55 protein-coding genes, 2 tRNA genes and 1 riboswitch (2 of these 58 cut by a window edge) are annotated in these 57,671 nt (G+C 38.7%); of the genes, 27 read left to right on the top strand and 30 right to left on the bottom strand.

Annotated elements, in window-relative coordinates:
* The 3 genes in view from D7V20_RS02440 to gacA are tightly spaced (at most 36 nt apart) and all read right to left on the bottom strand, a layout consistent with a single transcriptional unit that may run on beyond the window.
* On the bottom strand, positions 1-479 hold the 5' portion of the coding sequence (locus D7V20_RS02440) for a sigma-54-dependent transcriptional regulator (protein ID WP_120382750.1). 934 nt of this gene lie to the left of the window's left edge; the window shows 479 of its 1,413 coding nt (coding positions 1-479); the start codon lies at positions 477-479; the stop codon falls past the left edge of the window.
* A gap of 17 nt (positions 480-496) precedes the next feature.
* A complete protein-coding gene (locus D7V20_RS02435) occupies positions 497-2,065 on the bottom strand; it encodes a sensor histidine kinase (protein WP_120382749.1) in 1,569 nt (522 codons plus the stop codon).
* A gap of 36 nt (positions 2,066-2,101) precedes the next feature.
* On the bottom strand, positions 2,102-2,737 hold the full coding sequence (gene gacA, locus D7V20_RS02430; RefSeq protein ID WP_120382748.1) for a response regulator transcription factor GacA: 636 nt from the start codon (positions 2,735-2,737) through the stop codon (positions 2,102-2,104).
* 230 nt (positions 2,738-2,967) lie between these two features.
* Here gacA and pbpG point away from each other — a divergent pair, with 230 nt between their 5' ends.
* A complete protein-coding gene (gene pbpG, locus D7V20_RS02425) occupies positions 2,968-4,020 on the top strand; it encodes a D-alanyl-D-alanine endopeptidase PBP7/8 (protein ID WP_120382747.1) in 1,053 nt (350 codons plus the stop codon).
* A gap of 211 nt (positions 4,021-4,231) precedes the next feature.
* Here pbpG and thrC read toward each other — a convergent pair whose 3' ends face one another.
* From thrC to xerD, 4 genes are all read right to left on the bottom strand, one after another.
* Entirely contained in the window at positions 4,232-5,371 is a 1,140-nt protein-coding gene (thrC, locus tag D7V20_RS02420) for a threonine synthase (protein ID WP_120382746.1), read from the bottom strand.
* A gap of 95 nt (positions 5,372-5,466) precedes the next feature.
* Positions 5,467-6,771, bottom strand: coding sequence for a homoserine dehydrogenase (locus D7V20_RS02415; RefSeq protein WP_120382745.1), 1,305 nt, complete (start codon positions 6,769-6,771; stop codon positions 5,467-5,469).
* A 124-nt stretch (positions 6,772-6,895) separates the two neighbouring features.
* Entirely contained in the window at positions 6,896-7,708 is an 813-nt protein-coding gene (locus D7V20_RS02410; RefSeq protein ID WP_120382744.1) for a thioredoxin fold domain-containing protein, read from the bottom strand.
* Between the two features lie 169 nt (positions 7,709-7,877).
* Positions 7,878-8,795: a site-specific tyrosine recombinase XerD gene (gene xerD / locus D7V20_RS02405; RefSeq protein WP_120382743.1), complete on the bottom strand. Its 918-nt coding sequence runs from the start codon at positions 8,793-8,795 to the stop codon at positions 7,878-7,880.
* A gap of 166 nt (positions 8,796-8,961) precedes the next feature.
* On the opposite strand from xerD, the gene D7V20_RS02400 reads away from it, so the two are divergent.
* From D7V20_RS02400 to ftsW, 5 genes are all read left to right on the top strand, one after another.
* On the top strand, positions 8,962-9,231 hold the full coding sequence (locus D7V20_RS02400) for a FeoA family protein (RefSeq protein WP_120382772.1): 270 nt from the start codon (positions 8,962-8,964) through the stop codon (positions 9,229-9,231).
* The gene (gene feoB / locus D7V20_RS02395; protein ID WP_120382742.1) at positions 9,228-11,090 is read left to right on the top strand and encodes a ferrous iron transporter B; all 1,863 of its coding nucleotides are present in this window, start codon (positions 9,228-9,230) and stop codon (positions 11,088-11,090) included. The genes D7V20_RS02400 and feoB overlap by 4 nt, the downstream gene beginning before the upstream one ends.
* A 66-nt stretch (positions 11,091-11,156) precedes the next feature.
* Positions 11,157-11,408 carry a DUF6587 family protein gene (locus D7V20_RS02390; protein ID WP_120382741.1) on the top strand — a complete coding sequence of 84 codons (252 nt, stop codon included), beginning with the start codon at positions 11,157-11,159 and terminating at the stop codon, positions 11,406-11,408.
* Positions 11,409-11,604: 196 nt separating this feature from the next.
* Entirely contained in the window at positions 11,605-12,951 is a 1,347-nt protein-coding gene (gene murD, locus D7V20_RS02385; protein WP_120382740.1) for a UDP-N-acetylmuramoyl-L-alanine--D-glutamate ligase, read from the top strand.
* Between the two features lie 21 nt (positions 12,952-12,972).
* A complete protein-coding gene (gene ftsW / locus D7V20_RS02380; protein WP_120382739.1) occupies positions 12,973-14,169 on the top strand; it encodes a putative lipid II flippase FtsW in 1,197 nt (398 codons plus the stop codon).
* Between the two features lie 96 nt (positions 14,170-14,265).
* Here the strand turns inward: ftsW and gluQRS are convergent, their stop codons facing one another.
* The 6 genes from gluQRS to D7V20_RS02350 form a co-directional block, all read right to left on the bottom strand.
* Positions 14,266-15,129, bottom strand: coding sequence for a tRNA glutamyl-Q(34) synthetase GluQRS (gene gluQRS / locus D7V20_RS02375; RefSeq protein ID WP_120382738.1), 864 nt, complete (start codon positions 15,127-15,129; stop codon positions 14,266-14,268).
* A 54-nt stretch (positions 15,130-15,183) separates the two neighbouring features.
* The gene (gene dksA, locus D7V20_RS02370) at positions 15,184-15,711 is read right to left on the bottom strand and encodes an RNA polymerase-binding protein DksA (protein ID WP_120382737.1); all 528 of its coding nucleotides are present in this window, start codon (positions 15,709-15,711) and stop codon (positions 15,184-15,186) included.
* Between the two features lie 211 nt (positions 15,712-15,922).
* The gene (gene cpdA / locus D7V20_RS02365; protein ID WP_120382736.1) at positions 15,923-16,735 is read right to left on the bottom strand and encodes a 3',5'-cyclic-AMP phosphodiesterase; all 813 of its coding nucleotides are present in this window, start codon (positions 16,733-16,735) and stop codon (positions 15,923-15,925) included.
* Positions 16,736-16,744: 9 nt separating this feature from the next.
* Positions 16,745-17,365: an NUDIX domain-containing protein gene (locus tag D7V20_RS02360; protein WP_120382735.1), complete on the bottom strand. Its 621-nt coding sequence runs from the start codon at positions 17,363-17,365 to the stop codon at positions 16,745-16,747.
* Between the two features lie 75 nt (positions 17,366-17,440).
* Positions 17,441-19,348 (bottom strand): phosphomethylpyrimidine synthase ThiC, encoded by a 1,908-nt coding sequence (thiC, locus tag D7V20_RS02355; protein WP_120382734.1) that lies wholly within the window; start codon positions 19,346-19,348, stop codon positions 17,441-17,443.
* Between the two features lie 146 nt (positions 19,349-19,494).
* A riboswitch (TPP riboswitch) is annotated at positions 19,495-19,624 on the bottom strand.
* A gap of 162 nt (positions 19,625-19,786) precedes the next feature.
* A complete protein-coding gene (locus D7V20_RS02350; RefSeq protein WP_120382733.1) occupies positions 19,787-20,863 on the bottom strand; it encodes a hypothetical protein in 1,077 nt (358 codons plus the stop codon).
* A gap of 485 nt (positions 20,864-21,348) precedes the next feature.
* On the opposite strand from D7V20_RS02350, the gene phoU reads away from it, so the two are divergent.
* Entirely contained in the window at positions 21,349-22,071 is a 723-nt protein-coding gene (gene phoU / locus D7V20_RS02345; RefSeq protein ID WP_089605250.1) for a phosphate signaling complex protein PhoU, read from the top strand.
* An 88-nt stretch (positions 22,072-22,159) separates the two neighbouring features.
* Here the strand turns inward: phoU and D7V20_RS02340 are convergent, their stop codons facing one another.
* Positions 22,160-23,437, bottom strand: a complete 1,278-nt coding sequence (locus tag D7V20_RS02340; protein ID WP_120382732.1) for an O-acetylhomoserine aminocarboxypropyltransferase/cysteine synthase family protein — start codon at positions 23,435-23,437, stop codon at positions 22,160-22,162.
* 256 nt (positions 23,438-23,693) lie between these two features.
* Here D7V20_RS02340 and D7V20_RS02335 point away from each other — a divergent pair, with 256 nt between their 5' ends.
* From D7V20_RS02335 to ettA, 3 genes are all read left to right on the top strand, one after another.
* Positions 23,694-25,238: an esterase-like activity of phytase family protein gene (locus D7V20_RS02335; RefSeq protein WP_120382771.1), complete on the top strand. Its 1,545-nt coding sequence runs from the start codon at positions 23,694-23,696 to the stop codon at positions 25,236-25,238.
* 75 nt (positions 25,239-25,313) lie between these two features.
* Positions 25,314-26,186, top strand: coding sequence for a hypothetical protein (locus tag D7V20_RS02330; RefSeq protein ID WP_120382731.1), 873 nt, complete (start codon positions 25,314-25,316; stop codon positions 26,184-26,186).
* A 180-nt stretch (positions 26,187-26,366) separates the two neighbouring features.
* A complete protein-coding gene (ettA, locus tag D7V20_RS02325; RefSeq protein ID WP_120382730.1) occupies positions 26,367-28,028 on the top strand; it encodes an energy-dependent translational throttle protein EttA in 1,662 nt (553 codons plus the stop codon).
* A gap of 219 nt (positions 28,029-28,247) precedes the next feature.
* Here the strand turns inward: ettA and D7V20_RS02320 are convergent, their stop codons facing one another.
* Complete coding sequence (locus tag D7V20_RS02320) at positions 28,248-28,607, bottom strand: SEL1-like repeat protein (protein ID WP_171407729.1); 360 nt, start codon at positions 28,605-28,607, stop codon at positions 28,248-28,250.
* 449 nt (positions 28,608-29,056) lie between these two features.
* The gene (gene hisF / locus D7V20_RS02315) at positions 29,057-29,815 is read right to left on the bottom strand and encodes an imidazole glycerol phosphate synthase subunit HisF (protein ID WP_120382728.1); all 759 of its coding nucleotides are present in this window, start codon (positions 29,813-29,815) and stop codon (positions 29,057-29,059) included.
* Positions 29,816-29,928: 113 nt separating this feature from the next.
* Between hisF and D7V20_RS02310 the strand changes: the two genes are divergently transcribed.
* The 4 genes from D7V20_RS02310 (at position 29,929) to D7V20_RS02295 (ending at position 32,439) form a co-directional block, all read left to right on the top strand.
* On the top strand, positions 29,929-30,879 hold the full coding sequence (locus D7V20_RS02310) for a homoserine kinase (protein ID WP_120382727.1): 951 nt from the start codon (positions 29,929-29,931) through the stop codon (positions 30,877-30,879).
* 102 nt (positions 30,880-30,981) lie between these two features.
* Positions 30,982-31,608, top strand: coding sequence for a DUF1294 domain-containing protein (locus D7V20_RS02305; RefSeq protein WP_120382726.1), 627 nt, complete (start codon positions 30,982-30,984; stop codon positions 31,606-31,608).
* Positions 31,609-31,639: 31 nt separating this feature from the next.
* Positions 31,640-32,032, top strand: a complete 393-nt coding sequence (locus D7V20_RS02300) for a DUF4870 family protein (protein WP_120382725.1) — start codon at positions 31,640-31,642, stop codon at positions 32,030-32,032.
* A 113-nt stretch (positions 32,033-32,145) separates the two neighbouring features.
* Positions 32,146-32,439 (top strand): antibiotic biosynthesis monooxygenase family protein, encoded by a 294-nt coding sequence (locus D7V20_RS02295; protein ID WP_120382724.1) that lies wholly within the window; start codon positions 32,146-32,148, stop codon positions 32,437-32,439.
* A 122-nt stretch (positions 32,440-32,561) separates the two neighbouring features.
* Here the strand turns inward: D7V20_RS02295 and hisA are convergent, their stop codons facing one another.
* Complete coding sequence (hisA, locus tag D7V20_RS02290; RefSeq protein ID WP_120382723.1) at positions 32,562-33,293, bottom strand: 1-(5-phosphoribosyl)-5-[(5-phosphoribosylamino)methylideneamino]imidazole-4-carboxamide isomerase; 732 nt, start codon at positions 33,291-33,293, stop codon at positions 32,562-32,564.
* A gap of 75 nt (positions 33,294-33,368) precedes the next feature.
* Entirely contained in the window at positions 33,369-34,031 is a 663-nt protein-coding gene (locus tag D7V20_RS02285) for a 3'-5' exonuclease (protein ID WP_120382722.1), read from the bottom strand.
* Positions 34,032-34,123: 92 nt separating this feature from the next.
* On the opposite strand from D7V20_RS02285, the gene D7V20_RS02280 reads away from it, so the two are divergent.
* Positions 34,124-34,549, top strand: a complete 426-nt coding sequence (locus D7V20_RS02280; RefSeq protein WP_120382721.1) for a transcriptional regulator — start codon at positions 34,124-34,126, stop codon at positions 34,547-34,549.
* 53 nt (positions 34,550-34,602) lie between these two features.
* On the opposite strand, the gene D7V20_RS02275 is transcribed toward D7V20_RS02280, so the two are convergent.
* From D7V20_RS02275 to hisB, 3 genes are all read right to left on the bottom strand, one after another.
* A complete protein-coding gene (locus D7V20_RS02275) occupies positions 34,603-35,139 on the bottom strand; it encodes a DUF805 domain-containing protein (protein ID WP_120382720.1) in 537 nt (178 codons plus the stop codon).
* A gap of 180 nt (positions 35,140-35,319) precedes the next feature.
* Positions 35,320-35,937, bottom strand: coding sequence for an imidazole glycerol phosphate synthase subunit HisH (hisH, locus tag D7V20_RS02270; protein WP_120382719.1), 618 nt, complete (start codon positions 35,935-35,937; stop codon positions 35,320-35,322).
* Entirely contained in the window at positions 35,937-36,530 is a 594-nt protein-coding gene (hisB, locus tag D7V20_RS02265) for an imidazoleglycerol-phosphate dehydratase HisB (RefSeq protein ID WP_010112988.1), read from the bottom strand. Before hisB ends, hisH begins: the two co-directional genes overlap by 1 nt.
* A 95-nt stretch (positions 36,531-36,625) precedes the next feature.
* Here hisB and D7V20_RS02260 point away from each other — a divergent pair, with 95 nt between their 5' ends.
* The 4 genes from D7V20_RS02260 to D7V20_RS02245 all read left to right on the top strand — a co-directional run bounded on the left by D7V20_RS02260 (position 36,626) and on the right by D7V20_RS02245 (position 38,433).
* A complete protein-coding gene (locus D7V20_RS02260) occupies positions 36,626-37,003 on the top strand; it encodes a GNAT family N-acetyltransferase (protein WP_120382718.1) in 378 nt (125 codons plus the stop codon).
* A 200-nt stretch (positions 37,004-37,203) separates the two neighbouring features.
* Positions 37,204-37,279 (top strand) — tRNA-Phe (locus tag D7V20_RS02255).
* A gap of 134 nt (positions 37,280-37,413) precedes the next feature.
* Positions 37,414-37,489 (top strand) — tRNA-Phe (locus D7V20_RS02250).
* Positions 37,490-37,662: 173 nt separating this feature from the next.
* The gene (locus D7V20_RS02245) at positions 37,663-38,433 is read left to right on the top strand and encodes a class I SAM-dependent methyltransferase (protein WP_120382717.1); all 771 of its coding nucleotides are present in this window, start codon (positions 37,663-37,665) and stop codon (positions 38,431-38,433) included.
* Positions 38,434-38,505: 72 nt separating this feature from the next.
* On the opposite strand, the gene D7V20_RS02240 is transcribed toward D7V20_RS02245, so the two are convergent.
* Positions 38,506-38,925, bottom strand: coding sequence for a GNAT family acetyltransferase (locus tag D7V20_RS02240; protein WP_120382716.1), 420 nt, complete (start codon positions 38,923-38,925; stop codon positions 38,506-38,508).
* Between the two features lie 225 nt (positions 38,926-39,150).
* Here D7V20_RS02240 and D7V20_RS02235 point away from each other — a divergent pair, with 225 nt between their 5' ends.
* Positions 39,151-40,791 (top strand): GMC family oxidoreductase, encoded by a 1,641-nt coding sequence (locus D7V20_RS02235; RefSeq protein ID WP_120382715.1) that lies wholly within the window; start codon positions 39,151-39,153, stop codon positions 40,789-40,791.
* A 56-nt stretch (positions 40,792-40,847) separates the two neighbouring features.
* Here D7V20_RS02235 and D7V20_RS02230 read toward each other — a convergent pair whose 3' ends face one another.
* From D7V20_RS02230 to ompR, 3 genes are all read right to left on the bottom strand, one after another.
* The gene (locus D7V20_RS02230; protein ID WP_120382714.1) at positions 40,848-42,368 is read right to left on the bottom strand and encodes an acetyl-CoA hydrolase/transferase family protein; all 1,521 of its coding nucleotides are present in this window, start codon (positions 42,366-42,368) and stop codon (positions 40,848-40,850) included.
* A 205-nt stretch (positions 42,369-42,573) separates the two neighbouring features.
* On the bottom strand, positions 42,574-44,034 hold the full coding sequence (locus tag D7V20_RS02225; RefSeq protein WP_120382713.1) for an ATP-binding protein: 1,461 nt from the start codon (positions 44,032-44,034) through the stop codon (positions 42,574-42,576).
* A 167-nt stretch (positions 44,035-44,201) separates the two neighbouring features.
* A complete protein-coding gene (gene ompR, locus D7V20_RS02220) occupies positions 44,202-44,966 on the bottom strand; it encodes an osmolarity response regulator transcription factor OmpR (protein ID WP_010112999.1) in 765 nt (254 codons plus the stop codon).
* Between the two features lie 599 nt (positions 44,967-45,565).
* On the opposite strand from ompR, the gene D7V20_RS02215 reads away from it, so the two are divergent.
* Complete coding sequence (locus D7V20_RS02215; protein ID WP_120382712.1) at positions 45,566-47,932, top strand: Tex family protein; 2,367 nt, start codon at positions 45,566-45,568, stop codon at positions 47,930-47,932.
* Between the two features lie 49 nt (positions 47,933-47,981).
* On the opposite strand, the gene D7V20_RS02210 is transcribed toward D7V20_RS02215, so the two are convergent.
* Positions 47,982-48,365: a MerR family transcriptional regulator gene (locus tag D7V20_RS02210; protein WP_120382711.1), complete on the bottom strand. Its 384-nt coding sequence runs from the start codon at positions 48,363-48,365 to the stop codon at positions 47,982-47,984.
* A 110-nt stretch (positions 48,366-48,475) separates the two neighbouring features.
* Here D7V20_RS02210 and D7V20_RS02205 point away from each other — a divergent pair, with 110 nt between their 5' ends.
* Entirely contained in the window at positions 48,476-49,567 is a 1,092-nt protein-coding gene (locus D7V20_RS02205) for an SDR family oxidoreductase (RefSeq protein ID WP_120382710.1), read from the top strand.
* Between the two features lie 67 nt (positions 49,568-49,634).
* On the opposite strand, the gene D7V20_RS02200 is transcribed toward D7V20_RS02205, so the two are convergent.
* Positions 49,635-49,880, bottom strand: coding sequence for a hypothetical protein (locus tag D7V20_RS02200; protein ID WP_120382709.1), 246 nt, complete (start codon positions 49,878-49,880; stop codon positions 49,635-49,637).
* A 71-nt stretch (positions 49,881-49,951) separates the two neighbouring features.
* Positions 49,952-50,707, bottom strand: coding sequence for an SDR family oxidoreductase (locus D7V20_RS02195; RefSeq protein ID WP_120382708.1), 756 nt, complete (start codon positions 50,705-50,707; stop codon positions 49,952-49,954).
* Positions 50,708-50,814: 107 nt separating this feature from the next.
* On the opposite strand from D7V20_RS02195, the gene D7V20_RS02190 reads away from it, so the two are divergent.
* The gene (locus tag D7V20_RS02190) at positions 50,815-51,711 is read left to right on the top strand and encodes a LysR family transcriptional regulator (RefSeq protein ID WP_120382707.1); all 897 of its coding nucleotides are present in this window, start codon (positions 50,815-50,817) and stop codon (positions 51,709-51,711) included.
* A gap of 20 nt (positions 51,712-51,731) precedes the next feature.
* On the opposite strand, the gene D7V20_RS02185 is transcribed toward D7V20_RS02190, so the two are convergent.
* Both D7V20_RS02185 and D7V20_RS02180 read right to left on the bottom strand, forming a co-directional pair.
* A complete protein-coding gene (locus D7V20_RS02185) occupies positions 51,732-52,619 on the bottom strand; it encodes an SDR family NAD(P)-dependent oxidoreductase (RefSeq protein WP_120382706.1) in 888 nt (295 codons plus the stop codon).
* Between the two features lie 357 nt (positions 52,620-52,976).
* Positions 52,977-53,342, bottom strand: a complete 366-nt coding sequence (locus tag D7V20_RS02180) for an SEL1-like repeat protein (protein ID WP_120382705.1) — start codon at positions 53,340-53,342, stop codon at positions 52,977-52,979.
* A 316-nt stretch (positions 53,343-53,658) separates the two neighbouring features.
* Here D7V20_RS02180 and D7V20_RS02175 point away from each other — a divergent pair, with 316 nt between their 5' ends.
* The 4 genes from D7V20_RS02175 to D7V20_RS02160 all read left to right on the top strand — a co-directional run.
* Positions 53,659-54,030, top strand: coding sequence for a cation efflux protein, CzcI-like (locus tag D7V20_RS02175; protein ID WP_171407728.1), 372 nt, complete (start codon positions 53,659-53,661; stop codon positions 54,028-54,030).
* Positions 54,031-54,092: 62 nt separating this feature from the next.
* On the top strand, positions 54,093-55,457 hold the full coding sequence (locus D7V20_RS02170; RefSeq protein ID WP_120382703.1) for a TolC family protein: 1,365 nt from the start codon (positions 54,093-54,095) through the stop codon (positions 55,455-55,457).
* A 1-nt stretch (position 55,458) separates the two neighbouring features.
* Positions 55,459-56,757, top strand: a complete 1,299-nt coding sequence (locus D7V20_RS02165; RefSeq protein ID WP_120382702.1) for an efflux RND transporter periplasmic adaptor subunit — start codon at positions 55,459-55,461, stop codon at positions 56,755-56,757.
* Positions 56,747-57,671 carry the 5' portion of an efflux RND transporter permease subunit gene (locus tag D7V20_RS02160; protein ID WP_328588403.1) on the top strand. Its footprint extends 2,330 nt past the window's final position, so the window shows 925 of its 3,255 coding nt (coding positions 1-925); the start codon lies at positions 56,747-56,749; its stop codon lies off the right edge, out of view. Before D7V20_RS02165 ends, D7V20_RS02160 begins: the two co-directional genes overlap by 11 nt.

The raw sequence follows: 57,671 nt of genomic DNA, 5'->3' as shown, positions 1-57,671 counted from the left end.
GAGCGGGCGATCTTTTTAATCGATTCTCTTAGATTACGAATGACCTGAGAATTACCAATGAGCATAGATTGTTCAATCGGAATTTCTGCAGCATTCGCATCCAATTGAGGGACATGCAAAGCTTTTTGTAAGAGCTGTTGTAAGTGTGATTGGTTAATTGGTTTACTGACGAAATCAAAAGCGCCAGCTTTTAAAGAAGCAATTGCAATTTCCATGTTGCCGTAGGCTGTTAAAACAGCAATTGGCGTTTTAGGATAATGTTGAGAGACGTGTTTAACGAGATCTAAACCACTTCCATCGGGAAGGTTAAGATCTGTAATACAAGCATCATATTTATATTCACTAAAGAAATATTTGGCTTGTTGTAAATGATGTGCCATATGGGTTTTTATGCCCATGCGAGAAAGGCTCATCTGCATGAGCATGCATAAATCTTGCTCATCATCTACAAGTAAAACCAATGGTTGTCGTGTAGTCATATCCCCAAAAACCTAGTTTATTCCGTGAGTGGGCATTCGATTCGAAAACATGCCCCTTGTTGTTTTTGCTCTACGTAAATTAATTTCGCTTGATTCGCTTCACATATACTTTGTGATAGATACAATCCTAAACCAGTTCCGTTGATTTCGGTACTAAAAAATGGCTGAAATAATTGCGAAAGGTCTTGTTTTGATACTCCTTTCCCAAAATCAATCACATCTATACAAATGTGATGCTCACTTTTAAACGCCCTAACTAGAATATAATCTGCAAATTCATCATTATGACGTAGTGCATTGCGAATCAAGTTAATCAGTACTTGTCTGAGTTGTAAGTCATCAAAAAAGACAGAAAGACGAGTTTGTATATCAAGTTGAATTTTTTGACGTGCGTCCTGTAAATCATTGGTTAGTAAATCATTCAAAAAGTCTTGTAGAAGAATTTTAGTCGCTGTGGTTTTTCTATTTTTTGCCATATCTAAAGTATCTTTAATGATACTGTTAATACGTACAGCTTGTTTTGAAATCATTTGATGAAGAATGGTTTGCTGCTGTCCACTACTGCCCATAATCAAATCGTTGGCTTGCACAATTGCAGCAAGAGGATTTCTAATTTCATGTGCAATACTAGCAGAGAGTTGTCCTAATGCCGCAAGTTTTAATTGTTGGACCTTTTGATTAATTTTCTGTGCATCCTCTAAAACCAAAAGTGTGAGCGCTTGATTTGGCACAATTAATTTTTGCACACGAATATCAACGGTATACGCTGATTTATATGACTCAAATTGAAAGCGTTCATTATCCTTGATCATCGTCTTTTCTAGTAATTCAAACAAATCGGGTTGAAAACTAGAAAGAAGATACTGTTCATGGGCATAGAGTGGAGGAATACCGAGCAGTAGGCAAGCCGCAGGGTTACTCACAATAATTTTATATTGTTCATCGAGCACCAAATAGCCGACTTCAATCTGTTCTAAAATATAGCGATTGATATTTTGTAGTTTAAATAATTCAATCGATTGATAGGTATTTAAGGATTCAAGAAGTTGAAAACGATTAATCGCAATCTGTCCGATACCGTAAACCATAAAGAATAAGAAAGCGAGTAAAGCACTATTACCGATATTATTTAAATTTGAGAAATCAAAAAAACTTCCAAAAAATTGCTGATAAATAACAGCAATTACAGAAACCAGTGTTACGAAAAGCGCTTTGGTTTTGGTGAGCAAAAAATTTGCGACAAATACGGTAATGACAAACAAGATACTAATTGCAAGATTAGGACCATCCAGTGCAAAAGTAAGTATGCTTAGAAAAGGAATATCAACAATAAAAAAGCCAATAAATTGTTTACTGACGCCGTGAGGATAGAACCTGAGCAATATCAGTTGTAAAGCTGAAATCACAGTATATGCAGCGACTGAGTAAAAATATAAACTGGGATAGTTGTAATGAGAGTCTTGATTTTCCAAGGTAATCAAAAAGATCACCGTTAAACAGCAAGCAATAACAATGCGATAAACTGAATACAATGCGCCTAAGCGATAAATCGTTTGATAAATAGGGACAGATACCGTAGGCAGCATAATGCACTCAAATAAAACTTTATATTTTGAATAGATTTAAGGTTTAATCAAACCATAACGTATAGCCAGATGAGTTAACTTGACATCGCTATCTAGTCCAAGCTTTTCAAAAATACGATAGCGGTAGGTATTGACTGTTTTAACGCTGACAAAAAGTTTATCTGAAATTTCTTGAGCACTCACACAATTGACCACCATCATTGCAACTTGCATTTCACGTTCTGAAAGCGCATCAAAAGGGGAAGTTTGTGTGTCTGATAGGTATGAGCTCGCCAATTGTTCAGCAATATCCGCACTAAAGTATTTACCACCTTGCATGACTTTCTTGATTGCTCGAACCATTTCTGTAATTGGAGCACCTTTGGTGATATAACCTCTTGCTCCAGCTTTAAGTAACAATGACGGATACGGTTCTTCTGCAAGTCCGCTAACGGCTAAAACTTTGGTATCTGGTGCAGTTTGTAATAAACGACGTGTTGTTTCAACGCCGCCAATTCCAGGCATATTGACATCTAATAAAACCACATTCGGATGGTGTTGTCTGACGATTGTAATGGCTTCTTCACCTGATTCAGCTTGCCCAATCACTTGAATATCAGTTTGATCTTCTAGCATTCTGCAGATGCCTGTTCTTACTAATTCATGGTCATCTACCACTAAGACAGTAATCACGTACACCTCCTCACAATTCTTAATATCAATATTTTTGTTACACAACGCAAAAAATACTTGCAATGTCATCACAAAATTGGCAATGCTATTCCTAATACCCGTAAAATATTTATGCACATTACTGTGATTAAAATATTTGTTTTAATATAGTCACGTTTGAGTGTAAATGTAAGTCATATTTGAGGCAATTAGCAAGTTTGTGAAAACCTCCCTGAGATGAGTAAATTATCGTGAAAAATTCCAAAAAAACGTTAATGAATGTACTGAGTTTATCAGTACTACTCAGTTTGAGTTCAACTGGTTTTGCTGACATCGTCATGAATTCATCAGGGGCGGCAGGACAAGCGACTGTGAGTTGGTCTTCTTCTGATGCAAGCCAATTGTTGAATGATGACTCTGTAGAAGATGCAGACGAGCCGTCTCCGCAAGGTTCGACGACTTTAACTACAACAATTCGTGCTTCAAATGCTGCACCTGCAGCTTTGACCAATAAATCTGTACAGATTGTAGATACCAATAGTTTTAGCAACCAACCTTCTGTCAATGCACGTGCTGCTTTGGTGATGGATGCAAAAACAGGTGAAGTACTGTTTAGTAAAAATACCAATACGGCGATGCCAATTGCATCCATTACTAAATTGATGACGGCTGTGATTACTGCTGATGCACGTTTGGATATGTCAGAAGATATCACGTTACAGCAAATTGATTTTGCTGGTGCAGGCGGTAAAAACTCAAGTTCAACATTAAAAGCAGGCGATACAATGAATCGTGCTGAAATGTTGCTGGTTGCATTGATGAAATCTGAGAACCCTGCAGCCGCAGCTTTGGCCCGTACTTATCCAGGTGGACGTCAGGCATTCGTTGCAGCAATGAATGCGAAAGCACGTCAGTTGGGTATGAATTCTACCCATTATGCTGAATCGACAGGCTTAGATCCACGTAATATATCTTCGGCGCGTGATTTGGGTATTTTGGTCAGTGCCGCTTCTCAGTATGGACTTATTCGTCAGTTTTCAACAACAGCACATTATGACTTTAATTTAGGGTATCGTGTTCTAAAGTCGAATAATACCAATGCATTGGTTCGTAATGGTGGTTGGAATATCAATATTTCGAAAACAGGTTATATCAATGAAGCGGGGCGTTGTGTGGTGATGCATACCACTGTAAACAGCCGCCCAGCAGTAGTTGTATTACTTGGTGCTAGCTCATCTCAAGCACGTACCAATGATGCAACCAATTTGTTGAATTGGGTAAGTCATTTACCAAAACGTATTTAATCGTTTGACCTAAAAAGCTCTTCTGATATGAGGAGCTTTTTTTATACCTAAAGATTATCAATTTTTCATTGAGCTAAATGATTCAGATCAAGATTTTTTATTCACATTGAAATGATGATTTTTGAAAGATAAAAGCATTATCTTAGAATAGGGCAGTACAAATAAAAAAACCAGTTGTGAGCAACTGGTTTTTTTATTTCAAACGCTATTCTTACATATTTGAAAGGATCGAATCTTTCACTTGATCCATAGTGGCATCAATTGACAACATCACTGCATCAGCGCATTGCTTGATTGCTGTATCAGGATCTTTTAGGCCATTCCCTGTTACTGTACAAACAATGACTGAGCCTTCAGGAATTTTACCTGCTTTAATGTCACGAATCGCACCACCAATAGAGGCAGCAGAAGCAGGTTCAACAAATACACCTTCGTACATAGAAAGTAGACGTTGAGCTTCTAGAATTTCAGTATCTGTCAATTCATCGAACCAGCCATTTGAGTCACGTACTACTGCTTTAGCATGGTTGAAACTTTGCGGGTTACCAATACGAATTGCTGTTGCAACAGTTTCAGGGTTTTCAACTGGACCACCGCGTAAGAATGGTGCAGCGCCAGATGCTTGATAGCCCACCATGATCGGACGACCTTCAGGGTTTGGACCTGTGAACTTGTCCGTTGCTGCGTCATAAACCACTTGTTCAAATTCTTCAACGGGTTGGTTTGCAACAGCTTCGGTATAACCCATCCAATGAGCAGTAATATTACCCGCATTACCTACAGGTAAGCAGTGATAATCAGGCGCACGACCTAAAGCTTCGACAATCTCATAAGCAATGGTTTTTTGACCTTGCAAACGGTATGGGTTGATTGAGTTGACAATCGTTACAGGTGCTTGATCTGCAACTTCTTTAACAAGACGCATACCGTCATCGAAGTTACCACGGATTTGCATGGTAATTGCGCCGTACATCATGGCTTGAGCCATTTTACCCATTGCAATTTTGCCTTCTGGAATTAAAACAAATGCTTTAATACCAGCACGAGCTGCATACGCCGCCGCCGCCGCTGAAGTATTACCTGTAGATGCACAAATAATTGCTTTAGAACCTTCTTCAACTGCTTTGGTTACAGCCATGGTCATACCGCGGTCTTTAAATGAACCAGTTGGATTTAAACCTTCATACTTCACATAAATTTCAACATTTTTACCAATAATACCTGGAATATTGTCTAATTTAATGAGTGGTGTATTACCTTCATTTAAAGAAATAGCACGTGTGGTTTTAGATACTGGTAAGCGGTCACGATAGCGATCAACAAGTCCTGTATAGCGATTGGCATGAGACATGATGGTGTTCCAATTGTATGTAGAGCAAATAAAGATATTGTTGCAACCCCTAAACTCTTTTCCATAAAAACAATTTAGGGGGATTCAAAAGCCGATTAGTTATCGAGCAATTCTAAACGAATTCTGACGATTTCGCCATGAATAGCAGGTAAAGCTTGAATTTGAGAAAGTGCAGCATTCATGATCGATTCTTGAATTGGATCCGTTAAAATCACAATAGGAATCAAATCTTTTAGGCGTGGTTGCTGCATGATGGCATCAATACCAATACCAGCACGACTTAAAATTGTTGTTACATCTGCAAGTACGCCAGTTTGATCTTCAGCATTCAAACGAATGTAATATCCCGTTGTCATTTCATCACTGTTTAAAATTGGCAGATCAGATAAAGCCTCAAATGCAAGTTGAGGAATAGTACCTGCACCATCTTCGGTATAAATAATGTCACGGACAATATCCACAACATCGGCAACGACAGCAGAAGCTGTAGGGCCTGCACCTGCACCTGCACCATAGTACAATGTTGGGCCAACTGCATTGGCTTGAACCAAGACTGCATTTTTGACGCCATTTACATTGGCAATGAGTTCTTCATCAGGAATTAAGGTTGGGTGTACACGAAGTTCAATGCCTTTTGCTGAACGGCGTGCAATACCTAAATGTTTGATTTTATAGCCTAGTTCTTCTGCATATTTTACATCTTGGGCAGTAACTTTGGTAATGCCTTCGGTATAAACTTTGTCAAACTGTAAGGGAATACCAAATGCGCATGAAGCTAGGATGGTCAGTTTATGCGCAGCATCAATCCCTTCAACATCAAATGTTGGATCTGCTTCTGCATAGCCGAGTTCTTGCGCTTCTTTAAGTACATCTGCAAAGGCACGACCCTTTTCACTCATCTCAGTGAGGATAAAGTTTCCTGTACCATTAATGATTCCAGCAAGCCATTCAATCTTATTGGCTGCTAAACCTTCACGGATGACTTTAATAATCGGAATACCACCCGCTACAGCGGCTTCAAAGGCAATTTGCACATGATGATCATCAGCAGCTTTAAACAACTCATTACCATGTTCTGCTAAAAGTGCTTTGTTTGCTGTAACAACTTGTTTGCCATGTTTAATGGCTTCCATAATGACTTCATAAGCAGGGTGAATACCACCCATAACTTCAACCACAACATCGACATCAGGTTGGCGTACGATATCGAGTAAATCTGCACTTTGTTTAATCGTTGCAGGTAGGTCTAAATCTGGACGTGGGCGACGCGTACCCACATGAGTAATTTCGATTTCACGACCGGTGCGACGTCGAATTTCGGCAGCGTTTTCTTGTAGTAGTTTAAGGGCTCCACCGCCTACGGTACCTAGACCGAGTATTGCCAGACGAACTGGTTTCACGTCACACTCCAATTATGCATATAAATTATATTAAGCTTAGATCATAGCTAAAAAATGCGCCAGACTCTAGGGTCTGGCGCACTTTATATTGATGTATAAATAATAGTAAATTTATTGATAAAAACTATTTATTTAAACGGCTTTCAATTTCGTCTGCAGTCATGTAACCACCTAGATATTCACCCTCTGAACTATAAATCGCTGGTGTACCATTGACACCCATTTTAAGACCTAAAGCATATTGATCACGAACTGGGTTTTTACATGTCGCAGGTGGAAGTGCAACGCCTGCAATTGCTTGGTCAAAAGCAGTTTGGCGGTTTGCACTACACCACACACTTTCCATTGCAGGGATAAATTGCTCACCACGTGGCCATGCAATATAGCGAACTTCAATTCCTTTTGCTGTGATCTCGCTCATATGCTCATGCAGTTTATGGCAATATGGGCAACTTGCATCGGTAAACACATAAACCACATGTTTGGCTTTACCTTGCGCAGGGTAAACCAGCAAGTCTTCAACTTTTAAGCTGGCAAAATGTTTCTTGTTCTCAGTGGCTTGAATTTTGTCACCAATACTACTGAGTTTTTTATCGCCTAAGCGAATTACATCACCTTGAATAAGGTATTTACCATCAGCAGTTGCATAAACCGAACTCATACCTTCCATGCTCACCCAGTACATATTTGGCATTTCAGTTGGTTTAACATCTAAAATTTTGGCATTGATGTCGGCTTTTTTGAAATTGGCTTGTAATGTTTGAATTAAACGCTGTTGTTTATTTCGCTCAGTTAAATTAGATGCTTCACCAGTCGCTGGGGAAGTTGCTGTTAGGGTGTCATCTTTTTTTGAGTCTTGGTTTTTTGAACAAGCACCTAATGCCATTGCACTTGCAACTACACAAGCGAGCATCACTTTTGAACGATTAAATTGCATAAATAACTCTTTATGTTTTTTCAGCATGATTTGAGCGAATTCGCTTTGAGGGAATTAGCATAACAAAATTTTTGACGATATTCGTTAAAACTTGATTAAGGGATAGAAATTGCCGATATATACCCACAATACTGTTCATTTAAAAAATTCAGGAATTACTGACTTAAGTTTAAGCCCGAGGGTGATACTTTTCATGTAATTGTTGCATACGAACTTGTGCGACATGTGTGTAAATTTGTGTGGTGGATAAGTCGCTATGTCCGAGGAGCATTTGAACGACACGTAGATCTGCACCATGGTTTAACAGATGGGTTGCAAAAGCATGTCTGAGTGTATGTGGCGATAATTCAGATTGAATATTGGCTTGTAAGGCATAACGCTTAATGGCATACCAAAAATTTTGGCGACTCATAATGCCGCCATGCTGTGTCAAAAATAAATAATCCGTAGCGGATTTATACAGTTGTGGTCGAGCATGTGTTAAATATTTCTCAACCCATTCACAAGCCACTTCGCCTAAAGGAACTAAGCGCTCTTTATTGCCTTTGCCTGTAATGCGTAAATAGCCTTGTTTTAAATTGATCAACTCTAATCTTAAATTTAACAATTCAGTGACCCGTAAACCACATGCATAAAGCACTTCAAACATGGCACGATCACGTAAACCCAACGCAGTTTCTGTGTCTGGTGCTTGGATCAAAGCGTCAACATCTTGCTCAGATAAATCTTTAGGCAATGCTCGACCTAACTTTGGGGTTTTATGTGTTGCGACAGGATTATCTAGACGAATTTTTTGTTCTCGAAGAAATTTAAAAAAAGATCGCAATGCAGAGAGGGAGCGTGCAATTGAACGTGGGCTTTTACCTTGTTTGGTGAGTTTGATCAATACATCAGAAATATCGTCAGCAGTCCAATCGGGTAAATGTGAATTCATTGCTTCACTACATTGAATTAAATCGGATAAATAAGCATTGCGTGTATGTGGACTGACTGTTTGTGCAATTAAATAGTCACGAAAACCATTTAGAAAACTTAAATTTTCTGGAATTGTTACCGCTGTTGGAATCCGTGGTTTTTTATTGAGCATGAGTTTAAAGTATATAAATTTCGGTTTATTGTTGAAATGTAGACTAAAAATAATGTGAAGTCGAATCCTGTAGGAAATGAGAATTGTAATCAAACCTTATTTGGTAATTATTCTCATTTGTATGTATAATAAATTATATATCGAATTAATTTTAGGATTAGTTGCAGTGCGTTTGTCAGACTTGAAAGTAAAGCAAACTGCCATTATCAGCAAGGTTTATCGTACCTCAGAAGATAATGTCAATCAGCCAGATTTAGTGGCGAGTCGTTTGGAAACATTGGGTTTTGTGCCTGGCACACGTGTTCAAGTCATCACTAAAGGTATTTTTGGTGGGGACCCTATTTTGATTCAGGTTGGTTTTACTCGTTTTGCTTTGCGTAAAATTGAGGCTGCCAAAATTGAAATTCATGATGTATTGGAAGGAGCTCCGACATGAGCGAAACATTAAAAGTCGCTTTAGTCGGAAATCCTAACTGCGGTAAAACTTCACTTTTCAATCATTTAACAGGAACGCGCCAAAAAGTTGCCAACTATGCTGGGGTAACCGTTGAACGCAAAGTCGGTACATTTAATCTACCTTCAAGTCGTGCAGTGCGTGTTTTGGATTTACCTGGAACATATAGTTTAAATGCAACCAGTCCCGATGAAGCCATTACTCGCGATGTAGTGATGGGGCAAATTGCCGAAGAACAAGACCAGGATGCGTTTTTATGTATTGTCGATGCGACGAATTTAAAACTTCATCTTGGCTTGGTTCTAGAAGTGATTGAACAAGGTAAACCGATTCTACTTGTTTTGAACATGATGGATGAAGCTCGCCGCCGTGGTATGCAGATCAATACGCAAAAATTGTCGCAACGTTTAGGTGTACCTATTGTAGAAACGGTGGCTGTGCGTAATGCAGGGATCGAAAACCTGATGGCTGCTTTGGATGATGAAAAATTCAAAACACCTGATACTGAGCTGAGTGATGTTAATTTATCTGGTTCAAATCACGAAAGAATTGACCAAATCTTAAAAGATGTGGTGATTTTTATTGACCATGAAGATAAGCGTACAGACTTCCTCGATAAAATATTTTTGCACCCAGTTTTAGGTTTGTTGACGCTTGCATTGATGATGTTTGTGGTCTTTCAAGCAGTTTTTGCTTGGGCAGAACCTGTCATGACCTTGATTGAAGATAGTTTTGCATGGTTAGGTGAGTCTGTTGGTCCATTGATTTCGCATCCTTTGCTGAAGAGTTTAGTTGTAGATGGGATTATTGCAGGAGCGGGTGGTGTTGTGGTGTTCTTACCGCAAATTCTAATCTTATTCTTTTTTATTCTTGTTTTAGAAGAATCAGGTTATCTACCTCGCGCTGCATTTCTACTTGATAAATTGATGTTTAAAGCAGGCCTTAGTGGTCGTGCATTCATTCCTTTACTTTCAAGCTTTGCTTGTGCTGTACCAGGAATTATGGCGACACGCAGTATCAGTGATCCACGTGATCGTTTAACCACGATTTTTGTTGCACCATTGATGACCTGTTCTGCACGCTTACCTGTATATGCGTTGTTAATTGCTGCGTTTATTCCAGAAAAAATGGTTTGGGGCATGTTTAATTTGCAAGGTTTGGTACTGTTTGGCCTCTACATGTCCGGTATTGTCAGTGCTTTAATTGTTGCAACTGTGCTGAAGTTTTTGCAAAGAGATAAATCTCAACACGCTTTGCTAATGGAATTGCCAAGTTATCGTATCCCAGATATTAAAAGTGTTTGGATTGGATTGTTGGATCGTGCCAAGATTTTCTTAAAGCGTGTGGGGGGGATTATCTTCGCTTTATCAATCTTGTTGTGGTTCTTGTGTACTTTCCCGCAACCCCCTGAAGGTGCAACTTTACCTGCGATTGATTATTCGTTTGCTGGGATGTTGGGGCATTTTATGCAACCGATTTTTGCACCACTTGGTTTCAACTGGCAGATTTGTATTGCTTTAATTCCAGCAATGGCAGCACGTGAAGTGTTGGTTGCATCGTTAGGTGTGGTTTATGCATTGTCTGCGACTGATGAAGATGCTGTGACTCAAGGTTTATCGCAATTGATCAGTCAGGGTGATTTGAGTTGGTCTCTAGCAACGGGTTTGTCACTTTTAGTGTGGTTTATCTATGCACCCCATTGTTTAGCGACTTTAGCAACTGTAAAGCGTGAAACAGGATCTTGGAAAACTGTAGCAGGGATGACCGCTTATTTATTTGGTTTGGCATACTTGATGGCATTTTTAACGTACCAAATTGCTTCGGGCTATTTTGGCTTATAAAAGTTGAATTGATTTTTCTGAGTGACGGTTAGGTTTTATTGAAGTCTATAAGCGAAGGAGCTTGAGATGATTGAATTATTGATTATTACAGCATTGGTGGTTTGGAGTGCAATCTTTGTTTTTAAGAAAGTATTTCCAAAGTCAGCATATTCGGTATTTTCGAAACTCTCTCAATTTTGTCGTTCGAAAGGCTGGAATAGTTTAGCAAAATGGTTACAGCCTGCGATGGTTGCTGGTTGTGGCGGTGGTTGTGGTTGCTCAAGCAATGATGCAGAAGCACCAAAAAAATCTGAGGTTCAAGCAGTCAAGTGGAAGTAAATCACTCTACTAAATTTAAAAAGCCATTCTAGAACTTAGAATGGCTTTTTTTGTTGGTATTCTCTCAAAGCATGATGACAATATTTTTACGGACTGACACAAAAAATTATCAAGAAATCAAAAACAGAAAAAGCTTTCAAATCGCCAAAGTGCTAACATTTTGCAAGTTTCAAAATTTACTCTGAGTGGGACAATAATGTTAATTCAACGTGGTGGCTTAAAAGTCGTTGCTGGCCTCGGTATTTCTGGTGTTTCAGCGGTTAATTTCTTACATGAACAAGGCTACCGAGTTGCAGTCACCGATTCACGTGAAGTTCCACCAGGACATGACAAAATTCCAGCTGATGTGCAAACGAGCTTTGGTATGCTTGATCAAGATTTATTGTTGCAAGCTGAAGAAATTATTATTAGTCCTGGGCTTGATTTGAAGCTTCCTGAAATTCAAGCAGCGATCGCAAAAGGTATTCCAGTTGTCAGCGAAATTCAGATTTTACGCCGTGCAACGGATAAACCGATTGTTGCTATTACAGGTTCAAATGCCAAAAGTACTGTAACCACCTTGATTGGTTTAATGGCACAAGATGCCGGCGTGAAAGCGGCTGTAGGTGGAAATCTAGGACGTCCCGCATTGGATTTAACCCATGATGATCCAGATGTTTATATATTGGAGTTATCGAGTTTTCAGTTGGAAACGACGTCTAATTTGGCGGCGGAAGTTGCTGTTGTGTTGAATATGAGTGAAGACCATTTAGATCGTCATGGTGATATGGCAGGTTATCACGCAGCAAAACATCGAATTTTCCAAGCTGTAAAAAAGGTGGTGTATAACCGTGATGATTCACTAACACGACCGCTGGTTCCAGATGTAACGCCAATGCAAAGTTTTGGTTTAAATGCTCCTGATTTAAATCAATACGGTATCCTCAGAGAAGATAACGGTACAATTTGGTTAGCACGTGGTCGTGAACGTTTGTTGAAAAGTTCAGAGTTGTATATTCAAGGAACGCATAATGTTGCCAATGCCTTGGCTTGTTTGGCATTGGGTGAAGCAATTGGTTTGCCAAGAGACAAAATGTTAGAAACGTTAAAAACCTTTAAAGGTTTAGAGCATCGTTGTGAATTTGTCAAAGAAGTCAACAATGTTCGTTATTATAACGATTCTAAAGGAACCAACATTGGCGCAACATTGGCAGCCCTTGACGGTTTAGGTGCTGCGATTGAAGCGCAAGGTGGCAAAGTTGCGATTATTCTCGGTGGTCAGGGTAAAGGGCAAGATTTTACGGCTTTACGTGATTCACTACAAAAATATGCCAAAGTTGCGGTCTTGATGGGTGAGGATCGCCCAATTATCGAAAAAGCAATTACAGGTACAACTACACTGTTGCATGCTGAATCTTTGCAAGAAGCGGTTACTTTGGCTCAGCAACATACGCATGCGCATGATGTGGTGTTATTATCACCTGCATGTGCAAGTTTTGATATGTTTACAGGCTATCCAGAGCGCGGACAGCGCTTTGTTGAATATGTAAATGCTTTGAACTAAAAGAATCATAAGGAAAACAGGATGGCTGGGTTAGCTCAGACGACTATAAGTAAAATTAATCAGGTGTATGAGCGCTGGGTGCCTAAGTTTCCAGCAGAGATTACACCTCGTAATGTACTGATATTTTGCGTCATTTCACTGTTATGTATAGGCACAGTCATGGTGGCTTCGGCTTCGATGCCTTATGCAGAACGTATGCATGAAAATGAATTTCACTATGTGATTCGACATGCAATTTCGATCGTAGTGGCATTGGTTGCTGCTTTGGTCACCTATCGTATTTCGTTAAATATTTGGTTTAACAATACTTTTCCGCTTTGGTTAATTACCATTATTTTGTTACTCGCCGTCTTAGTGGTGGGAACAGAAGTCAATGGTTCAACACGGTGGATTCGTGTAGGCGGGTTTACCTTGCAAGCCACAGAGGTGGCAAAGGTCATGATGACCATCTTTACTGCAGACTATGTTGTACGCAGAGCACAAGAAGTACGTAGTAACTATAAAGGGTTATTACGCTTAGCCATTGTGATGTTACTTACAGTGGGTTTAATCATCGCTGAACCCGACTTAGGGGCAACGGTGGTGATTGCGGTTTCTATGCTTGGTGTATTCTTCTTAGCAGGTGCACCGCTGATTCAATTTGGTATTGCTTTTGGTGCGATTCTTTCAGCCTTTATTTTCCTGATTGTCTTTGAGCCATATCGTTATGAACGGTTGATGTCATTCTCAAACCCTTGGGCAGACCCGCTAGGTTCAGGTTATCAACTCTCCAATGCATTGATGGCCTTCGGTCGTGGTGAGTGGTTTGGTGTGGGTTTAGGGCATAGTATCCAAAAGATGTCTTATTTACCTGAAGCGCATACGGACTTTATGCTTGCAATTTTAGGTGAAGAGTTTGGTTTCTTCGGTATTGCGACTGTTTTAGCTTTATCATTTGCAATGGTGATTTGCTGTATCCGTATTGGTCAGCGTGCATTAAACCATCAATATTTAAGAGCAGGTTATTTGGCTTATGGCATTAGCATTATTTTCTTATTGCAAATTCTGGTCAATGCTGGAATGAATATGGGAATGTTGCCAACCAAAGGTTTGACTTTGCCTTTCATTAGTTATGGTGGGTCTTCACTGATCATGTGTGCTGTGATGATTAGCCTGATTTTAAAAATTGATGCATCGACAAAGGAAGCCAATCCTGCACGAGAAGAATCAAGCTTCTAAACTACATTGGTTTAGTTGTTAATGTGAAGAAGGTGTTACATCACTGGGTGTAACACCTTTTTTATTGCATCATTATTCAAACAACGATTTAAAGGGTTAGTTGAATATCCTTTGAATTTCAGTCCCTTTAGGAATCAATCGAATATCCCATTGTGTGATAGCTTGAGCGAGCATTTTATGCGGCTGGTCGATCTCTATAGACGGTTGACCAAGCGCTGAAATCGCTTGTGAAAGCAATTCAGGTGCGTATTGAATATCAAGCGCCTGTGCAAGATTTTGCTTGGAGAGTTTCTGTCCTTGAGCATTCATGGCCAGTGGAAGGTGCATATATTCGAGTTGTGGATAGCCTAAAAGCTGTCCTAACCATATTTGACGTTCTGTATTATCTAATAGATCTGCACCACGCACGACATGGGTAATGCCTTGTAAATAATCATCAACCACAACAGCAAGTTGGTAGTTGATAATGCCATCACGTCGTTTAAGCACGAAATCACCCAAATCGGTGATTAGATTTGAACAATGCTGACCTTGTAGGCGGTCTTGAAAACAAATATTTTGATCTGAAACTTTGACTCGAATGGCTTGATTTGTGAAATCTAAATGTTTTTCCCGACAAGTTCCGAGATAGATATGATTTGAGCCAAGCATTTTACGTGTGCATTCACATGCATAAACCAATTGTTTTTGTTTGAGTTGTTCTATCGCTGCATGGTAAAGGTCTAAGCGATTTCTTTGATAAATAATTTCAACATCAGATTCAAATTCAAAGGCATCTAAGCATTTTAAAATATGTTGTTCACTATCAGGGTAGATACGCGGAATATCGGTATCTTCAATGCGAACGATCCATTTGCCTTGGTTGGCTTTGGCATCGCAATAACTGGCAACAGCAGTGATGAGTGAACCAAAGTGTAGTGGACCTGTGGGTGAAGGTGCAAATCTTCCTTTGTAAACCATTCTATCCCCCTCATTGTCGAAAGAAGGGGGTAGAGGATTTAATTAATAACGTCATTAACCGTTATTCTGCTTCTCTTTGATTTCTGCAAGTGTTTTACAGTCAATGCATAAAGTCGCTGTTGGACGTGCTTCTAAACGGCGTAAACCGATTTCGATACCACAGGTTTCACAGAAACCATAGTCATCATTTTTAATCGCTTCAATCGACTGTTCAATTTTGCGAATAAGTTTACGTTCACGATCACGAGTACGTAATTCAATCGCAAATTCTTCTTCTTGCGTTGCACGGTCATTTACATCGGGTAAAGAAGATGATTCATCTTGCATGGTATTCAAGGTACGATCCACTTCAGACATTAACTCTGCTTTCCACGCGAGCAAAATTTTGCGGAAATGTTCGAGTTGCCCTTCAGACATGTATTCTTCATTTTTCTTCGGCTGATAAGGCTCGATACCAAATAGACTTGCTGTAGTACCGTTGTCATTCGTCTTTGGCTTGGTTTTACGCACACGCTTTGCAGACTTGTCATCTGCTACTAGAGTTTGTTCATCCAAGATTTGATTTTGGTTGTCATTCGCCATAAAGGGCATTCCTCATCATATACGTACTGTTCTATACGTAAAAAATATGGTGATATGCAAGTATTTTTTATCACTACCAATAGAATGAATCCATTGGGGGCGTCATCATATAGATTTTTTTACAAAGATGAAAGTCATCTCACCCTTAATTCGACTTTCAGCATATCTCTATAGGTCGAATAACTTAATGGAAAAAAATAAAAATGAAAAGCTAATAACCCGAAATTTCTTCATTTATCGTAACTTTGAAGTGATCTAACCGATGAACGATGGTGTCAAATTCGCCATTGTTTTTTAAATGTAAGCAACGGTAACCAGGTGCAATAGCATCAAAAGCAAAATCTTGGCTGAGTGGCTTAAATTGCACGCAAGTGGCTGGTGTTGAAATAAATTGGATACCATTCCACTCATTTAATGATTCTTGATGCACATGACCATGAAGCACCATTTTGATATTTTTAAATGGCGCTAATATAGCTTTAAATGCTTCAGCATTTTTTAATTTATGCTGATCTAACCAAGCTGACTGCATATCGAATGGATGGTGATGACAAGCAAGTACCACATATTTATCTTGTTGTTGTTCTAAAATGTGCTTTAAATGCTGGAGTTGCTCAGTGGCAATCCATCCATCCGTTTGCCCAGCAATCACACTATTTAACAGCACGATTCGCCATTGACCCACTTCGATAACAGTAGGATGAGGCGCTGGCGTATGGAAAGGGAAGATCTCCAGATCGTCATGATTACCTGGAATATGATAAAAATCGACCGCAAATTTTTGCATATACGCTAAATAACGATGATATGTCGCAGGAACAGCAGCCTGTGCAAGATCCCCTGTATGTAAAAGAAGATCAATATTGGGATAGCGCTGCTGAATATCATTCATAATGGCGTGAAAGTTTTCTTCAGGCTTAATACCAACGAATTCTGCGTCGGGGTGATCCATCAGGTGAGTATCTGTGATTTGAATGAAGACGATATCTTTATTTATTGGATTCGACGATTGTTCTGATTGCATGCCTTTCCCCTAGACATTTTCTAATTGGTTTACATGTTGTTGTAGCCACTGTAAAGCCATAATGATTGGCGCATTACATAAACGATTACTTTGGAATAAAAGATTTAAGTCTGCGTATTGAATAATATGTAGTTTTATATTTTCGCCTTCGTCAGGCATACCGAAGACCCCGCCTTCAGATGGTAATTCTGCTTGAGCAACATAGAGATGAAAGATTTCATCACAAGCACCTGCAGAAGGGTAGAAACTGAATAGCAGTTCAAGCTGAGTTAACTCGCAACCCGACTCCTCGATACTTTCTCTTCGAATACAGCTTTCTGGAGACTCATTCCCATCCAAAACACCTGCAATAATTTCAAGTTGCCACGGCGACACTTGGTCATCGATTGCACCTACTCGGAATTGTTCAATCAAAGCAAATTTACGTTGTTTGTCATTATAAATGAGTACACCAGCAGCTTCTTTTCGACGAATGAGCTCACGCTGGATGACAGTCGTATATTTAGATTGATTAAACAAACGATGTCGCAAGCTAATTTTTTCAATCTGAACAAATCCTTGATAGGCAGATTCACGAGATTGAATTTCCACATCTTTATCAGAGTAGGTTGCTTGCTGAATGATATTCATGAGTAAAATTAGGATGAAACGTGTTCATTTCATCCTAACTGAGAAATGATTAAAGACAAATATATTTTTTCATCTTTACACTTTGTGGTACAACTTTTGTCCGTGTTCCTGATAAACGGATTTCATGGTTTTAAGACCATTTTCAATCATGGATTGGTTTTCTATCGCACTTTCTGCATTTTGCTGATTCTGTACCTGATTTTGTGCATAATCTCTGACATTCTGAGTAATTTTCATCGAACAGAATTTTGGACCACACATCGAACAGAAGTGTGCGGACTTGTGCGCCTCTTTAGGCATGGTTTCATCATGCATCGAACGAGAAGTATCAGGGTCTAAACTTAGATTAAATTGATCTTCCCAACGGAATTCAAAGCGTGCTTTGGAGAGCGCATTATCACGTACTTGAGCACCTGGATGACCTTTTGCCAAATCTGCTGCATGTGCCGCGATTTTATAGGTGATGATTCCGTCTTTGACATCTTTCTTATTGGGCAGTCCCAAATGCTCTTTTGGTGTGACATAGCACAACATGGCAGTGCCGTACCAACCAATCATTGCAGCACCAATCGCAGAGGTAATGTGATCATAACCTGGTGCGATATCTGTGGTTAAAGGGCCCAATGTATAAAATGGCGCTTCTTGGCAGACTTCAAGTTGCAGATCCATATTTTCTTTGATCATATGCATCGGTACATGTCCCGGCCCTTCGATCATCACTTGGACATCATGTTTCCAAGCACGATGAGTCAACTCACCCAAAGTACGTAATTCTGAAAATTGAGCTTCATCATTGGCATCTTGAATACAGCCCGGACGTAGACCATCACCGAGGCTGAATGACACATCATAAGCCTTCATAATTTCGCAGATTTCATCGAAATGGGTATAGAGGAAGTTTTCTTCGTGATGCGCTAAACACCATTGCGCCATGATTGAACCGCCACGAGAAACGATACCTGTCAGGCGATTGGCGGTCATTGGAACGTATCTTAAAAGTACACCTGCGTGAATGGTAAAGTAATCCACTCCTTGTTCAGCTTGTTCAATCAGCGTGTCTTTGAAAATTTCCCAAGTAAGGTTCTCAGCAACACCATCAACTTTCTCTAAAGCTTGATAAATTGGAACAGTGCCAATAGGCACAGGTGAGTTACGAATAATCCATTCACGTGTTTCATGGATGTTCTTACCTGTTGATAAATCCATGATGGTATCTGCACCCCAGCGTGTTGCCCATGTCATTTTGGCCACTTCTTCATCAATAGAAGAACCGAGTGCTGAGTTTCCGATATTGGCATTGATTTTCACCAAGAAATTACGTCCGATAATCATCGGTTCAATTTCAGGATGGTTAATATTGGCAGGAATAATCGCACGACCTTCAGCAACTTCTTTGCGCACAAATTCAGGCGTAATTTCCATGAGATTGCGAGCACCAAAGTTTTGACCTGCATGTTGACGCATGTCTACGCCTTCACGTTGACGCTGGTTTTCTCGAATCGCAATATATTCCATTTCAGGTGTGATGATACCTTGTTTGGCATAATGCATCTGCGTTACGTTCTGCCCCTGTTTGGCACGACGCGGTTTCTGAATATGCGCAAAACGAATGTCGGCAGTACGAATATCTTTTAGACGTTCCTGACCGAATTTTGAACTGAGCGTTGCTAAGCGTTCGGTATCGTTACGTTCAGCAATCCACGTTTCACGGACATTTGGCAGTCCTTTATTGAGATCAATTTCAACTTGAGGGTCGGTATAAACCCCCGATGTGTCATAGACCATCACTGGTGGATTTTGCTCACCACCTAAACCTGTTGGCGTATCTGTCAATGAGATTTCACGCATAGGCACTTGGATATCAGGGCGAGAACCTTGGATATAGACTTTTTGAGATGCAGGTAAAATTCGGGTGAGATCTTTGGCATCTTGCTCATGTTGAGCAGATAATTCATTTGAAGAGAGATTCGTTAATGGGTTCATTGCAATGATCCTTATGAATGATATCAACGAATCAAGCACGACCAAAAACGGTGGCAGATTGAATCTATTTTTTACCTTGTATGAGCCATTAAATGGCGAAGAATATTGGTGTATTTCTACGAAAATAGATCAATAAAAAGCGAAGAGTTTTTAGATGGCTTGATTCCTACGCAGGTCTTAACCTGATCAGGTTCAACGGTACTTGGGTTTAAGTTCATTCAATCGAGGAACTGACCCAATCTCAGCGAGGAATTACTCGCGCTCCGTCAAGCTATGCGGTAAATATTAACATATTCACCCTGAATTGGATTTGCAATTTGTATAATTTATCGTGGTATTCATATTCAAATGGATCAATCGCAGCGTTCGTTTAAATCGCTTGGACGTTGTTATTGTTATAGGGGATTGAATAAAGACAAATAAATAGGTTGAAAATCACTATATTGCGCTACATATCGCATCACTAAAACAATCTTTTTTAAGGTTTTTAAAATCAATCGGTTTTAAATTTAAAAACTGATTCAGTTGAGAAAGGGCGAGTAATTGTGGATGATTCTCCAGTTTAGTTTGCTCTTTTACGCTGAGTTGAATTTTTTGTCTGCGTTGTTCAGTTGACATATTGATAAATTGTTCAAATTTTTGAGCTTTTGTCGATAATGCACCATCGTCAGAGTCGGCTAAACGTTCAATGACCATCCAATTAGCGCTATCGACTTCATTGGCATTTTCAAAATTTAAAGAAATCGGGGAATTTTCTGGCCCTAGAAACAATAAACTTGTGTAGGCATTTTCAAGGAAATGGGCATCGCCAATATAAGGGCTTTCAGGATAGTTACGTGTATATTCCTGCCAAAAAATTGCTCTTTTGGCAATTTCTTCAGGATCAAGGTTGAGTTTCTGATTTTTAAACAGAGGTTGGGCATTTTGTTGTGCAAGATTTTCTATAAATTTTTGCTCAGGTTGATCTAAATATGGTGCAAAAACTTTGGCTAAATATTGCGGATTTCTTCGATAAGTGACTTTATTGTCCCCTTGATCAATCAATTCGATATAAGCCTGACCTTTATGACGTAGCAGATATTGGTCACGAATATTCAATTGTTCGAAATGGCTTTGCTGAATGGTAGGATAAGCAGATTGATCTAAAGCATAGGTTTGAAAAGCGTGTTGCTGTTCAGAAGTTCGATCCAACTGTAAGAATTGTTGATACATTTGTTTTGAAAGTTGCATCAATTCTTTCTGTTCAGCGGGTTTCATTAACGGTAAGCACAGACGAATATCTTGATTGACTTGCTCGATTGCCAAGGTTGTTCTTTGCGCATCCATTGCCATCATTTCTTTTTTTAAGTTTTGGCAAATTTGACCGAGATCGGGAACGGAATGTTCGCTTTGTTGAGGTTCTTTTGCTGCTTGCACGATATCTGCCGCAGGTTTTTCACAAGCGGTGAGTAAACTACTAAGTGCAATCAGGGTACAACAAAGAATAAGATGAGAAAGTTTGTAAGACAATTTCATTAGACGATCATTAAAAAAATTTACCCAATTCAGTACGGGGTTATTGTCGCTTAATCTCATCTAAACAAATGCTATGTTTTGTAGTTTTGTGATCATAAAACGTTAATACTTTAGTCGGGTGATGGCTCTACCAAAGGTAATTTATCATCATTTGATGATAAATTTATTGTATCGGTCAAAATTGGATGATGTTTTAAATAAGTGTTTTAGAGCATTTATCTAAGTCGAAGACCATTAAAAAAAGATTACAAATAAATGGGAGCATATCTATCGATGGTTGTGATTGCGACAGTTTATTTGTTTAGATGATTTAGATTGTTTGGTTAAGTTCAAGCCACTCTTTCTCGATTTTGAAGTACATCCATTTCTTGGAAAATGCTTTAAGCTTCATCTGAAAGAGAAATAGTTGTCATAAAAGATTCATAATTAGTATGGTTTAATATTAAATCTAAAAAAGCTTTTTGCTGTATGTGGAGTATCAGACTTTGAGCCCAAGTAATCCAGTGTTGACGCATCATATTTCTTCTCAATTTAATGAAGATTTGCAGGATGTAAATACCAAATTTATGACCATGGGTGGTCTGGTCGAACAGCAAGTTGCAAATGCCGTGCATGCGTTATTAGACACCAACGCCAATTTAGCAATTGATGTTCAATTTCAAGATAATACGGTTAACCGCTATGAACGTGAGATTGATGAAGCATTGACATTAATTCTTGCCCGACGCCATCCCGCTGCAATTGATTTACGTATGGTGATTGCCATGAGTAAGGCCAATACAGACTTAGAGCGTATTGGTGATGAAGCGGCAAAAATTGCACGAATTGCGCAAACGCTGTGTGAAGAGGGGGAGTCACCACGTGGCTATATGGAAACGCGTCATATTGGCAACCAAGTCCGTGTGATGATTCATGATGCTTTAGATGCATTTGCACGTGTGGATGCTGATCAAGCATTAAAAGTTTTATTGGCTGATGCAGATATTGATCGTGAATATCAGTCGGCAACACGTACTTTAATGACTTATATGATTGAAGATCCACGTCATATTAGTCGTGTAATTAATGTGATGTGGGTATTACGTTCTTTAGAGCGTATTGGTGATCATGCACGTAATATTTCTGAGCAAGTGATTTATATTGCGAAAGGTTTTGATGTACGCCATACCAGTGTCGAAGAAATTGAGCAAAAAGTTCAAAGTAAATAATTTAAAATTAATCATTCAAATCATAAAAGACCTGAATTTTTCAGGTCTTTTTTTGGCTTTTACTTGGATGTTTGAAGTGAAGTAAGCATTAAACTTGAGCGAGTGCTTGCTCTAAATCTGCAATTAAATCATCAATATGTTCAATACCTACTGACAAACGAACCATATCGATACTGACACCTGCTGACTTTAATTCATCTTCATTAAGCTGACGATGTGTGGTTGTCGCAGGGTGGCAAGCTAAGCTTTTCGCATCACCAATATTGACCAAACGTGTGAATAGCTGTAAAGCGTCAATAAAGCGCGTTCCGCCTTCAAGTCCATCTTGAACGCCGAAAGACAAAATTGCTGAAGGTTTTCCTTTGACATATTTTTGTGCCAAAGCATGTTGAGGATGATCTGTTAAACCTGCGTAATTGACCCATTTCACTTTTGGATGTTGTTGCAAATATTCAGCAACTTTTTGTGCGTTTTCAGTATGACGTTCCATACGTAGGCTTAAGGTTTCTAAACCTTGTAAAATTAAAAATACACTCAATGGGCTGATTGCTGCACCAGTATTACGCAGTGGAACCACACGTGCACGTGCGATATAAGCCGCTTCGCCTAAAGCTTCAACATAATTCACACCATGATAGCTTGGGTCAGGTGTATTTAAGACTTTAAAACGCTCAGGGTATTTACCCCAAGGGAATTTACCGCTATCGATGATCGCCCCGCCAATAGAATTGCCATGACCACCAATATATTTAGTGAGTGAGTGCACCACGATATCGGCACCATGCTCAAACGGTTTGAGTAGAGCAGGGGTTGCAACAGTATTATCGACAATTACAGGGATACCATATTCATGTGCAATTTTTGAAATGGCCTCTAGGTCAATGATATTACCCAATGGATTACCAATTGATTCTACAAAAACCAATTTGGTTTTTTCATCAATTAAACCACGTAAAGCTTCAGGATTTTGATAGTCAAAGAAACGAACCTCAATGCCCTGTTTAGGTAAAGTATGCGCAAATAAGTTGTATGTTCCGCCATATAAGGTTGAAACAGAGGCAATATTATCACCCGCTTCTGCAATGGTTTGAATGGAATAGGTGATTGCAGACATGCCCGAAGCCAAGGCCAATGCACCAATACCCCCTTCAAGTGCAGCTAAGCGTTGTTCAAGCACCGCAGTTGTGGGGTTCATGATACGAGTATAAATATTGCCTTGTACTTTTAAGTCAAACAGGTCTGCGCCATGTTGGGTATTATCAAATGCATAAGAAGTGGTTTGATAAATAGGTACGGCAACAGCTTTGGTGGTTGCTTCGGGGCTATAGCCTGCATGAATCGCAAGGGTTTCATCTTTATAAGTCATCTTTTTTCAGCTTTTTTGTTAAATTTCAAATGAGTGTATCAAATAAATATTTCAAGTAAACATTGGTTTATGTATTTTTAAATCATAAAAAATGATAAGCGTTGTTGTTTGGTATTTTAATAAAGCATTAAATTTGAGTACTTTTGCTCGAAACTGAGCTTTGTTGATATTGTCATTCGGATGTCATTTGTCCCGATTAATATAAGCAACTCAATAAACCATACAACAAACAAAAATGACGATGAAAATTGCAATAATGAAAAAAACGATTTTAACGCTGGCTTTATGTGCTTTGATGAGTCTAACTGGATGTTCAGATGATGATGACGCTCAATCTTCTACAAAAAACTTGAGTGAAACCATTGCTTTAGAGTTTGGTAATGAAGCGTGTTCGATGGGTGGTACACGTGTTCAAAGTGGCTTAGACAATAATCAAAATGCTAAACTCGAAGCCAACGAAATAACCAAAACAGAAGACAGTTGTAAAACGAATCTTTTCGCACAAGGTGTCGAACTTCCATTCACAGTATTGGGAAGAAATAATGCCAATGGAACAACCATTGATACTACTTTTGATATCCGTCAGGGTGGTTTCGGTTCAGATGTTGCAGCACATCCAAGCAATAAAAAGCAATTTTATGCCTTAACAGATCGTGGACCGAATGCTGATTTTAATGATGGTGTGCATGGGGCAGGCAAGATTTTTGCGATTGCTGATTATGTACCTAAAATTGGTTTGTTTGAGGTTCAAGACAACGGCACAGTGAAACTGGTTAAAACGACTTCTTTAAAAGACCGCAATGGTAAAGAGATCAGTGGGCTACCTAATAGCTCTGCTTTAGGTGGTACAGGTGAAACACCTTATGATATGAATGGTAAAGTGATTACTGTTGATTCAAGCAAACCTTTTGATGCAGTCAATAATCCAATCAAGTTAGATGATTATGGCTTAGACAGTGAGGGAATTGCAGCCTTAAAAGATGGCACTTTTTGGGTCAGTGATGAATATGGTCCACACATGGTGCACTATGATGCGAATGGTCAAGAAATTGGTCGTATTAACCCATTTAAGGCAGATAAGCGTAACAATTGGACATTACCAGCAGAATTCAGCTATCGCCGTGCAAACCGTGGTATGGAAGGTTTAACCATTACCCCAGACCAAAAAACGTTGGTGGGTATTATGCAATCCACTTTGAGTTTGCCCAATAAAAATGTCAATAAATCAACATTGACTCGTATTGTAACCCTCAATCTAGAAACAGGAAAAGTAGCGCAGTATTTGTATCAACAAGAAATAAAAGAGAATTCAAACTCTGCGATAGTGGCTTTAAGTGATACGCAATTTTTGGTTTTAGAACGTGATGGTTTATTTTATAAAGATTCAGCGAATGTTATGAAAAATGTCTATCGTATCGATCTTAGTAAAGCGACTAATTTAGAAAATATTCAAGAGCAAAATAATCTTAAACAAGATGAAAAATTAGGACTAACCATTGCTGGAAAGACTTTAGAAGAATACCAGCTTGAGCAAGGTTGGGATGCGCTCAAAGCCTTGAATATTGTACCTGCACCAAAGACGTTGGTGCTAGATATGGGTAAAGCTGTGAAATATCCACATGACAAAATGGAAGGTTTGTGGCTGATCAATCATACAACTTTAGGTATTTTAAATGATGACGATATGGGGCTGTGGTTTAACAGCAAAGGGATGGAACCCAAATACTTGGACGCTGCCCGAACTCGTATCGACATAAACACCTTGTATATTGTGGATAAATTAAATTTAAAAGCACCATAAGCCCATGATCTGCCACCAAAACGGTGGCTTTTTTATAACAATTTTCAAATTTTAAAAAGAAAAGCAGGATTGAAAATGAATAAAAGATTTCTTCTCATACTGTGCAGTGGTTTTGTCATTTCAAACACTTGGGCAGCACCACAAGTGACGTCACGTGAATATAAGTTGTTATTACAAGCCGATCAATTTAGTTATTCCAATGAATCGGCGAATGTAAATACTTATATACAGCAAGCTAAGAATATGATCGCTCAACAAACAGGTCGTAGTGTTTCGGGAAATTTAACACTAGATAAGCAACGTCAAATTCGCTTTTATGATTCTCCAAGTAGTTGCTTACTCAATAATATTGGCTACAGTTTTAGAGAGCGTATTGAAAATGGCACATCTGAAGTGACGCTTAAATTTAGAAGTTACGACCATTATCTGGCCGATTTTGCAGATTTAAGCAGTCCAACTTCAGGTGCAAAAACCAAACTTGAAGATGATATTACTCGAACAGCAACCCAAGGATTCTTGGTGGGCGCAAGTCAATCGACCACTGTTCCTAATACACGTACTTTGAATGACTTTTTAGACATTCATACACATTTTCCAAAGTTTAAAGAAAGTTTTGCAATCAGTGATAATCAGGCTTTAGCACTTGTAGGTGGTTTAACCATTTATGAACGAAGTTATAGTGGTGTGACCATTGATTTGGGGGAGTTTGATGCAGAGATGGATATGAGCTTATGGTACACACAAATGCCATATGCGGGTTTGAAACCTGCTGTGGTTGAAGTGTCTTTTAAATATCAAGATCCAAATGCAAACTATACCCATAAGGTCGTTCAGCGTGCTGCGATTAGCTTTTCCGCTTTGAAATCACTGTCGAATTACAATGCACCAAGTTCAACTCAAACCAAGACACAATTTGTTTATCAGTATCAACCCAATTTTTGTGCTTAATGCACTTTGAGATAAGCAAATGGTTGGTTTGTTATGCTTGGAAAATAGTCAAGAGATCTTTTTAAAATATCTTGATCAAATTGGGTGAATCTAAACAAAAATAGATAAATTCAGCGTATAATTATTGCCATTTATTTGTTCGCGTTTTGCGAATTTCTACTCATTATAGAGGAGTCCTACGTGGCCCAATATATTTACACGATGAACCGTGTGTCGAAAATGGTTCCGCCTAAGCGCGAAATCCTAAAAGACATCTCTTTATCATTCTTTCCAGGTGCAAAAATTGGTGTGCTTGGTTTAAACGGTGCAGGTAAGTCAACCTTGCTTCGTATTATGGCTGGCGTAGATAAAGATTTCTCAGGTGAAGCTCGTGCGCAACCAGGTATCAAAATCGGCTATTTAGAGCAAGAACCACCATTAGATCCAAATAAAGACGTTCGCGGTAACGTTGAAGATGGTTTACGTGAACCATTAGATGCATTGGCACGTTTGGATGAAGTTTTTGCTGAATATGCTGCTGAAGATGCAGACTTTGATGCGCTTGCGAAAGAGCAAGAAAAACTTGAAGCGATTATCCATTCTTGGGATGCACATAACTTAAGTAACCAAATGGATCAAGCCGCTGCTGCATTAAACCTTCCAGCTTGGGATGCAGATGTAAGCTTGCTTTCAGGTGGTGAACGCCGTCGTGTTGCATTGTGTCGTTTATTATTGTCTAAACCAGACATGTTACTTCTAGACGAACCGACAAACCATTTGGATGCAGAATCTGTATCTTGGTTAGAACGTTTCTTGAAAGATTTCCCTGGTACGATTGTTGCCATTACGCATGACCGTTATTTCTTGGATAACGTTGCTGAATGGATTCTTGAGCTTGACCGTGGCATGGGTATTCCATATCAAGGTAACTATTCTTCTTGGTTAGAACAAAAGAATGCACGTTTAGAGCAGGAACAGAAACAAGAAGAGTCTTTTGCTAAAGCATTGAAAAAAGAACTTGAATGGGTTCGTTCAAATGCCAAAGGTCAGCAAAAGAAAAACAAAGCGCGTATGGAGCGTTTTGAAGAACTTAACTCACGTGAGTTCCAACAACGTAACGAAACGTCTGAAATCTACATTCCACCTGGTCCACGCCTGGGCAATAAGGTTGTAGAAATTGAAGGTATCAGTAAATCATTTGACGGTCGTTTGTTGTATAAAGATTTAACTTTCACTGTTCCACCAACTGCGATTGTCGGTATTGTGGGGCCTAACGGTGCAGGTAAAACGACGCTATTCCGTATGATGACTGGCGAACAGCAACCTGATACAGGTACTGTGACCCTAGGTGAGTCAGTAAAAGTGGCTTATGTAGGACAGATCCGTGATACTTTGGATAACAACAAAACAGTTTGGGAAGAAGTTTCAGGCGGTTTAGATATCTTAAGAATCGGTGAATACGAAATCGCATCTCGTGCTTATATTGGGCGTTTTAACTTTAAAGGCCAAGATCAGCAGAAACGTGTAGGTGAGTTGTCAGGTGGTGAGCGTAACCGTTTACAACTTGCAAAAATCCTGCAAATGGGTGCAAACGTGATCTTACTCGATGAACCATCGAACGACTTGGATATTGAAACATTACGTGCGCTTGAGGATGCGATTCTTGTATTCCCAGGTACTGTCATGGTGGTATCGCATGACCGTTGGTTCCTTGACCGTATTGCGACTCATATCTTGTCATTTGAAAATGAACAGCCAGAATTCTACGAAGGTAACTATGCTGAATATGAAGCATACCGCCAATCTCGTTTAGGTGATGATGCTGTACAAAAACGTACAAAGTATAAAAAAATTGGCGGTTAATCGCTGATTTAAAGTAAAACCAGCTTTTGGGCTAATACTGGTCAGTGAAGAGTAATTTAGTCGTTACTCATTTAAGAATCTTCCCTAACCCCTCTTTAAAAAAGAGGGGGAACGATTGAGAATTTAAAATAATTTTAGATTCTTGATGCGCCCTCCTTTGAAAAAGGTGAGGATTTAAAAAGACTTAACTGACTAGAATTAAGCTTTCGAGCTGGTTTTTTATTGCCTAAAGAAAGGTAAAGCGTTGAGTTGGTTCTGAGCCTCAACATGACCTTGGTTCGCTGCTAAAACGAGCCATTTTTGTGCTTTTAAAATATTGCTGTCTAAGCCTAACTGCCCATGTAAATACAGCATTCCCAATTTATATTGTGCTCGGCTATAACCTTTTAATGCTGCATGCAAAAAAAACCAAATAGCGTTTCTTTGGTAATGATGCAGTTGTTGATTAAACGCATTTTCAATACCAACACGATATCTTTGATTGGCCGCTAAATGTTCATAAGCTGTCGCCCGATGGTAGGTATTTTGAACTTCTGAAACCATAAAGGTATGATTATTCACATAATGTTGTAAAGGCATTATTGATTTCCATATCATCCGAATTATTTTTATTAAATTCATTTCCCTCTACTCACTCTATTGCTAATAAAGCTTTCATTTCTAAGATTAAAATAAATAAATAGAATAAGAAATACTCTAATTCTGAGATTGATAAAAATAGTCCACTAAAAATGAGATATTTATCATTTATTATAAACTTATTGTTAATTTGTTTACATAAAAATAATAATTTTGTAATTTTAGCAAAGTAAAAGGTGAAACATTTTCATTAAATTGACATTTTATTTTAAAAAATATTTAACATGGCTTCATAGTTGCTTGTTGAATTCTTGAATTAAAGAATAAATCGATAGCAGAATTTTCTATGCATATTAATGTGTTGTTGCAACACACTAAGATATATTTTAGCTCAATAAAAAAGAGTGTTATTTCAACACTCTTTGAGTCGATCAGTATTTATTTACCAATCAAAGACGCATTTCAATGCCTTGATCTGCTAAATATTGTTTTGCTTCTGGAATGGTGTATTGTCCAAAGTGGAAAATAGAGGCTGCAAGAACAGCATCTGCACCGCCTTTTAAGATACCATCTGCCAAATGTTGTAAATTCCCGACGCCACCAGAGGCAATCGTTGGAATGGTGACACGCTCATTGATTTGGCGCATTAATTCGATGTCATAGCCTGCTTTGGTGCCATCAGCATCCATTGAGGTAATTAACAGTTCGCCTGCACCGAAGTCTGCCATTTTGACAGCCCAATCAATCGCATCGATCCCTGTCGGTTTACGACCACCGTGGGTGAAAATTTCCCACTTGTTCTCTGCCGTTTTTTTCGCATCAATTGCAACCACGATGCATTGTGCACCGAAACGTTGTGAAGCTTCTTGTACAAACTCAGGATTAAAGACTGCAGCAGAGTTAATGCTGACTTTATCTGCGCCTGCATTTAACAGTAGGCGAATGTCTTCAACTTTGCGAACCCCACCACCGACAGTCAAAGGAACGAATACACTTTCAGCCATACGCTCTACAGTGCGATAGGTTGTGTCTCGTTCACCTGAGGTTGCAGTGATATCTAAAAAGGTAATTTCATCAGCACCTTGTTCATTATAACGGCGTGCAACTTCTACGGGGTCGCCTGCATCACGAATATCAAGGAACTGAACACCTTTGACTACACGCCCATTATCTACATCTAGGCAAGGAATAATACGTTTAGCAAGCATAATTTTTTCCAAAAATAACAGCCGATTATGAAACTGAGCGATGTTGGTGCTACACCTCGCGAGTCAGAGAGGGTATTCTATCAAACTTATGTAAGTTTTTTCGCAGGTTTTATATGTCGGTTTATACCACTTTGAGTTTAAAGGAAGTTCAAGCCTTTGCAGCAGCTTATGGATTAGAGGTGATTGAGCTGAATCCAATTCAAGGAGGTATTCAAAATACCAATTATTTTATTGTTTGTGCAGATGGATCACAGTTTGTTTTAACACTGTTTGAAAATATGGACATGCAAGCAGCAGCGGAATTGATTCCAGTTTTAGAGTATTTAGGACAACAGGGCTTAGCTGTACCAGTACCATTAAAATATAGTGGGCAATCTATTCACACATTGAAAGATAAGCCTGCACAAATTGCCCCACGCATGTTAGGACAACATCCTATGCCGTCGACAATTGAGCAAGTTGAGCAAATTGCAATTGCGCAGGCTCAAATGCATGTGGCTTTGCAAGATTTTCCATTGGAACGCAAAGTGGCACGTGATCATGCCTATTGGTATAACGTTGCGAAACAAATTAAACCGACTTTAAATGCTGCAGACACCGCATTACTCAACAATCTTTTAGGTTTGTATGAGGCCTTGACTGCAATGTATCCAAATCGCCCTAAAGGTTTCATTCACTCTGACTTGTTCCGTGACAATACTTTATTTGAAGGCAATACACTCAAAGGTATTCTTGATTTTTATGAAATGAATCGAGATGAATTACTGTTTGATATTGCGATTACACTCAATGATTTTTGCACAGAATATCCCGAAGTGACTTTGAATGAAGCTAAAGCAACGGCTTTTTTAAATGCATATTCATCAGTCCGTCCGTTAACTGAAGATGAGAAGTCTTGTTTGGAGTTGTATTTAGCGATGGCTGCTGGGCGTTTTTGGATGATGCGTTTGCAAGTGGCTCAAATGAATCAAGCAGAAGGACGTACAGGGGATGATATTTTGCAGAAAAATCCTTTAGAAATGCGTGATATGCTGGTAGAAAGATTAAAGTTTGTAACGGCTTAATAGCTTATGACTTCTTTTATTTATAGCGATTGTTATATGCAGCAATCTATGTATAAACAATAAAAATAGATCAAAGAAGTCAAAATAATTTGGGATAAATAAATGCGTGATCAAGGTCGTTTGGTGGAGTGGTTTGATGATAAAGGCTATGGCTTTATCCAGCCCAATGATGAAACTAAAGATCGTGTATTTTTACACATCAAAGACTTTGCACAGAAAGGGCCACGCCCGCTTGTCGGTTGCGCACTGGAATATGTGGTGCAACTGGATGGACACGGACGCTTTAAAGCAAAGCAAGTGACTTATTTAAAAGCCAATCAGGCAAAGAAATTATCCAAAGCATCGAACCGCGTAGATACACAATCATCATCAAAATTACAGCCCATGCAGATTTTGTGTGTGATTTATATTATTGCTTTGGGCATTTTGACTGCTACTGGTTTGCTGAATAGTCTAGCATTACTTTTTATCAGTATTATCAATGTGATGACTTACTGGTTTTATGCTCAAGACAAAGAAGCAGCACAGCTTGATCAACGTCGCGTACCAGAGAATACCTTACATGTCCTTGCCTTTTTAGGCGGGTGGCCTGCAGCGTGGTTAGCTCAACAACGTTTACGACATAAAACACAAAAACAACCTTTTAGAAAGGTATATTTCTGTACTATATTCTTTAATATTTTATTGATTTTATGGCTAATTTCTCCTTTAAATGTATTTAGAGCTTAAAGGCAAATAACGTATTACTCGAGGAATGAGAATGAATAATGATGTTGATCCAAACAACAGTAAATCACTGACTTTAATTTTATATATTCTTTATATTGTTGCGATTTTTTCGGGTGGAATATTCGCCATTGTGGCTTTAGTGATTAACTATGTGAAATTAGACTCGGTACGAGGCACTATTTTTGAAAGTCATTTTAGATGGCAAATACGCACTTTTTGGTGGTATTTAATTTGGACATTGCTGGCATTTGTACCATTCCTTTTCTTATTTTTCACCATGGATAATGCCAATGCTTTTGCAGGGGTTGCCGTGAGTGCAACGATATTCTGCGTTGCAGTCTTATTTATTTCATGGGTATGGATTGTATATCGTGCCATTCGAGGCATTATTGCTTTGAATGATAATCAGCCTGTACCGCTATAGCGGGTGCTCTTTTGATTAAAATCAGTGGCTTGTATGCAGGTCCGAACAGTGTCATGTAAATGAGATGATCTTGTGTTTGAATAGATGATAAATGTTCATAAAAGGTGAAAAATATGGTGATTGAACAGGCTCTATTTCACATCATTGATGGTCAGCAGATGGCTTTTGAAAAGAAATTTTATGAATTATCCGATATTTTTAGAAATGCGCAGGGTTGTGAAAAGTTTAAACTGATTCGTGGAATTGAAAATCCACAGAATTATGTTTTACAAATTTACTGGACTGATTTGGCAACACATATAGATGTTTTTATGAAAACAGATGAATTTAGACATTGGTTTATTGCCATGAAACCATTCTTAGCCCGTAAGATCGACATGCAACATTACGAAAGCACACTGGTTTAATCAAGGTATGTCACTCATGATCAAAACGGGATTAAGTGAATACCATTACAGTGGTCGCTAGAAACTAAAAAAGAGAACATGACGTTCTCTTTTTTATTTGATTGAAATGGTGAGTTTAGGGTTTAAAAACTTTGCTCATCCAATAACAATTGCGCTTCGCGAAGGTTTAAAGTCCCTTCATAGATTGCACGACCTGTAATCGCACCTAAAATACCGTGTTGACCTTTCAAGTTACGTACATCATCAAGATTGGTTACGCCACCAGAAGCAATCACGGGTAATCCTGAATATTGAGCAAGATGCACAGTTTGCTCAACATTAACACCTTGCATCATGCCATCACGTGCAATATCGGTATAGACAATGCTAGACACACCTGCATCGGCAAAACGTTTTGCCAAATCCGTTGCTTTTACATCAGTGACATTGGCCCAACCATCTGTTGCGACGAAACCATTCATCGCATCGATACCGACAATGATATGTCCTGCGAATTTTTTACATGCTTCTTCAACAAATTCAGGTTCTTTGACTGCTTTTGTACCAATAATCACAAAAGAAACACCCGCTTCAAGGTAGTGCTCAATGGTTTCTAAAGAACGAATACCACCACCAATTTGAATTGGAAGCTCAGGTTGCGCTTTTGCAATCGCTTCTACCACAGGTTTATGGATCGGCGTACCTGCGAAAGCACCATTTAAATCCACTAGATGCAAACGACGAGCACCCTCATTTACCCAATGCTGTGCGGTTGCCACAGGATCATCAGAAAATACGGTATCGTCTTCCATACGACCTTGTTTTAAACGGACACATTTGCCGTCTTTTAGGTCAATTGCAGGAATGATCAGCATGCTTTCGCTCCTTGCCTAATCTCATGAGAATTCATTGTGGCCCATCTTAGCAAAGTATTGATCAATTTCTAAGTGTCAGTTGTTGCTTTTATTAGGATGAATTCCCAATTTAAGCGCATTATTTTCAATGGTTTTGGAGAGTAAACCTAAACGAAGCAGCTCCTCAAAAATTAAAACAGGTGCATAAGCATCGGCAGCAGCATATTCAATCTGTTGTTGGGTTAGGGTTTTTCGTGCCCAATTTGAAGTGCTGATAGATTTACTTTTAGGAAAATTAATTTGAAATAACAAAGCCATGGCATTTTTAATACCGACTGGATTGTTGAGTCCAAAACTTGAAAAGCTTTTAGACAGTTCAATAATATTATTCAGTTCAATGTCTTTTTTTCGAAACAAATGCGCATCGTTTTTTAAACCAAAACCCACTTTGATTTGGTCTTTATTTTCAAATACAGGTTTTAAAAAAACTAGAATTTCGGTCGATACTTGAAATAAGTAAGCTTTTTCGCGAGTTGCGAGCTGAATAAGATGAGGGCCTGTTTGAACTTCGCCTTTGCTAAATGTTGGCTTCGACTCAGTATCAAAACCTAATAAAGGTGCAGTTTTTAAAGTATTTTCAATGCTTTTGCATTGTTGGAGTGAGTTGATCACCACAATATTTTCAAGAGAAAGATTTTTAAAACGAGGAAATGTCAGAATTTGCTCTTTGCTTGGAACGGGTTGAATAGAGTGATCCACGATCTTTCAGCATTAAAAAATTAATCATTTTGTTATAACAAACTTTGGACAAAGGTGATAGTTTTGTGGGATGAAAAAAGAGGTATGAAACAATGGCAGAAAAAGATGATGATCTTTTTATCGAAGGTGCAAAGCGTTTAAAACAACTCATTCAAGATAAAAACATTAAAGCCAGTGACATTGTAAGCGTGTTAGAGGCTTCAAAAGGTACGATGGGGAAATGGTTACAAAATTCGACACCCTCTAGTGCGCAAAGTTTGATTGAGTTAGCACGTTTGGTGGGGATGACTGAACGCTGGAATGCTGAATCTAAACAGCAAGATAAGCAAGATCGTGCAGATTTAGTCAGTAAAGCCTATATTGCTTCTGAGGTGGATTTAAGCCAAGCCACCATCGAACAGCTTATGGAAGAAATTAAACAGCGTTATCGTGCTTTAAATTTAAAAGCAGAGATTAAAATTAGTGTACAACCCATGGAAGGTGGTTTTGTGACTAGAGATGATGAAGCTGAAAAGTAGATATAGCCTTTTATCAATAAAAGGCTATGACCCAAACATTCAAGTTTTTAACATTACTGAGATTGTTCAATTTGTTGTTGATATTCTAATTGTTGTAGCTGAGCACGTTCAATATAGCTTTGATAAGCTGGAATTGAGATCGCAGCCAATACACCCATTAATGGAATTGTAATGATATAAATCCAAGCCAAAACTTTTTCCCAACCTCTAGTTACACGTGGTGCACCATAATTATTGGTACCTTCATCACCTTTTGCACAGCATAAATAAACCAAAAAGAAAAAATTAATTAAAGGTACAAGCATGATCAGTGATAACCAACCACTTTGGTTTTTGTCATGTAGGCGGCGAATTGTAAAGACGAAAGTGAAGTAGATAAATGCAATATAGAGAACTAAAAAAATACCCATTGCTGGGATAGAAAGTGCCGAAATACTTTCAGGATTCGTTCCAGCCATGAGCACAGCGACCACAATCGCAACGATAAAAAATACCAAAGTACTTAAAAAAGACCAGCCTAAATAAGACAGTCGTCCAAAACGACCACTTGCACTTAAAGGCGAATCATTGGTTTGAAAATTAGAACTCATTTTATTTTCCTATTTAACGGTTTATTTAATCAGTTATGAAATTTTTGTATTAAATTCGATCAAATCATAAAGAAAAAAACCACGAAAGGAAAGTTTAGTAAAAAAAACGCCATTCGAAATAAAATTAAGCCAATAAAAATTGGCTTAATTTTAATCAATCAGTTTTGTGTTTAGAAAAATTTAAATCTTCCATTCCACAAAGTTTTTAAGCAATTGTAAGCCCGCGGTGTGACTTTTTTCAGGATGGAACTGTGTTGCGAATAAGTTTTCTTTATGGATAGCTGTACAAAACGGTAAACCATAATCACAGGTTGCAGCAACCAGACTGTGATCTTTAGGTTCTACATAATAGCTATGTACAAAATAGAAACGAGTATCTTGGTCAATGTCTTTCCACATTGGATGATTTGGATCAGCTTGATGTACCTGATTCCAACCCATATGCGGTACTTTTAAACCTTCCACATTCGGAAAATGCTTCACCACACCTTCAAAAATTCCTAGAGCATCTGAACCACCATTTTCTTCTGAAGATTCAAGTAAGGCCTGCATCCCGACACAAATAGCTAAAACGGGCTTATTAAACGCAGCATGACGCACGACTTCATCGATACCTGCTTCACGCATGCCTTGCATGCAATCACGCATAGCACCCACGCCAGGGAAGACAATTTTATCTGCTTGGGCAATGATTTTCGGATCATTGGTTACATCAACAGAGGCGCCGACATACTCAAGTGCCTTCGCTGCTGAGTGAAGGTTTCCCATGCCGTAATCAAGAAGGGCAATACGGGTCATTACAAAGTTCCTTTGGTAGATGCAACAGTATTTTCAGCACGAGGATCAATTTCACATGCCATACGCAATGCACGTGCAAAAGCTTTAAACACACTTTCAATTTGGTGATGGCTATTTTTGCCCTTTAAATTGTCAATGTGTAAAGTCATCAATGCATGATTGACAAAGCCTTGGAAAAACTCAGAAAATAAATCGACATCAAATGTACCAATACGCGCACGTGTAAAAGGAATATCCATCCATAAACCTGGGCGACCTGATAAATCAACCACTACACGGCTTAGAGCTTCATCTAGCGGTGCATAGAAATGACCGTAGCGTTTTAAACCTTTTTTATCACCCAAAGCTTGTGCAAAGGCTTGCCCAAGTGTGATTCCACAGTCTTCTACAGTGTGGTGATCATCGATGTCTAAGTCGCCATCACAATGAATATCAATATCAAATAAGCCATGACGCTTGATTTGATCAATCATATGGTCTAAAAAGGGAACACCTGTATTGAGCGTGCCCTGACCAGTACCATCAAGATTCACACGAACTCGAATTTTGGTTTCGTTAGTGTTTCTTACTACTTCACTGATACGTTGTGTCATGACACGTTCCTCAAAAACGTCAAAAAAGTTTGATGTAAAGATGTTTCGCTGTGACGAAAGTGACAGCATATTAGATTGCTCAGGAGGGTTAATCAATGCCTATTACCATACATGCTAAAACTTCACTCGAAAATGCGGAAGTTCGCGAACAGCTTGAGCGATTATATGACACCAGTCCCGAGTTTGGTGATGGCAAAGATGCCATAGAACAACTTGAGCAAAACTTAGCTCAGTATACCTTACTTTACACCGCAGAATTTAATACCAAGATTATTGGTGCACTGTGGTGTACAGGTCAAGGAGAGAGTAAGGTTTTAGAAAATATTGTAGTGCATCCTGCAAATCGAGGTAGAGGTGTGGCTGAGCGTTTAGTTGAAGAAGTGTGTAAAAATGAAGAGGCGAAAGGGGTGAAAATTTTTGAACCGGGTTGTGGTGCAATACATCGTTGCCTTGCACATCTTGGTAAAATTTAAGATGTAATCATTTTTGTTGAATAAAAATCTGATCACATCAATTTATTGTATAAAGACAAGTCATTTCGACTGTCTTTATACATTTAACGATTGGGAAAAATGCGAAATATCGTTAATTTGCTGTAAAAATAGACTATCGAACAAAAACATGTAGACAACACTTGACGACATTGCGGTTAAATTGTTTAATACGCCCCATCGGCGTGATAGCTCAGTAGGTAGAGCAACGGATTGAAAATCCGTGTGTCCCCAGTTCGATCCTGGGTCTCGCCACCATATTTAAAAATCGTTTAAGATTTCAATCCCTGATCCCATCAGGGATTTTTTTTGCGTAAAAAATATTCGGTTGAATAAAAAACTCATGATTTATATTGACTATTAGCCTGAGATACGGCTTAATACACGGCATCGGCGTGATAGCTCAGTAGGTAGAGCAACGGATTGAAAATCCGTGTGTCCCCAGTTCGATCCTGGGTCTCGCCACCATATTTAAAAAAACCTCAATTTTTTGAGGTTTTTTTTTGCTTATTTAAAAGTGATCAATAAATCAAAGATTGCCCCTGAACGAATTGGACTGATTGTCTTACAAAATATATACTTGTGTGATGAAAATATCGTAAAATTATTCTTTATGAAAAAAATAGATTGTTATAAGAAAAATGAAAGATTTATTTTCAACAGCTAGTCAGCTTTATCAACAAGCTCGACCCAGTTATCCGCAGGATGTTATTCAGGAAATTTTAAAATATGTTCCTGAGCACCATTTTGTGTGGGACTGTGGCGCAGGTTCAGGTCAATTTACTCAACTCTTAGCACCTTATTTTGATCATGTTGTGGCAACTGATATCAGCGAACAGCAATTACAACATGCGCCTTATTTTGAAAATGTAAGCTATCAAGTACAACCTTCAGAGAAGACTTCATTTCCTGCGCAAGGTTTCGATTTAATTACTGTTGCACAAGCCATTCATTGGTTTGATTTTGAATCTTTCTACCGAGAAGTAAATCGCACATTAAAGCCAAATGGTATTTTGGCTGTGATTGGTTATGGTTTGATTCACGTGGAACATCATTTCATCAATCAAAAGATTCAGCAGCTTTATTTTGATACTTTAAAAGGCTATTGGGATGCCGAACGCCGTTATATTGATGAACAATATCAAACCATTCCTTTTCCTTTTGATGAAATAATGATGCCTGAACTGAAAATGCAGTATCAGTGGTCGTCTGCACAGCTATTAAAATATTTATCTACGTGGTCTGCAGTAAAGCATTATATTGATCAAAATAAAATCAATCCTTTGCATGATTTAGCAGAAGTTTTGAGTGCAGAGCAAGCACTGTTAACAATAGAATTTCCTATATTTTTAAGAGTAGGGAAGATTAAAAAATATAAGAAAAAAAGCTTTATGAAAAAAATTGGTCTGTAATTCACTTGTGGCAAGCTGGCCGTGATTGCTTTGCCACTTTATTGACTTGTGAAAGGCAAAGCAAAGCGTGCTCTAGTCTTGAATTAGACGCTTGCCTAAACAGACCACTTCAATTTCCTCATAGCCCAATTGCTCATAAAAGCTTTGTACGTCAATATTGTCTTTGCGAATCAAGAGTTGTAGTTTAGGACAACCCAATGCGATCAAGCGCTTCTCAAGTTGCTGTATCAGTGCTGTTGCCACGCCATTACGTTGAGCATGCGGATGCACCGCTAAATAGTTCACCCAACCACGATGGCCATCATAGCCACCCATCACGGTTGCGATGAGCTGTTCATCTTTGACTGCCAATAAAAATAAGCCATCTTTTTGTGCAACTTTACGAAAAATATCGATTTCAGGATTATTCCATGGGCGTGTAAGTTCACATACTTCCCATAAGGCGATCACATCTTCTAAATCTGTTTCTTGAAATTGACGGATGATAAACATGGCTTTTATTCTATCTCTTGTTTTTAAAGAATGTTTATAGCAGGGTAATACAAAATAAGTTAAATGATAAGTTTATTTTTTAAACAATAGATATGTTTGCATTCATTTAATTTTCTGTGAGATTTATCATAAAGCAAGGTCGTGATTCTGTGTAGAGAAGCATTCATTCTGCATAAAATTCATGCATAATGAACATATAAAGACAATACAAAAAAAGGATTTCATGTGAATAAGAAGGAATATGATTACATTATTATTGGGGGTGGAAGCTCAGGTTGTGTACTCGCGGGGCGTTTATCTGAGGATCCAACGGTATCTGTTTGTTTGCTAGAAGCGGGTGGGACTGGAGACGGCTGGAAGGTTGAAGTTCCGAGTGCTGCTGTGATCAGTATTCCGACAAAAATCAATAATTGGGCGTTTGAAACCATCCCACAAAAAGGTCTAAATGGTCGTAAAGGCTACCAACCGCGTGGAAAATGTCTAGGTGGTTCTTCTGCGATCAATGCCATGATTTATATTCGTGGGCATCGACAAGATTATGATGATTGGGCCGCTTTGGGTAATGCAGGTTGGTCTTATGACGATGTGTTGCCTTATTTTATCAAATCTGAAAATAATCAAAGAATTTCAAACCAATATCATGGCAATGCAGGCCCATTATCTGTCACTGATTTACACAGTGATAATCCACTTCAGGAAAAATTCCTGAGCGCAGCTCGAGAGCAGGGTTATACCATTCTTGATGATTTTAATGGTGCTGAACAAGAAGGACTCGGGGTTTATCAAGTTACCCATATCAACGGTGAGCGTTGCAGTTCGGCACGGGCTTACTTGTTCCCACATCGTGATCGGAACAACTTAACCGTTGAAACCTTTGCGCAGACACAGCGAATTTTGATTGAAAATGGCGTTGCTGTTGGTGTGGAATACAAACAACATGGACAACTGAAACAAATATATGCTCGTCGTGAAGTGCTGCTGAGTGCAGGAGCAATGCAGTCACCACAAATTCTAATGCTTTCAGGTGTGGGTGATCAGCAAGAATTGATGAAACATGGCATTGCCGTGAAAAAGCATTTACCCGGAGTCGGGCAAAATTTTCATGATCATCCTGATTTTATTTTTGGATATAAAGTTCGTGATATCCAAGGGACTTTTGGATTGTCTATACCGGGTTCGATTGATCTCATTAAGCAAATTCAGCGCTATCGCAAAGAACGTCGTGGTTTGATCACCACTAATTTTGCAGAATGTGGCGGTTTTCTGAAAAGTTCAGCAGAACAGCGCTTACCGAACTTGCAGTTACATTTTGTTGTGGCACTGGTCGATAATCATGCACGGACCATGCATGTTGGACATGGTATTTCCTGTCATGTGTGTTTACTTAATCCGAAAAGCCGTGGCTCAATTAAAATCAGTGGGCCGAGTATCGATGATCCATTATTGATTGATCCTGATTTTTATGGTGATGAATCTGATTTGGAAGAAATGGTCAAAGGTTTTAAGAAGACAAAGCAACTGATGGAATCAACTGTCTTTAAAAGTATGATGAAAGAAGATTTATTTACAGCAAATGTGCAAACGGATGAAGAAATCCGTGAAATTCTTAGAGATCGATCAGACACGGTGTATCACCCTGTTGGGAGTTGTAAAATGGGGAATGACGATATGGCTGTAGTCGATGCTCGTCTACGGGTTTACGGCATTCAAAATTTGCGTGTGGTGGATGCTTCAATTATGCCAAAAGTCGTCAATGGCAATACCAATGCTCCTGCAATCATGATTGCTGAGAAAGCTGCGGATATGATTCGTCAGGATCAGGCCAGTGTGGCCTTTATTCAGAAAAAAGAGAGCGTAGGAATCTAGTCTGTCTACAAATAAAAAACGCCCAATTGGGCGTTTTTTATATCAAATTCAAAATCTTATGCAGATTTTTTAACTTGATCTTGAGGTGCAAGCATATGACCTGACTCTTCAAAGTTTGAGTGCCATGCAAGTGCTTCACGAAGAATATGAGGCGTATGGCCACCTTTTTCACATGCACGATCAAAGTAGTCATTCAATGCATCACGATACATTGGATGAGCACAGTTATCGATGATTGCACGTGCACGTTCACGAGGTGCTAAACCACGTAAATCAGCAAGACCTTGTTCAGTCACAAGAATATCAACATCATGCTCAGAATGGTCAATATGAGAAGCAAACGGTACAACTGATGAAATGTCACCACCTTTCGCAATTGATTTGGTTACAAAAATTGCCAAGTGTGCATTTCGTGCAAAGTCACCTGAACCACCAATACCATTCATCATTTTAGTACCACAGACATGGGTCGAGTTTACGTTACCGTAAATATCAAACTCTAGTGCAGTGTTAATACCGATGATACCTAAACGACGAACCAATTCAGGATGGTTTGAGATTTCTTGCGGACGAAGAACCAATTTATCTTTGTATTGTTCAAGGTTATTAAACACTTTTTCGCCGTATTTAGCAGAAAGCGTAATTGAAGAACCTGAAGCAAACTTCATTTTACCTGCATCAATCAATTCGAACGTACAGTCTTGAAGAACTTCCGAATACATCACAAGATCTTCAAAGTTAGAATCTTTAAGACCAGTCAATACTGCATTGGCAATTGAACCAATCCCTGCTTGTAATGGACCTAAGTTTGCAGGTAAGCGTTTTTCAGCCACTTCTTTTTCAAAGAAAGCAATTAAATGGTTGGCAATCCCTTGAGTTTCATCATCTGGTAAAGTCACAGTCGATGGCGAATCATGGAATTCGCTGTTAAATACGATACCCACGATTTTTGCAGGATCAATGTTGATTGCAGATGTACCAATACGTTCGTCAACTTGAGTCAATGGAATCGGTTGACGAGTCGGGCGATACGTTGGGATATAAATATCGTGTAAGCCTTCAAACGCAGGGTTTAAGTTGGTATTGATTTCAACAATGACTTTCTCAGCAAAAATTGCAAAGCTTGCAGAGTTACCGACAGAAGTTGTTGGAATAATGCCACCATCTTCAGTAATCGCAATCGCTTCAATTACAGCAACATCAGGCTTTTTCAATTGAAGATTACGCATTTGTTCAACGGTTTCAGACAAATGCTGATCGATGAACATTACATCACCAGTGTTGATTGCTTTACGAAGCGTGTTATCCACTTGGAATGGTAAACGACGTGCAAGTACACCTGCTTCAGTCAATTGTTTGTCTAGATCGTTACCCAGACTTGCACCTGTGATTAACGTGATTTTTAAAGGATTCACTTTGGCTTGTTTTACCAATGCTAACGGCACAGCTTTCGCTTCACCAGCACGAGTAAAACCACTCATACCTACCGTCATACCATCTTGGATAAAAGTTGCAGCTTGTTCTGCGCTCATGACTTTGTCATGGAGAGATGCTAAACGGATACGATCTAAAGACATGGTTTACGCTCAATTCTTGTTCAAAACTAGACGGATTGTACCGCCCTAAAACTAAATTGTGCATGCCTCTAATGCTAAGGTCTAATTTTTTCAAAAAATGTGGGTATAAAAAATAATGATGATTTTCAAGTTGTTATTTATTAATAAAATAATGTCGGCTGTGCGTTAAATCAACACAACCGAATGTTGCTTAAATAACCGATCATTAAAAACGATCACTCAAAGTTTGCTTAATTTTTTGAATTGGATTGCTTAAAGGTACTTCTTCTTCAGTTTTTATTGCAATCGGTAATGAAATAATGGCTTGTAAGCCACCCGTCGCTCGGTTAGAAATTGACAATTCACCCTGATGAATATCGACAATACGTTTTACAATGGCCAAGCCTAAACCACTACCTTGTACGGTTCTTGCTGAATTTCCACGAACAAAAGGTTGCATCAGGTCTTCAATTTGGTCTTCAGGAATACCTTCACCATGATCAGCGACGCAGATTTTGATATGTTCGTCTTCAACATAAGCACTGAGTTCAATCGGCTCAGCACCATAGCGTTTTGCGTTATTAATCAAGTTTCCAATCAGTCGTTTCAAGGATAACGAACGTGCAGTCATCATCGGTAATTCATTCGGAGTAAAACGAATATCCAAAGGCTTGAATTGAATCACTAATTCTTGTAATAAAATATTGATATTGGTGTCTTGAAGCTCCTCATCTGAACCATCTCGCATATAGGAAATAAATTGACTTAGGATTGCATCCATATCATCCACATCGTAAATCATACCTTCTTTCAGAAAGTCATCATCCGACATCATTTCGGCGCTTAAACGGATTCGGGTGAGTGGTGTACGTAAATCATGTGAGATCCCTGCGAGCATGATCTGGCGATCTCGTTCAGTCTGTTCTAGGGTGTAAATCATATGATTAAAGGCTTGATTTACTTCACGAATCTCTTGTGGGCCGTGGTTGGTTTCTAAGTAGGGTGCTTTCCCTGTTTTACTATAATTATTGGCAGCATTTTGTAGACGGCGTAATGGACGGTTAAGCTGTCGAACCAAGGTTAAAATAATTGCCGCTGCGATCAGGGGAATACCCAATAACCAGCCTAAAATAAGTTCAGGGCTGTAATTGGCATAGGTCTTCAATGGTTCACGAACCCAATTACCATTCATTTCAGGGGTTTGTACCCAGATTCTTGGACTTGGTTTAAACTGAAAGTAGACCGTGACATTTTTCATATTCAACTCTTTAGCAAGTTGACGCTCAATACGGTTCGTGAAAAAGTCTGCAATTATTTTATCTTTAACATTTGGATATTCTTTAGGATCAGTGACATATTCAACCCCAACTCTTTGTTTTAACCATTGATCAATATCGAGTTGCACTTCATCATGATAAATCTGCAAACGGGGATTATTAATCATTTCCAATTCAACAGCTAAAAATCTTGCATGTTGTTGAATTTCAGGTAAGTAGAGTGTTTTCCAAAAGAACCACAGTGACATGAAGAGACTAAAAAAAACCACAAATAAAACCAACACAGTAGTACGCATGGCTGCGGAACGTGGTTTGATTTTGTCTAAGAAGCGTTCCCAAGGTGTACGTTTTCTTTCTTGGTAGGTCTCAAAATCTGTAAATGCTTGCGGATCTATAGGGTCTAATTTCACTGATACATCCAGATATTTTCAAGTGTGAATCAAATATTAATATTATAAAATTTAAGATGATAGGATTAAAAATAGCAAAATACTTTATCTAAATCATGTTTTGCTGTTGATATTGGATATGCAAAATAAAATAAGCCTATCGAGATAGGCTTATTTTAACTCAAATATTATTCAGCGCCATCTGGAACGAAGACATAACCTACGCCCCAAACAGTTTGGATATAGCGAGCACGGGCAGGGTTTTCTTCAATCAAACGACGTAAACGAGAGACTTGAACATCAATTGAACGTTCCATTGCACCCCATTCACGACCACGCGCAAGATTCATTAACTTATCACGGGTTAATGGCTCGCGAGGATGCTGTACCAATGCCTTCAGGACAGCAAATTCACCAGTCGTGAGCGTAACAACTTGACCTTCACGAGTTAATGTCCGTGTTGAAAGATCCAGTGACCATGGGCCAAATGAAACAACTTCTACGTTTTGACTCGGCGCACCTGGAACTTCACGGACTTGACGACGCAAGATTGCACGAATACGTGCCAATAACTCATTCGGATTAAATGGTTTTGGTAAGTAATCATCTGCACCTGCTTCAAGACCTGCAATACGGTCAGAATCGCTACCACGTGCTGTGAGCATGATGATCGGTGTATCAATATTTGATTGGCGCAAACGACGGCAAATGCTTAAACCATCTTCTACAGGAAGCATGAAATCTAAAACAATCAATGAAAACAGTTCACGTTGCAGTAAACGATCCATCTGTGTTGCATCGTGTGCAGTTTTTACCACAAAACCTTTATCTTCCAAGAACCGCTGTAAAAGGGTACGCAAACGCACATCATCATCGACAACTAAAATGCGTTCGACACGGTCAGTTTCGTTTTGTACAACATCTGTATTTTCAGCAGGTACAACCAAACTCATGATGCACTCCCTTAATATTGTAAATTATATCGATCGTTAATCTCAGTATAATGCCTAAGTTCTTGTTAAGACTATGTATCAAATTGCTCAAAATTACAATTTTAAGCCTGTTTTGAAACCAAAAAACAACATGTTGAAATTATCGAGCTGCTTCTATGTTTATAAATAAAAAGATATAACATTTGCAAATGAAAAATTGATGTATTTTGACAATAAGTTTTTGTTTAAGCATATATATTCATCATTTTTATCATTGGCAATACCAGTCACTATAAATGAGCTGTTTTGGAATAATTTTGAATCATGTCCTAATTGAAGTAATCCAAACAGGGATACACAATAAGTTTAGATTAAAAAAAGCAATATTACTTTTTATTTTTAGTTAAATAAAAAGGTAAAAAGACATCTTGGAAAAACTATTTTACAAAGCAATGTTGCATTCAAATATCAATAAAATCGCCTTTTACATGATAAAAAGTTAACAAAAATGATCTTTAATCATTTTTTTCACTGCTAATTTGTAAAACAATTGTGGATTTTATGGTCTCGGTCTTTATAATCACTAACTTTTAGTCCTTATCCTTGTGGAATTAAACACGATGACTGACTTAGTTCAGCAGTTGGCAAGTGAGCTTGCCGTACGTCCAAACCAAGTAGAAGCTGCCATTAAACTGATTGATGAAGGTTCTAGTGTTCCATTTATTGCACGTTACCGTAAAGAAGTAACGCAAGGCTTAGACGATACACAATTACGCCAACTTGATACACGCCTTGTTTATTTACGTGATTTGTTTGAGCGTCGTGAAAAAGTAATTGAATCTTTAAAAGAACAAAACAAGTTATCGGATGACTTACTTGCGCGAGTGAACGCTGCGGAAACAAAAAATGCATTAGAAGAACTTTATGCACCATACCGCCCGAAACGCACCAGTAAATCATTTAAAGCAAAAGAGGCTGGCTTAGGCCCAATTGCAGAAAAAATTCTCAATGAAAATATTGATCCAACAGAAGCTTTAGCTGGTTTCAGCCACGAAGATTATGCAGATGTTGAAAGTCAGTTAGATGCAATTCAACACATCATCATTGATGAGTGGGCTCAAAATATTGGCTTAACTGCGGAACTGAAAACAACATTCGCCAAAACAGCGGTATTAAAAAGTTTAGTGGCTTCTGATGAGAAAAAGGAAGTCGGTAAGAAATTCCGTGACTACTTTGATTTCTCTGAAAATCTCAATAAAGTACCTTCACACCGCTTATTGGCAATGTTACGTGGCCGCCAAGAAAATGTGTTGGGTCTGAAGGTTGATGGTCAAGATGATGCACCTTTAGCTCGTGTTGAAACAGAATACAATCTTGAAACGGCTCAACCACAAACGCGTCAAGATTTCTTAAAACAAACTGCAAAATTGTTCTGGTTAGGTAAAGTTCGTCCGACGATTGAACATTCATTACTCACAGAAAAACGTCTTGCTGCTGAAGCTGAAGCAATGGATGTCTTTGCTGAAAACCTTCGTCACTTATTACTTTCTGCGCCTGCTGGTTCACGTTGTACATTGGGTGTCGACCCAGGTATTCGTACGGGTGTGAAATTGGCTGTTGTGAATGAATCGGGTGATGTGGTTACACATAGCACAATCTATCCATTTGCACCAAAAGAAGATAAAGAAGGTTCTATTGCTGAACTTGCTCGCTTATGTCGTGAATATAATGTTGATTTGATTGCGATCGGCAACGGTACTGCAAGTCGTGAAACAGAAGCTGTTGTTGCAGAAATGATGACGACAAATAGTGATCTGAAATTAACACGTGTTTCAGTATCTGAAGCTGGTGCATCTGTTTATTCAGCATCTGAATTGGCATCTGCTGAATTGCCTGATCTTGATGTCTCTATTCGTGGAGCAGTGTCTATTGCTCGCCGTTTACAAGATCCTTTAGCGGAACTGGTAAAAATTGATCCTAAGTCGATTGGTGTAGGTCAATATCAACATGATGTGAATCAAACTGGTTTGGCTAAAACACTTGAAGCTGTGGTTGAAGACTGTGTGAACTCTGTGGGTGTCGATGTGAATACGGCATCACCTGCAATCCTGTCTTATATTGCAGGTTTAAATAAGTCTATTGCGCAACAAATTGTTGATTATCGTAAAGAACACGGTCGTTTTGATAATCGTCAAGCACTCAAAAATGTACCACGTTTAGGCGAGCGTACATTTGAACAAGCGGCTGGCTTCCTTCGTATTCAAGCGGGTTCTGAGCCTTTGGATGCATCTGCTGTTCACCCTGAATCTTATGGTTTGGTGAATAAAATTGTTGAAGCAAAAGCAACCACAGTAAAAGATATTATTGGTAATACTGAAATCATTCGTCAGGTACAAGCGGAAAGTTTTGTTGATGATCAGTTTGGTCTACCAACCATTCAAGATGTATTAAGTGAACTTGAGAAACCAGGTCGTGACCCTCGTCCAGAGTTCCGTACAGCGAAATTCCGTGAAGACATTACAGAAGTAGGTCAACTGACAGAAGGTTTACAATTGGAAGGTGTGATCACCAATGTGACCAACTTCGGTGCTTTTGTTGATGTTGGTGTGCATCAAGATGGTTTAATCCATATTTCTGAACTTGCCAATGAATTTGTTTCTGACCCACATAAAGTGGTAAAACCAGGTCAAATCGTTCAAGTACGCGTTTTAACTGTAGATGCTGAACGTAATCGCGTGAACCTGTCTATGCGTCCAGAAGGTTCAGAAGCACCTGCTAAAGCACCTCGCCAAAAACGTGAGTTCAATAATGAACAACGTGGTGAGCGTAAGCCACAAAGTAAACGTCCACAGGGTGCTCGTCCAAACCATGATAAAAATCATGACAATAAAGACAAAGCGCCTCGCCATGACAAGAAGCCACAAGAAAACAAAATTGGTGGTTTAGGTGCATTATTATTGCAAGCAGGGATTAAAGGTTCGAAGTAACTTTTGATTTCTAGAGTTATTCAGTAAAAGACCGCCGAAAGGCGGTTTTTTATTGTTTATGAATGTTTGAAACGTCGCAATCCTTCTGAAAAGGGCAGGGTTCTTGCGTGATTAAGTTTTCTAGTAAAGATTGAATGTTTTGTAGTTGCAAAATCTTGTTTCTTACAACATTCAGTTTGTCTTCTAAAATCTCATGGAATTGCTCAGCGGGAATCTCATTAACACTCATAAGATCTGTAATTTGTTTCACTTCAGTTAAAGTAAATCCTAAACTTTTTGCTGTTTGGATGAGCCTTAATTGTTGAATATTTTGTTCAGAATAATCTTTATAGCCATTATTTCGAATTAAGGGTTGAATAAGATCAAGTTTTTCATAAAAACGAATCGTATCACGGCTCAAATCCAAATATTTTGATAACTCACCAATCAGCATCAAATTCTCCAGTGCTCTTTTTATTCAAAATGTTTGATTATTGGGGCTTGACCATAGAGCATACTCCACAGTTTAGCTTATGTATGAAGAATTCAAAAGGGTATAACTTCATGCAAGATCATCAAACAACAAACAAGGTCGCTTTGGTTATCGGCGCAACAGGATTTACAGGTCGTTTTCTGATTGCACGTTTATTGCAAGATAACTTTCAGGTATTTGCAATGTGTCGGAATGTAGTAGAGCAAGCGGAATCATTACAAAATTGGTTAGAGCGAAAGAATATTGATACCCAATCATTAAAATGTATACAGGGTGATGTAACATCTGCCCATTTGGGGCTATCCGATGAGGATTGGCAAGCGCTTAAAAATGTCGATTATCTTTTTAACATGAGCGCTTTATTTGCATGGAATTTATCCATGCAGCAAGCTCGAGCGGTAAATGTTGAAGGGTTGGTGAACGTATTAAACTGTGTACATTTGCATTGTCAATTAAAACGAGCATTTCATCTGTCGGGTTATATGCTAACGTTAACTCAGCATTTACAAGCTGTTGGTGTGAACTTAGCGCAAATAGATCAAACGAATTGGGATAAAGTTTATAAGCGCTTAGGGGCTTATGAAGCTTCAAAAATAGAAGGTCACTTTACATGGATCAAAACTGCGGAGCGACTAAATATCAATTGGACAGTGATTCACCCTGCCACTGTAATTGGCGAAGAGGCTTCTGGTGAAATTACAGAAAATCAGCCTATTACGGATTTAATTTCTAAAATCAAACACGGTAAAATGGCAGCAATTCCTGCAACACCGCAACATTATTTACCAGTGGTTTCTTTAAATATGTTAGTGGATTCAATTATACATGCAGCACAAGATCCACATACGATTAATCAAGAAATCCTAATCGCTAATCCAGCACAGATGTCTTTACAGCAAATGATCATCAGCATGGCTGAAGCATTGAATGTGAAAGCGCCTACACAATTTATATCTTTATTGTTTTTAAAATTAATTTTGAAGTGTAAATACTTAGCGACAAGATTAGAAATGTCCCCTGAATCTTTAAATTTTTTAAGAACAGAGAAATTAAACATAGAACCATTTTTAGTTTTCAATCAAAAATGGCAAATTCCAGTCACTGATTTAGATAAAAATATTAGAAATACAACAGTTTGGGTAGATAAGAATATTCATTTATAATTTAACATAACACCCATTTAAATAAGTGGGTGTCTTTTCTATGGAGAGGATTAAGTTTTCAGAAAACTCAGTTCTTAAACAAAAAATATCCCCAATACACCGCAAGAGGAAGGATAAGGATTAAAAGCTGAATTGGCGCTTCTTCTGCCAAGCTATAACCATGTGATAGTCCAAGACGTAAATTCCAAAATACCACAGCTGCCCAAATAAGACTAAAAATGATCCCTACAATGATTTGGAATTTTTTAGGAATAAAACCCATTAAAGCTAAATCAATACAAAGACCTATCGCAATAATAATCAGCGTGCGCATATTTAATTCCAGCGGTTCTATTCACACATCTGTTGATAGAACCGCATATGATGAAATTGAAAGGAAGGGGATTAGCGTGTGGTATAACCGCCATTGGCGAAAATCGTTTGACCTGTAATCCACCAACCCTCAGTCACTAAAAAGCGTACTAAAGGTTCAATATCTTCAATCTTGGTTAAACCGCCGAGTGCCGCAGCAGATTTATGGTAAGCCACGGCTTCAGGTGCTTCCTGACCATAGAAGAACGGTGTATCCATTGGGCCGGGTGCGACAGCGGTCACTGAAATACCACGCTCACCAAATTCTTTAGATGCAGCACGAGTATAGTGCTCAACAGGTGCTTTTAAGCCTTCATAAGTTGAATATAAACCAGTATACGCGGCCAAAAGGCTGGTGACGATTGAACAGATTTTACCGTTATTATTTAAATGCTTACCTGCAGCTTGGATAAAGAAGTAAGCAATTTTATTATTGACGTCATTCATTTCGTCAAACTCTTGTTCAGTTGTATCGACAAAAGGTTTTTTTAATACACGACCTACAGTATTAATGGCAATATCTACACCACCAAATGCTTCTTTTGCTTTAATAAATAAGTTTTCAATTTGCTGAATATCAGATAAATTCGCTTGTACAAGGACAGCTTTGGCGCCTAGGCTTTGAACATCAGCAAGTGTTTTTTCAGCGTCTTCTAATGTTGCAGCACTATTATAATGAATCACCAAGTTTGCGCCATGTTCTGCAAATTTACGGGCAATCAGTCCACCTAAGTTTTTTGCACCGCCTGTAATAATTGCTGTTTTACCGTTTAAAGCATGTTGAGTCATTTTTTATTTTCCAATTAATCGCTAAGAAAATTGATTGTATGCGCTATTTTTTATGCTAAATAGTACGTAAAATTGAATAGACTGTTCGAATAAATTGAATAATAACTATGGATAAAATTGAACGCTTTAAAATATTTTGTTTGGTCGCAGAGAAGCAATCATTTGCCAAAGTCGCAAATCAGTTGGATCTTCCTCGGTCAAGTATTACCTATGCGGTGCAGTCACTTGAAAAAGAATATGAAGTTTTGTTATTGAATAGAACGACGAGGAAAGTGAATTTAACCAATGATGGTGTTTTATTCTATCAAGAAGTTAGACAGTTAATCTTTCAATCTGAAAAATTAAATCAATTTAAGCTACAGAATCGCGAACATGTTGGACAAATCAGAATTGGCTTACCGATAAGAATGGCAACGCAGTATTTGATTCCACATCTCAGTGAATTTTATCAACAATATCCAAAAGTAAAAGTGCTCATTCATAGCAGTGATGATTTCTCAAATTTACTTGAGGAACGTTTGGATTGTGTTGTTAGAGTGGGCAATGTCATGGAAAATCATTTCATTGTACGGCCGATTGCCAAAGCTGATTTATATACTGTCGTTTCCAAAAAATATTTGAGTAACAATCCTCATTCGATTCATATTGATCAGTTACACAATCATTTTATTGTCGGATATCAGGTGGAAAATACATATTTTGGGTTGAGTGAATTGGTGTTTCAAGATCGGCAGATCGAATTGCCTTATCAGTTAGTGGTTGAGGATACTGAAAGCTATTTAAAAGCAGGTTTACAAGGTCTAGGAATATTTCAAATACCTGATTTTGATGCAATACCATTGATACAAGAGCAAGAGTTAATCAGAGTTTTGGAAGAAGAGAAATGTTTAAAATTGGAAATTAATTTTTTATTTTTAGAGCGCAAATATCGTCCAGCTTATTTTCAGTATTTTATAAAATGGTTGGAAAGCCTACTTAAAAATAAACTTTCCAACTTGATTTAACGCATTGATGAATTAAAAACTTACCAATGCTCACCCGGGAACAAGCGTGCATAAGCACGTTGAACTAGATTCAACTTTTGAGGTTCACCTACAGATGCTGTAGAGCTTGGGAATAAGTTAAAACCAATTGACATCAATTTATTATTGATTTCAGGTGCAATTGAATAAGTGATTGATGCTAAACGGCCAAGATTTGTTGCAACTTTCTTCGGACGTTTCACAATTGCATAAGCGACTAAGTCAGCTGCTTGTTCTGGTGAAAGTGTCGGTACGTATTTATAAATTTTGGTTGGTGCAATCATCGGCGTGCGGACTAAAGGCATATAAACTGACGTAATTGAAATTTTATGTGAATGTACTTCCGCAGATAAGCAACGACTAAATGCATCTAATGCCGCTTTTGATGCAACATAAGCCGAGAAACGAGTTGCATTTGCCAAAACACCGATTGAACTGATATTGATGATTTGGCCGTCTTTACGAACCATCATTTGTGGTAAAACATTTAAAACCAAACGGACAGCACCGAAATAATTCAACTGCATTGTACGTTCAAAGTCATGGAAACGGTCTACAGACTCATGCACAGCGCGGCGAATTGAGCGACCAGCGTTATTGATTAAAATATCGATATGATCAACAGATGCGATGATCTTTTTAGAGACTTCATCAATCGCATTCATATCATTCAAATCACAAGGGAAAATATCAGCTTGACCACCTGCAGCAATAATATCAGCTTGAACTTCTTTTAAGGTTTCTTCTGTACGGGAAACGAGAAGTACATGTGCACCAGCAGCAGCGAGTTTTTTTGCAACCGTTAAACCAATACCACTTGATGCACCTGTAATTAGTGCAATTTTACCTTGAACTTTTGATTGAAAAAGTTGCTCTAATTTTTGATTCATAGCTGTTTCCCTAATTGACTTTAAATGAATATATGGGCTGTATTTGTTGTTCCAGGGGCGATCATGGCTTTGTATAAAAGGTGATCAGATTTATTGGGCGCAATAATATACAAAAAAATAAAAATACTAGACTTAAGTTTATGAATTTACAAAATATTTTTAGAGTAATTGCTCTATTAGCTTCCCATTTATTAGATGATTTTTACCATATATCTTGCGAGATTCAAAGCCTAAATATGGCGAAATGGGTTGAAAAATAATCAAATAAATTCAATAAAATATGTCTAGATATTGCAAATAAACAGAGTTAGATTTAACTCTGTTTATAGACAAATAATGTAATATTTCTTTCGTAATTTATGAGAAAGCGAGTTCGTCATACGCTTTTTTGAGCTCTTCCTTTGCATGGCTATGACCTTGGTGGGCTGCTTGTTCAAGCCATTTTTCAGCATGGCTATAACTACGATCTAAACCAAGTTGTCCATTTAAATAACTTAAACCCATTTTATATTGCGCTTCTTGATCTCCTCGTAAAGCCGCTCTTAGATAACACCACATTGCATTACGATTATCCACCGAGTCTGATGGCGTTTCTTGAAACGAGTTTTTGCTTTCAAAATCGTGTGCTTGAGATTTTTCTAAAGATGCTTCCGAAACATTTTTTTCAAATGCGTAGCGAGATGTCGAATCTCCTAAAAAACGGTTCAAAATATGCACTAACATATACAACCTCCTTGCTAATCCATTAACAAAGTAAAAGAGACAGCTAATCACTAAAATGATTAGATATACTTAATTTAGCGTGTTTTCCTGACTTTGCAAATAACTAAATGTAATTTGTCAATTGCGAATTGTATGCTTTTTATTATATGTAGAGTTGTCGTGAATATTTATGGGATTTATCACATCTTTATCTTGGCCGAATGGGTGATGTAATTTTATTACATGTGTTTATTTGTTATATTGGCGTTGATTCAAAATTTGAGCCAAACGTGTGAAGCGTTCAGGAATTTTTATTACAGTCATATTGAGTTTATTCATGTTCCAAAGTCTTTGGAATGTGGCGGCGGCTTTTTGTGGACATGAAAACCTGAAAATCACCCATATCCAAAATGCCCAGTCACACTTTGGGCATCATGTTGCATTACATGGTGAAAGTGATGCCAGTCATCAAAAGACTGCTGTATATACAGATAGTCAACTTAGTAGCGACTTTTTGAATAATTTTCAGGATGATCATCGTGATCATTTGCCTTCATTTGCTCATTTTATTCTAGCAGATATACAACAACAGACAGATCAACCCAAATCGATGGCTTATTTGGGTTCTGCTTTTATTGACTGGGAAAATTTATACCAGTCCCCGCATTTATTTCTGCAAAATCCCCCGCCTATATCTGCCCCGCTATAAGGTGGGGTAGCCAAAAACATTGCTCACCACTCATTATTTCATTTAGTTAGTGGGGCATTCAGATGTCTAAAAATTTATGTCGTTTCAAAGTCAGACGTGGTGCTGTGCTTAAATTATCTGTGATCGGTGGATTGTGGTTGGGGGTATTTTCATCCTCAATCTATGCAAATACTGTGCAAAACACGCTGACATTAACCCAAGCTATTCAACGCGTTGAGCAGTATCAGCAATCACAAGACGTGTGGAAAACTCAACAGCAAATCGCATCTGCGAATATAAAACAATCAAAACTGTGGATAAATCCTGAGTTGTCCATAGAGCAATCGGGCTTTGATTCGGATAAGGAAAAAGAGTTTTCGATTGGTATTTCACAGCGCTTAGATGTGTTTGGTGAGCGAAAGGCAACCCAAAAGTTGGCACAAATTTCGAAAGATCAAACGCAGTTGAAACAAAAAATTTATCAAGCACAGCTTGCATTGGCTGTGAAATATCTATGGTCGCAGTTGGCTATTTTTGAACTTGAACGAAATATCGTTCAAGAACAGTTAAACGTAAGCCAAGAAAACCTGAATGCAATTCAAAAGCGTTATCAGGCCGGCAGTATTGCGCAGGTTGATGTGGATCGTGCTCGTTTAAGTCATGCTGAAAATGGTCGCTTGTATCATCAAGCCGATTTGCAAGTACAAGTGCTGACACAGCAATTGTCCAATCTGTGGGGAGAGGCCGATAAATCTTTTGCGATCGGTTTAACTCCACAGTCTTTATGGCCTTCATCGACCCATCAACAGGTACAACAGTATCTTGCTGAAAATCTGTTTGAAAAATCACGTCAGTTACAAGTGTTAGAAACTCAGGCCACAATTGACCAACTCAAGATCTCTGCACGTCCGAATCCAACACTCAATGTAGGGATGAATCGAACCCAATCCCCTGAAACATCGACAGAAAATACATTCGTCCTAGGTGTCTCGATTCCGTTAAATATTTTTAATCGTCAGCAATATGGTGTGGAGATTGCGCAAGCCAAACAGGATTTATTGGCTAAACAGCAGTCGTTTTATATCAAGCAAAATGCGCTACAAATAGGTGCATTATTAACTGAATTGCAGGGTTTGGAGGTGCAGTTTAAGACGCTTGAGCAAACTCAACTTCCGCTTGCAAGTCAGGTACAACATAAAACTTTGCAGGGGTTTAGTGCAGGCAAATTTGCAGTGACTGATGTACAGCAAGCAACTTTGCAGTTACAGGATGTACGTCTGCGCAAGGTGCAACTGTTAAAAGACGCTTGGCAACGTGCCATTGAAGCAGAGAGTTTAAGTTTGGGCATCGAGCCAAGTCAGGTGATGGCGAAGGATGCAGTTGCACAGATCAATCAAAGTTTATGGCAAGAGACACAGGCTTTACCAGTCATTGGTGGGGGGAATTAATATGCGAAATTTACACTCAAAACTGAATATCCAAACTGGTAAAGTTTCTCAAAAGCTATTGATCATGATCGTATTAATTATTACAGCTTTACTGGCGATAGGCTTGTTTATTTCAGGTAAAGACCAACCTGTCAAAGCTGATGCGGATGGACATGCGGAAACCGCAGAGCATGCGCATGAAGAAAGTGAAAAAGCAGGTGGAAAAGAAGGTGGAAAAGAAGGAAATAAAGCAGATCATGTTGAAGCTGAAGAACAACATGCTGAAACCATTATCCTGACTGCTCAGCAAATCACAGAGCAAGGTGTTCAGTTAGCAAAAGCTGAAATGGGCGTGGTGACTAAATCTGCTTCTTATCCTGCCAAAATTATGGTCAATACCGATCGTCAAGCGCATGTGTCACCTGCTTTTAGTGGTCATGTAGAGTCGGTGAATGTAGAGCTAGGTCAGCATGTGAAAAAGGGGCAAGCTTTAGCTACGTTACTGGTCCCTGATTTAGTTGATCAACAAGCCAATTTACACATTGTCCAAACCAATTTACAGCTCGCTCGACAGGATTATGAGCGTGAGCGCCAATTGTGGTCGCAAGGTATTTCAGCTAAGCAGGATTATCAACGTGCTTATAATGCATATAAGCAAGCACAGATTCAATTACAGGCAGCAAAGTCGCGCTTATCTGCTTTTGGTGCTGCATCTAGCTCAAATGGTCGCTATGTGTTAACTGCACCGATTTCAGGGGTGATTAGCAAAAAAGATTTGGTGGTGGGTGAGAATGTCCAACTTGCCGATCAACTTTTTATAATCGACCAATTGGATCAGTTATGGCTTGAGTTTATTGCGCCAAATGCAGAGTTTACAGCACTTTCACCAAATCAGAAGATTGAATTTAAATCCTTACAAACAGGCAATATTTTTACAGCGCAAGTGCAAAGTCTAAATAGTGAAGCTGATGCACAAACAGGTCGTCTTCAAGTCCGTGCCAAAGTTTTATCAAATGCGGCTGAGTTGCGTCCAAACCTCATGGTCAATGTTCAACTTCAACAAGCGGGTTCAACTCAAGCACTTCGTGTTTTAAAAAGTGCGATACAAAAGGTTGAAGGGAAGGATGTGGTTTTCGTTGCATCTGAACATGATCAGAAAATTGAATTTAAAGCGCAGGCTGTGATTCTCGGGCAAAGCTCTAGTGATGGGCAATGGATTGAAATTCAGTCGGGTCTAGTCCAAGGACAGCAATATGCTGCACAGGGCAGTTTTCTGTTGAAGTCTGAATTAGAAAAAGGAGAAGCCAGTCATGAGCACTAATGATTCTCCAAATTCTGAATCAAATGCGCATTCAAACTCAAACGTCCATTTAAACTCAGATACCAGTTCTGAGTTAGATGCGACATTACCGAAGCCTGAAGGTATATTTGATCGACTGATTCAATTTTCTATTCAAAATACAATTTGGGTGATGCTGTTTGCCATCACTTGGATTGCTGTGGGTATTTATAGCTATCAAAAGCTCCCCATAGATGCTGTACCTGACATTACCAATACTCAAGTACAGATTAATACGCAAGCACCAGGTTTTACTGCTTTAGAAATTGAACAACGGATTACCTATCCCATCGAAAACTCGATGGCTGGGTTGCCAAAGTTAGAGCAAACCCGTTCCATCTCTCGCTATGGCTTATCACAAGTGACCATTATTTTTAAAGATGGTACAGATATCTATTGGGCTAGACAGCAGATCAATCAGCGCTTACAGGAAGCGCAGGCTGAATTACCGAATAGCATTACACCGACCATGTCACCTGTTTCGACAGGCCTAGGTGAGATCTATCAATGGATTATTAAAGCTGAGCCGAATGCAAAAAAAGCCGATGGTACATCCTATACTGCGATGGACTTACGTGAAATCCAAGATTGGATTGTACGCCCACAGTTACAACGTGTTGCAGGCGTGGCTGAGGTCAATTCTATAGGTGGTTTTAATAAAACCTATGTGGTCAGACCTGATCTGAATCGTTTACAACAGTTACAGATTCCTGTGCGTGATCTACAAGCAGCTTTAACTGAAAATAATGAAAACCGTGGTGCTGGTTTTATTGAAAATAACGGTCAGCAAATGACGGTACGTGTACCAGGAACACTGAACAGTATTGAAGATATTCAAAATGTCAGTATTGCACATAAAAATGGTTTTCCAATCCGTGTTGCTGATGTTGCCACGG

The organism is Acinetobacter rongchengensis, assembly GCF_003611475.1.
GTDB classification, from domain to species: domain Bacteria; phylum Pseudomonadota; class Gammaproteobacteria; order Pseudomonadales; family Moraxellaceae; genus Acinetobacter; species Acinetobacter rongchengensis.
The sequence above is the reverse complement of the archived record's forward strand: the minus strand, read 5'-3'. Positions and strand labels throughout refer to the sequence as shown.

Excerpts from the sequence above, each read along its gene's own strand:
- D7V20_RS02390 (WP_120382741.1), top strand. The coding sequence starts at position 11,157 with ATGATTGAATTATTGATTATTACAGCATTGGTGGTTTGGAGTGCAATC.
- D7V20_RS02350 (WP_120382733.1), bottom strand. The coding sequence starts at position 20,863 with ATGAAATTGTCTTACAAACTTTCTCATCTTATTCTTTGTTGTACCCTG.
- hisF (WP_120382728.1), bottom strand. The coding sequence starts at position 29,815 with ATGCTTGCTAAACGTATTATTCCTTGCCTAGATGTAGATAATGGGCGT.
- D7V20_RS02245 (WP_120382717.1), top strand. The coding sequence starts at position 37,663 with ATGAAAGATTTATTTTCAACAGCTAGTCAGCTTTATCAACAAGCTCGA.
- D7V20_RS02170 (WP_120382703.1), top strand. The coding sequence starts at position 54,093 with ATGTCTAAAAATTTATGTCGTTTCAAAGTCAGACGTGGTGCTGTGCTT.
- D7V20_RS02175 (WP_171407728.1), top strand. The coding sequence starts at position 53,659 with ATGTTCCAAAGTCTTTGGAATGTGGCGGCGGCTTTTTGTGGACATGAA.
- D7V20_RS02260 (WP_120382718.1), top strand. The coding sequence starts at position 36,626 with ATGCCTATTACCATACATGCTAAAACTTCACTCGAAAATGCGGAAGTT.
- D7V20_RS02215 (WP_120382712.1), top strand. The coding sequence starts at position 45,566 with ATGACTGACTTAGTTCAGCAGTTGGCAAGTGAGCTTGCCGTACGTCCA.
- D7V20_RS02360 (WP_120382735.1), bottom strand. The coding sequence starts at position 17,365 with ATGAATATCATTCAGCAAGCAACCTACTCTGATAAAGATGTGGAAATT.
- D7V20_RS02275 (WP_120382720.1), bottom strand. The coding sequence starts at position 35,139 with ATGAGTTCTAATTTTCAAACCAATGATTCGCCTTTAAGTGCAAGTGGT.
- D7V20_RS02210 (WP_120382711.1), bottom strand. The coding sequence starts at position 48,365 with ATGCTGATTGGTGAGTTATCAAAATATTTGGATTTGAGCCGTGATACG.
- D7V20_RS02335 (WP_120382771.1), top strand. The coding sequence starts at position 23,694 with ATGAAAAAAACGATTTTAACGCTGGCTTTATGTGCTTTGATGAGTCTA.
- D7V20_RS02340 (WP_120382732.1), bottom strand. The coding sequence starts at position 23,437 with ATGACTTATAAAGATGAAACCCTTGCGATTCATGCAGGCTATAGCCCC.
- D7V20_RS02295 (WP_120382724.1), top strand. The coding sequence starts at position 32,146 with ATGGTGATTGAACAGGCTCTATTTCACATCATTGATGGTCAGCAGATG.
- D7V20_RS02205 (WP_120382710.1), top strand. The coding sequence starts at position 48,476 with ATGCAAGATCATCAAACAACAAACAAGGTCGCTTTGGTTATCGGCGCA.
- D7V20_RS02195 (WP_120382708.1), bottom strand. The coding sequence starts at position 50,707 with ATGACTCAACATGCTTTAAACGGTAAAACAGCAATTATTACAGGCGGT.
- D7V20_RS02310 (WP_120382727.1), top strand. The coding sequence starts at position 29,929 with ATGTCGGTTTATACCACTTTGAGTTTAAAGGAAGTTCAAGCCTTTGCA.
- D7V20_RS02320 (WP_171407729.1), bottom strand. The coding sequence starts at position 28,607 with ATGCCTTTACAACATTATGTGAATAATCATACCTTTATGGTTTCAGAA.
- feoB (WP_120382742.1), top strand. The coding sequence starts at position 9,228 with ATGAGCGAAACATTAAAAGTCGCTTTAGTCGGAAATCCTAACTGCGGT.
- D7V20_RS02300 (WP_120382725.1), top strand. The coding sequence starts at position 31,640 with ATGAATAATGATGTTGATCCAAACAACAGTAAATCACTGACTTTAATT.
- D7V20_RS02410 (WP_120382744.1), bottom strand. The coding sequence starts at position 7,708 with ATGCAATTTAATCGTTCAAAAGTGATGCTCGCTTGTGTAGTTGCAAGT.
- cpdA (WP_120382736.1), bottom strand. The coding sequence starts at position 16,735 with ATGCAATCAGAACAATCGTCGAATCCAATAAATAAAGATATCGTCTTC.
- hisH (WP_120382719.1), bottom strand. The coding sequence starts at position 35,937 with ATGACCCGTATTGCCCTTCTTGATTACGGCATGGGAAACCTTCACTCA.
- D7V20_RS02165 (WP_120382702.1), top strand. The coding sequence starts at position 55,459 with ATGCGAAATTTACACTCAAAACTGAATATCCAAACTGGTAAAGTTTCT.
- D7V20_RS02435 (WP_120382749.1), bottom strand. The coding sequence starts at position 2,065 with ATGCTGCCTACGGTATCTGTCCCTATTTATCAAACGATTTATCGCTTA.
- gluQRS (WP_120382738.1), bottom strand. The coding sequence starts at position 15,129 with ATGGTTTACAAAGGAAGATTTGCACCTTCACCCACAGGTCCACTACAC.
- D7V20_RS02230 (WP_120382714.1), bottom strand. The coding sequence starts at position 42,368 with ATGTCTTTAGATCGTATCCGTTTAGCATCTCTCCATGACAAAGTCATG.
- thiC (WP_120382734.1), bottom strand. The coding sequence starts at position 19,348 with ATGAACCCATTAACGAATCTCTCTTCAAATGAATTATCTGCTCAACAT.
- thrC (WP_120382746.1), bottom strand. The coding sequence starts at position 5,371 with ATGTCTCATGCCAATCGCTATACAGGACTTGTTGATCGCTATCGTGAC.
- xerD (WP_120382743.1), bottom strand. The coding sequence starts at position 8,795 with ATGCTCAATAAAAAACCACGGATTCCAACAGCGGTAACAATTCCAGAA.
- ftsW (WP_120382739.1), top strand. The coding sequence starts at position 12,973 with ATGGCTGGGTTAGCTCAGACGACTATAAGTAAAATTAATCAGGTGTAT.
- D7V20_RS02190 (WP_120382707.1), top strand. The coding sequence starts at position 50,815 with ATGGATAAAATTGAACGCTTTAAAATATTTTGTTTGGTCGCAGAGAAG.
- hisB (WP_010112988.1), bottom strand. The coding sequence starts at position 36,530 with ATGACACAACGTATCAGTGAAGTAGTAAGAAACACTAACGAAACCAAA.
- D7V20_RS02200 (WP_120382709.1), bottom strand. The coding sequence starts at position 49,880 with ATGCGCACGCTGATTATTATTGCGATAGGTCTTTGTATTGATTTAGCT.
- D7V20_RS02305 (WP_120382726.1), top strand. The coding sequence starts at position 30,982 with ATGCGTGATCAAGGTCGTTTGGTGGAGTGGTTTGATGATAAAGGCTAT.
- hisA (WP_120382723.1), bottom strand. The coding sequence starts at position 33,293 with ATGCTGATCATTCCTGCAATTGACCTAAAAGACGGCAAATGTGTCCGT.
- D7V20_RS02185 (WP_120382706.1), bottom strand. The coding sequence starts at position 52,619 with ATGAATCAAAAATTAGAGCAACTTTTTCAATCAAAAGTTCAAGGTAAA.
- murD (WP_120382740.1), top strand. The coding sequence starts at position 11,605 with ATGTTAATTCAACGTGGTGGCTTAAAAGTCGTTGCTGGCCTCGGTATT.
- D7V20_RS02280 (WP_120382721.1), top strand. The coding sequence starts at position 34,124 with ATGGCAGAAAAAGATGATGATCTTTTTATCGAAGGTGCAAAGCGTTTA.
- ompR (WP_010112999.1), bottom strand. The coding sequence starts at position 44,966 with ATGAGTTTGGTTGTACCTGCTGAAAATACAGATGTTGTACAAAACGAA.
- D7V20_RS02240 (WP_120382716.1), bottom strand. The coding sequence starts at position 38,925 with ATGTTTATCATCCGTCAATTTCAAGAAACAGATTTAGAAGATGTGATC.
- dksA (WP_120382737.1), bottom strand. The coding sequence starts at position 15,711 with ATGGCGAATGACAACCAAAATCAAATCTTGGATGAACAAACTCTAGTA.
- D7V20_RS02330 (WP_120382731.1), top strand. The coding sequence starts at position 25,314 with ATGAATAAAAGATTTCTTCTCATACTGTGCAGTGGTTTTGTCATTTCA.
- D7V20_RS02180 (WP_120382705.1), bottom strand. The coding sequence starts at position 53,342 with ATGTTAGTGCATATTTTGAACCGTTTTTTAGGAGATTCGACATCTCGC.